This is a genomic window from Micromonospora sp. RV43 (assembly GCF_001029515.1).
In the GTDB taxonomy this organism is placed as follows: Bacteria; Actinomycetota; Actinomycetes; order Mycobacteriales; family Micromonosporaceae; genus Micromonospora; species Micromonospora aurantiaca.
This window is the reverse complement of the sequence record NZ_LEKG01000052.1, coordinates 1-40,537: the sequence shown is the minus strand read 5'-3', so window position 1 is coordinate 40,537 and position 40,537 is coordinate 1. Positions and strand designations below refer to the sequence as shown.

The 40,537-nt window shown below is 73.7% G+C and carries 33 protein-coding genes and 1 pseudogene; 14 read left to right on the top strand and 20 right to left on the bottom strand.

All coding sequences use genetic code 11. The features are described 5' to 3' along the window. Positions 1–65: 65 nt before the first annotated feature. Complete coding sequence (locus tag ABD52_RS15255) at positions 66–1,154, bottom strand: zinc-binding alcohol dehydrogenase (RefSeq protein WP_013286036.1); 1,089 nt, start codon at positions 1,152–1,154, stop codon at positions 66–68. Continuing rightward, the gene (locus tag ABD52_RS15250; protein ID WP_047892246.1) at positions 1,147–2,169 is read right to left on the bottom strand and encodes a Gfo/Idh/MocA family protein; all 1,023 of its coding nucleotides are present in this window, start codon (positions 2,167–2,169) and stop codon (positions 1,147–1,149) included. Before ABD52_RS15250 ends, ABD52_RS15255 begins: the two co-directional genes overlap by 8 nt. A gap of 248 nt (positions 2,170–2,417) precedes the next feature. Here ABD52_RS15250 and ABD52_RS15245 point away from each other — a divergent pair, with 248 nt between their 5' ends. From ABD52_RS15245 to ctaD, 5 genes are all read left to right on the top strand, one after another. After that, positions 2,418–3,401, top strand: a complete 984-nt coding sequence (locus tag ABD52_RS15245) for a glucosyl-3-phosphoglycerate synthase (protein ID WP_225319619.1) — start codon at positions 2,418–2,420, stop codon at positions 3,399–3,401. A 28-nt stretch (positions 3,402–3,429) separates the two neighbouring features. Next, the gene (locus ABD52_RS15240) at positions 3,430–4,584 is read left to right on the top strand and encodes a glycosyltransferase (protein ID WP_047892245.1); all 1,155 of its coding nucleotides are present in this window, start codon (positions 3,430–3,432) and stop codon (positions 4,582–4,584) included. Between the two features lie 107 nt (positions 4,585–4,691). Next, positions 4,692–5,144, top strand: a complete 453-nt coding sequence (locus tag ABD52_RS15235; RefSeq protein ID WP_047892248.1) for a DUF4383 domain-containing protein — start codon at positions 4,692–4,694, stop codon at positions 5,142–5,144. Positions 5,145–5,277: 133 nt separating this feature from the next. Then, positions 5,278–6,009, top strand: coding sequence for an ATP-binding protein (locus ABD52_RS15230; RefSeq protein WP_013286031.1), 732 nt, complete (start codon positions 5,278–5,280; stop codon positions 6,007–6,009). 87 nt (positions 6,010–6,096) lie between these two features. Then, positions 6,097–8,100 (top strand): cytochrome c oxidase subunit I, encoded by a 2,004-nt coding sequence (ctaD, locus tag ABD52_RS15225; RefSeq protein WP_047892244.1) that lies wholly within the window; start codon positions 6,097–6,099, stop codon positions 8,098–8,100. A 100-nt stretch (positions 8,101–8,200) separates the two neighbouring features. On the opposite strand, the gene ABD52_RS15220 is transcribed toward ctaD, so the two are convergent. Then, entirely contained in the window at positions 8,201–9,334 is a 1,134-nt protein-coding gene (locus ABD52_RS15220) for a SigB/SigF/SigG family RNA polymerase sigma factor (RefSeq protein WP_013286029.1), read from the bottom strand. Positions 9,335–9,578: 244 nt separating this feature from the next. Beyond that, complete coding sequence (locus ABD52_RS15215) at positions 9,579–10,994, bottom strand: hypothetical protein (RefSeq protein WP_047892243.1); 1,416 nt, start codon at positions 10,992–10,994, stop codon at positions 9,579–9,581. Between the two features lie 188 nt (positions 10,995–11,182). On the opposite strand from ABD52_RS15215, the gene ABD52_RS15210 reads away from it, so the two are divergent. Beyond that, positions 11,183–11,407 carry a CDGSH iron-sulfur domain-containing protein gene (locus ABD52_RS15210; RefSeq protein ID WP_030274287.1) on the top strand — a complete coding sequence of 75 codons (225 nt, stop codon included), beginning with the start codon at positions 11,183–11,185 and terminating at the stop codon, positions 11,405–11,407. Positions 11,408–11,504: 97 nt separating this feature from the next. Here ABD52_RS15210 and ABD52_RS15205 read toward each other — a convergent pair whose 3' ends face one another. Genes ABD52_RS15205 through ABD52_RS15195 form a run of 3 tightly spaced genes read right to left on the bottom strand, consistent with a single transcriptional unit; the run spans position 11,505 to position 15,468 of the window. Then, the gene (locus tag ABD52_RS15205) at positions 11,505–12,551 is read right to left on the bottom strand and encodes an iron-containing redox enzyme family protein (protein ID WP_047892242.1); all 1,047 of its coding nucleotides are present in this window, start codon (positions 12,549–12,551) and stop codon (positions 11,505–11,507) included. A 51-nt stretch (positions 12,552–12,602) separates the two neighbouring features. Beyond that, positions 12,603–14,351 (bottom strand): thiamine pyrophosphate-binding protein, encoded by a 1,749-nt coding sequence (locus ABD52_RS15200; RefSeq protein WP_047892241.1) that lies wholly within the window; start codon positions 14,349–14,351, stop codon positions 12,603–12,605. Then, positions 14,344–15,468, bottom strand: a complete 1,125-nt coding sequence (locus tag ABD52_RS15195; protein ID WP_013286024.1) for a Vms1/Ankzf1 family peptidyl-tRNA hydrolase — start codon at positions 15,466–15,468, stop codon at positions 14,344–14,346. Before ABD52_RS15195 ends, ABD52_RS15200 begins: the two co-directional genes overlap by 8 nt. 142 nt (positions 15,469–15,610) lie before the next feature. On the opposite strand from ABD52_RS15195, the gene ABD52_RS15190 reads away from it, so the two are divergent. Together ABD52_RS15190 and ABD52_RS15185 are read left to right on the top strand one after the other, a co-directional pair. Next, the gene (locus ABD52_RS15190; protein ID WP_030274294.1) at positions 15,611–16,159 is read left to right on the top strand and encodes a hypothetical protein; all 549 of its coding nucleotides are present in this window, start codon (positions 15,611–15,613) and stop codon (positions 16,157–16,159) included. Between the two features lie 36 nt (positions 16,160–16,195). Further along, positions 16,196–17,086, top strand: a complete 891-nt coding sequence (locus tag ABD52_RS15185; protein ID WP_013286022.1) for an alpha/beta fold hydrolase — start codon at positions 16,196–16,198, stop codon at positions 17,084–17,086. Here the strand turns inward: ABD52_RS15185 and ABD52_RS15180 are convergent. Continuing rightward, complete coding sequence (locus ABD52_RS15180; protein ID WP_013286021.1) at positions 17,067–17,408, bottom strand: DUF3817 domain-containing protein; 342 nt, start codon at positions 17,406–17,408, stop codon at positions 17,067–17,069. The two genes, ABD52_RS15185 and ABD52_RS15180, sit on opposite strands and share 20 nt — an antisense overlap. A gap of 187 nt (positions 17,409–17,595) precedes the next feature. Here ABD52_RS15180 and ABD52_RS15175 point away from each other — a divergent pair, with 187 nt between their 5' ends. Beyond that, positions 17,596–19,074, top strand: coding sequence for a glutamate--cysteine ligase (locus ABD52_RS15175; RefSeq protein WP_013477011.1), 1,479 nt, complete (start codon positions 17,596–17,598; stop codon positions 19,072–19,074). A gap of 24 nt (positions 19,075–19,098) precedes the next feature. Here the strand turns inward: ABD52_RS15175 and bla are convergent, their stop codons facing one another. The 3 genes from bla to ABD52_RS15160 all read right to left on the bottom strand — a co-directional run bounded on the left by bla (position 19,099) and on the right by ABD52_RS15160 (position 21,131). Further along, the gene (bla, locus tag ABD52_RS15170; protein WP_047892240.1) at positions 19,099–20,037 is read right to left on the bottom strand and encodes a class A beta-lactamase; all 939 of its coding nucleotides are present in this window, start codon (positions 20,035–20,037) and stop codon (positions 19,099–19,101) included. 152 nt (positions 20,038–20,189) lie between these two features. Next, complete coding sequence (locus ABD52_RS15165) at positions 20,190–20,795, bottom strand: DUF6518 family protein (RefSeq protein WP_232236776.1); 606 nt, start codon at positions 20,793–20,795, stop codon at positions 20,190–20,192. Between the two features lie 45 nt (positions 20,796–20,840). Continuing rightward, complete coding sequence (locus ABD52_RS15160; RefSeq protein ID WP_013286017.1) at positions 20,841–21,131, bottom strand: helix-turn-helix domain-containing protein; 291 nt, start codon at positions 21,129–21,131, stop codon at positions 20,841–20,843. Between the two features lie 66 nt (positions 21,132–21,197). Between ABD52_RS15160 and map the strand changes: the two genes are divergently transcribed. Continuing rightward, a complete protein-coding gene (gene map / locus ABD52_RS15155) occupies positions 21,198–21,971 on the top strand; it encodes a type I methionyl aminopeptidase (RefSeq protein WP_047892239.1) in 774 nt (257 codons plus the stop codon). A 53-nt stretch (positions 21,972–22,024) separates the two neighbouring features. Here map and ABD52_RS15150 read toward each other — a convergent pair whose 3' ends face one another. Beyond that, the gene (locus ABD52_RS15150) at positions 22,025–22,672 is read right to left on the bottom strand and encodes a maleylpyruvate isomerase family mycothiol-dependent enzyme (protein ID WP_047892238.1); all 648 of its coding nucleotides are present in this window, start codon (positions 22,670–22,672) and stop codon (positions 22,025–22,027) included. A gap of 235 nt (positions 22,673–22,907) precedes the next feature. Between ABD52_RS15150 and ABD52_RS15145 the strand changes: the two genes are divergently transcribed. Together ABD52_RS15145 and ABD52_RS15140 are read left to right on the top strand one after the other, a co-directional pair. Then, positions 22,908–23,522, top strand: coding sequence for a calcium-binding protein (locus ABD52_RS15145; RefSeq protein ID WP_047892237.1), 615 nt, complete (start codon positions 22,908–22,910; stop codon positions 23,520–23,522). Between the two features lie 121 nt (positions 23,523–23,643). Continuing rightward, the gene (locus ABD52_RS15140) at positions 23,644–26,460 is read left to right on the top strand and encodes a BTAD domain-containing putative transcriptional regulator (protein WP_047892236.1); all 2,817 of its coding nucleotides are present in this window, start codon (positions 23,644–23,646) and stop codon (positions 26,458–26,460) included. A 4-nt stretch (positions 26,461–26,464) separates the two neighbouring features. Here the strand turns inward: ABD52_RS15140 and treZ are convergent, their stop codons facing one another. From treZ to glgX, 3 genes are read right to left on the bottom strand one after another with little or no spacing between them, the layout of a single operon-like run. Then, positions 26,465–28,198 (bottom strand): malto-oligosyltrehalose trehalohydrolase, encoded by a 1,734-nt coding sequence (gene treZ, locus ABD52_RS15135; RefSeq protein ID WP_047892235.1) that lies wholly within the window; start codon positions 28,196–28,198, stop codon positions 26,465–26,467. After that, positions 28,195–30,495, bottom strand: a complete 2,301-nt coding sequence (treY, locus tag ABD52_RS15130) for a malto-oligosyltrehalose synthase (RefSeq protein ID WP_047892234.1) — start codon at positions 30,493–30,495, stop codon at positions 28,195–28,197. Before treY ends, treZ begins: the two co-directional genes overlap by 4 nt. A gap of 3 nt (positions 30,496–30,498) precedes the next feature. After that, positions 30,499–32,619, bottom strand: a complete 2,121-nt coding sequence (glgX, locus tag ABD52_RS15125) for a glycogen debranching protein GlgX (RefSeq protein WP_047892233.1) — start codon at positions 32,617–32,619, stop codon at positions 30,499–30,501. Between the two features lie 318 nt (positions 32,620–32,937). Here glgX and ABD52_RS15120 point away from each other — a divergent pair, with 318 nt between their 5' ends. Continuing rightward, the gene (locus tag ABD52_RS15120; protein WP_047892232.1) at positions 32,938–34,335 is read left to right on the top strand and encodes a glycosyltransferase family 4 protein; all 1,398 of its coding nucleotides are present in this window, start codon (positions 32,938–32,940) and stop codon (positions 34,333–34,335) included. Between the two features lie 179 nt (positions 34,336–34,514). Here ABD52_RS15120 and ABD52_RS15115 read toward each other — a convergent pair whose 3' ends face one another. The 4 genes from ABD52_RS15115 to ABD52_RS40205 all read right to left on the bottom strand — a co-directional run bounded on the left by ABD52_RS15115 (position 34,515) and on the right by ABD52_RS40205 (position 39,583). Then, complete coding sequence (locus tag ABD52_RS15115; protein ID WP_013286008.1) at positions 34,515–35,798, bottom strand: citrate synthase; 1,284 nt, start codon at positions 35,796–35,798, stop codon at positions 34,515–34,517. 176 nt (positions 35,799–35,974) lie between these two features. Continuing rightward, on the bottom strand, positions 35,975–38,020 hold the full coding sequence (locus ABD52_RS15110) for a sulfatase-like hydrolase/transferase (RefSeq protein WP_047892231.1): 2,046 nt from the start codon (positions 38,018–38,020) through the stop codon (positions 35,975–35,977). Next, on the bottom strand, positions 38,013–39,428 hold the full coding sequence (locus ABD52_RS15105; RefSeq protein ID WP_047892230.1) for a methyltransferase domain-containing protein: 1,416 nt from the start codon (positions 39,426–39,428) through the stop codon (positions 38,013–38,015). Before ABD52_RS15105 ends, ABD52_RS15110 begins: the two co-directional genes overlap by 8 nt. Next, the gene (locus tag ABD52_RS40205) at positions 39,425–39,583 is read right to left on the bottom strand and encodes a hypothetical protein (RefSeq protein WP_013286005.1); all 159 of its coding nucleotides are present in this window, start codon (positions 39,581–39,583) and stop codon (positions 39,425–39,427) included. The genes ABD52_RS15105 and ABD52_RS40205 overlap by 4 nt, the downstream gene beginning before the upstream one ends. 181 nt (positions 39,584–39,764) lie before the next feature. Between ABD52_RS40205 and ABD52_RS15100 the strand changes: the two genes are divergently transcribed. Beyond that, positions 39,765–40,166, top strand: a complete 402-nt coding sequence (locus tag ABD52_RS15100; protein WP_047892247.1) for a VOC family protein — start codon at positions 39,765–39,767, stop codon at positions 40,164–40,166. A gap of 34 nt (positions 40,167–40,200) precedes the next feature. On the opposite strand, the pseudogene ABD52_RS38275 reads toward ABD52_RS15100, so the two are convergent. After that, positions 40,201–40,440 (bottom strand): annotated as a pseudogene (locus ABD52_RS38275) (helix-turn-helix domain-containing protein); the annotation flags it as partial. Between the last annotated feature and the right edge of the window lie 97 nt (positions 40,441–40,537).

Genomic DNA, 40,537 nt, shown 5'->3' with positions numbered 1-40,537 from the left:
GAGTGCTCACTCGCCCGCGGCTACCGAACGTCGAGTCTGCCTCCCGGCCGACCCGACGCCTCCGGTCAGGGGGTGAGGACCACCTGGAGCTCGGTGCGGCGGCGGTCGGCCAGGTCGGTCAGCAGGGCGGGAGCCTCGTCCAGGGGGACCACTGCGGAGATCAGGTGCTTACGGATCACGTCCCCGTACTGGCGCAGCAGCTCCACCGTCTCCGCCGACAGCCGCTCCCGGTCCCAAGTGGGGGCCAGCCCGCGCGGCACCCGGCCGATCTGCGCGCAGCGCAGCGACAGCCCGTTGTGGTGGAACTCCTCACCGAGCCGGACCGCGTCCGCGCCGCCCTGGTAGAACGCCAGGTCGACCACGGTGCCCTGCGGGCGCAGCAGGCGCAGCGCGAGCTGCAACGCCCAGTCCTGACCTCGGCACTGGAAGACCACGTCGGCGCCCCGGTCCCCGGCGGCGTGGTTCCACCGCGTCTTGAGCACCACCGCCGGGTCGTCCGCGTCCGGGTCGAGCGTGTCCAGGCCGAGCGCCTCGGCGACCTGCCGCCGGGCCGGCGTCGGGTCGACCACGACCACCGAGGCGGCACCGTGCCTGCGGGCGAACAGGGCGGTCAGCAGCGCCACCACGCCGCCACCCACCACGGCCACCCGGCGGCCGCGTACGCCGTCGCCGAGCGTGCGCACGTCGGCGCCGCACAGGTCGGCCGCGGCGTGCAGCAGCCCGTTGGCGCAGATCGGGCCCATGTGCGCGACGTACACGCCGAGCAGCGGATCAAGGTCGTCGGGCAGCGGCACGAACCGCTCGGTGAGCGGGTCGGCGACCCAGCCGCTGCGGTGGCCGTACGTCATGGCGCCGACCTCGCCCACCGCGACGGCCGGGGTCCGGCTCTCCACCACGCGCCCGACCTGCATGTAGCCGAGCCGGGTCACCGGGTACGGCGTGCTCGCCCCGCCGGGCCGGAACAGCCCGAGCGCGGCGTCCCAGGTGACGTGCAGGTAGGGGTTGGTGCCCTTGACGAAGCTCAGCTCGGTGCCGGCCGAGACGCCGCTGTAGAGCGTCTCCACCCGGAACGTGCCCTCGCGCAGCTCCGGCGCGTCCAGTTCGGCCAGCTCGACCCGGCCGGGACCACCGACCACCACCACCCGGTCACGCATCGACGCTCACCCCCGCGTCCGCGACGGGCGCGGACAGTCGGGACGCCGGCCCGGTCGGCAACGCCACCGGCCGTCCGGTACGCGCCGACTCGGCCACCGCCAGCGCGAGCCGGTGGGTGCGCAGCGCTTCCGCGTACGGCACCCGGACGTCGTCGCCGAGGCCGCAGACGGCGTCGACGAAGGCCCGGTCGACTGCTACCCGCGCGCCGTCCGGGTCGGCGGGAACGTGCCGCTCGCCGTCGGCGTCACGCACGGTCAGGCCGTCCTCGGCCAGCCACAGCGCCAGCCCGTCGGCGAGGATCTCCACGCCGGCCCGGTGCTTCCAGCCGAGCACGCAGGACGCGGCGAGCGTGCCGACCGCGCCGGAGCCGAACCGCAGCGTGGCGGCGGTCACCGAATCGATGTCGGCGCCGTCGACCGGCGGCGGGGTGCCGTCGCCGTACGCGGTCACCTCGACCGCCTCACCGGCCAGCAGCCGGACCAGGTCCAGTACGTGCGCGGCCTGCTCCACCACCGGGCCGCCGGAGCGGTCCCGCCGGGCCCACCAGGCCACCGGCGGCACCTTGTCCAGCCAGGCACCGTTGACCATCCGCACCGGACGGCCGGCGAGCAGCCGCCGCGCCTCCTCCACGACGTGCAGGTAACGCCAGTGGTGCCCGACGCCGGTGAGCAGGCCGCGCTGCTGCACCAGCGCGGCGACCCGCTCGGCGGTCTCCAGGTCCAGCGCCACCGGCTTCTCCACGAACATCGGCACCCCGGCTGCGACCACCGCCTCCTCGACCGGGCCGTGCGCGAACGGCGGCACGCAGACGTACACCGCGTCCGGCCCGGCCGCGAGCAGCTCGTCCACGTCGCGGAACACCCGGCCGCCGTACGTGCCGGCGAGCGCCCCCGCCGCGTCCGGCGCGACGTCCGTCACACCGAGCAGCTCCACGTCCTCGAAGCCCGTGAGCACCCGGGCGTGGCGTTGCGCCACCCCACCGGCTCCGACTAGTCCCACCCGGCAGGTACGCATCCGACCAACCCTCTCGCCACGACTGGAAGACTGCGGTCACCACTCCCCCCGGCGGCCGCCCGCGAAACGCCGCCGGGGGGCGCAACGCAACGTTCATCCGCCCGGAACCGCCCGGTACGCACCTGGTGATCAGGTTGTTAGGCAAGATCCGGTTAGCGCGGATGCGGGATTGGGAAAACCATGATTCGCGATTCCACCACTAATGGGGGGTGCCCGTGCGGGAATCAGATTCGACCGTCTCACCTGTGGTGGAGGCGTGGGCCACGTACCGCACCAGCACCGCCGACGACTGGCCGGCGCGGCGACTGGTACGCGCCAAGGGCGCGAGCCGGGTCAGCGTGGTGCTGCCGGCCCGCAACGAGGAGGCGACGGTCGGCGCGATCGTGTCGACCGTCCGGGAACACCTGATGGACCGTGTGCCGCTCGTCGACGAGCTGATCGTGGTGGACTCCCGGTCCACCGACCGGACCGCGCAGGTGGCGCGCGCCGCCGGCGCCGAGGTGGTCAGCCAGGACGCGATGACGCGCGGGCTGCCCCGCCTGACCGGCAAGGGCGACGCGCTCTGGGCCGGGCTGGCCGCGGCCGAGGGGGACGTGGTCGCGTTCGTCGACGCCGACCTGCGCGAGTTCCGGCCGCACTTCGTGACCGGGCTGCTCGGGCCGCTGCTGACGGATCCGGGCGTGGAGTTCGTGAAGGGCTTCTACCACCGGCCGCTGGTCGGTGCGACGAGTGTGGAGCCCGACGGCGGCGGGCGGGTGACGGAGCTGATGGCCCGGCCGCTGCTGAACCTGTTCTGGCCGGAGCTGGCCGGTTTCGTGCAACCGCTCGCGGGCGAGTACGCCGGCCGCCGCGAGGTGCTGGAGCGGGTGCCGTTCGTCACCGGGTACGGCGTCGAGACGGCCATGCTGATCGACCTGCTGGAGATGGTCGGGCTGGACGCGCTGGCCCAGGTCGACCTGGGTGAGCGCAAGCACCGGCACCAGGACACCGCCGCGCTGGGCCGGATGTCCGCGCAGATCATGCTGACCGCCTGGTCGCGGCTGCAACGACGCGGGTGGGCGGCGCCGGGGGTGGCGCCGACCGCCCTGCTGACCCAGTTCCGCCGGGGCGGCTCGGAGACGCTGCCCAACCTGGACCGCGAGATCGTGGTCAACGACGTGTCGGTGCAGGAACGCCCGCCGCTGGCGCAGATGCGGCACCGCCTTCCCCGCCGCCGGGTGGCGGCCGCGTGAGTGGGGAAACCCTGAGAGAGGACAGCGCATGACGCTCACCGTGCTGATGAACGCCGGGCCGTGGCTGTCCGTGCCTCCGCCGGGCTACGGCGGCATCGAGAACGTGATCGCCACGCTGGTGCCGGAGCTGCGCCGCCTGGGCGTACGGGTGGTGCTCGCCTCGGTGGAGAGCAGCACGCTACCGGTCGACGAGCGGATCGCGGTCTTCCCGGACGGCCAGTTCCACGCGTTGCAGCGGCCGTACAACCAGGTCTGCGGCGTCTCCCAGGCGCACCTGTCCGAGGTGGTGCGGGCGCTGCACGCCCGCGACGACATCGACCTGGTGCACGACCACGTGGAGGCGGTCGGGCTGGCCACGCTCGCCGCGATGGGCCCGGACGCCCCGCCGGTGCTGCACACGCTGCACTGGGACCTGGCCAAGCACCCGGAGCTGTACGGCAACCTCGACGGCGGCGACCGGGTACGGGTCAACGGCGTATCCGCGTCGCAGCTGGCGCGCGCTCCGGAGGCGCTGCGCGCGCACTCGGTGGGGCACGTGCACCTCTCCACCCCGCTCGCGGTCGACGCGGACCGGCACGCGCCGGTGGCCAAGGGCGACCACGTGGTGATCCTCGGCCGGATCAACCCGGGCAAGGGGCAGGACCTGGGCGCCCGGCTGGCGCAGGAGACCGGCTTCCGGCTGGTTCTGGCCGGGCCGGTCGGCCCGTACCACCGGCCGGAGGATCTGGCCGCGGCCGGCGACGAGGCCCGGCAGAACCCGGACGTGCGTTTCTTCTACGACCAGGTGGCGCCGTACGTCGACGGCGACCGGGTGCGCTGGGTCGGCACTGTCGCCGGGCGGGAGCGCGACGACCTGGTCGCCTCGGCGCGGGCGTCGCTGTTCCCGCTGCGCTGGGAGGAGCCGGGCGGTACGGCTGTGGTCGAGTCGCTGTCGCTCGGCACGCCGGTGGTGGCCACCGCCCGGGGCTGCCTGCCGGAGCTGATCGAGCACGGCCGCACCGGCCTGCTCACCGACGACGAGCGTGAGCTGGGTGACCTGGTGCTCGCCGCCGCCGGGCTGGAGCCGGCCGAGTGCCGGCGGGAGGCGGCCCGGCGGTTCACCCCGGCCCGGATGGCACAGCAGTACGTCGAGCTGTACGACCGGGTCCGGGCGGGCGTGACGAAGCCGCTGCAGCCGGCCTGAGCCGCACCGGCCCGGCTGCCCCGCGCGGCCGGGCCGGCGTTTGCCCCCGCCGGGCGCGGGAAACCGGCGCTTCCCGCGGTTGCGAGGAGGCCGGCGTGACGAACTCGATGGCGCACTCCCGGGCACGGCGCAACCCGGCCGACGGGCGGGCGCCGGTACGCCGGATCGCCTCGGGGTTCGCCGTGCTCCTGCTGCTGCTCGGCGCGCTGGGCTTCGTGCCGGGCATCACCAGCGACTACGCGGATCTGCGCTTCGCCGGGCCGGGCTCCGGCGCCCGGCTGTTCGGTGTGTTCCAGGTCTCGGCGGTGCACAACCTGGTGCACCTGGTACTCGGCCTGGCCGGGCTGGCGCTGGCCCGTACCGTCGCCGGCGCCCGCACGTTCCTGGTCGGCGCCGGTGCGGTCTACCTGGCGCTGTGGCTCTTCGGTCTGGCGGTCGACAGACGCGACGCGGCGAACGCGCTCGCGGTCAACCGCGCCGACTCGTGGCTGCACCTGCTGCTGGGCGCCGCCATGCTGGCGCTGGGGCTGGTCGCGGCGCGGCGCGGGGACCGCCGCTGACCTGCGCCCCGGCGGCCCCGATGCCCGGTTTCACCGGTCCGGGGCCCGGGTACGTCCGTAGTCCTCCGGCTGCGGGAGGCGGCGATCGCCCCGGCCGGGCGGCCCTCCCCGACGAGAAGGAAACGAGGCGGCGATGGTGACCCGGATCAGGTGCGAGGTCCGCGACGAGTCGCCGGTCACTGTCGTACGGCTGGCCGGAGCGCTCGACCTGGGCACGATGCGCGCGGTGCACGAGGTGCTCGACAACTGCCTCGCCGCGCAGCCGGACGCCCTGGTGGTCGACCTGGAGGAGATCGAGGTCGGCGAGCCGCTGGCCCTGTCCGTCTTCGCCGCCGCCGCGCGGCGCGCCGCCGACTGGCCGGCGGTGCCGATGGTGCTCGCCGCTCCCTGCGCCGAGACGGCGGCCTGGCTGAACGAGACCACCGCCTGCCGGGTGGTGCCGGTGCGCCGGGACTGCGCCGAGGCGACGGCGCTGGCCGGCGCGGAGGCGGCGCCCCGGCTGCGGGCCCGGCTGGAGCCGGTCGCCGGCGCCTGCCGGCGGGCCCGGGAGCTGGTCACGGAGGCGTGCGGCAGGTGGAACGTGCCGGAGCTGGCCGGCCCGGCGTCGCTGGTGCTCACCGAGCTGGTCGGCAACGTGGTACGGCACGCCGGCACCCCGATGCACGTGACGCTGACGCTGCGCCGGCCGTACCTGCGGGTCGCGGTGATGGACGGCAGCCCGGCCGACGCCCGCGCCGCGAGCAGCCGCGATCCGCGTGCCGAGGGCGGCCGCGGGCTGATGCTGGTCCGCGAGCTGACCCAGCGCTGGGGCAGCACTCCGGTCGGCGCCGGCAAGGTCGTCTGGGCCATGCTCCCGGCTAATTGACCGAATTCTCCGCTCTCGCCTGGTTACATGGGCAGAGGGCCGGGTACGCCCGCCCGTCCTGTCTGTCGTCACACGGGGTGAGATGCCATGCCCAAGCGGGTAGTCACGGAACCGGCACGAGACCGAGGGCCCGCGATCCTCGCGCCGGCCCGGTTCGGGGGCTACCCCGGGCCCGTACGGGAGGCGGTGAAGGGCAACGCGCTGTGGCGGTTGCTGCGGACCACCGACGCCAAGCAGATCGGCCTGCTCTACCTGATCACGTCGTTCGGGTACTTCATCGTCGGCGGGATCCTGGCGTTGATCATCCGGGTGGAGCTGGCCCGGCCGGGGATGCAGGTCGTCTCCCCCGAGCAGTACAACCAGATGTTCACCATGCACGGCACGGTGATGCTGCTGCTGTTCGCCACCCCGCTGTTCTTCGGGTTCGCCAACTACCTGGTGCCGCTGCAGATCGGCGCCGCCGACGTGGCGTTCCCCCGGCTGAACGCGTTCGCGTACTGGCTCTACTTCCTGGGCGCGCTCATGGTCGTGGGCGGGTTCGCCACCCCGGCCGGCGCGGCGGACTTCGGCTGGACCGCGTACACACCGCTGAGCACCGCGCAGCACTCCCCCGGCGTCGGGGCGAACATGTGGGTGGTCGGCCTGGCCGTGTCCGGTCTGGGCACGATCCTCGGCGCGGTCAACCTGATCACCACGATCGTGACGCTGCGCGCGCCGGGCATGACCATGTTCCGGATGCCGATCTTCACCTGGAACGCGCTGCTCACCAGCGTCCTGGTGATCTTCGTGTTCCCGCTGCTGGCCGCCGCGCTGCTGGCGCTGGCCTCGGACCGGCTGCTGCACTCGCACGTGTACGACTCGACGACCGGCGGGCCGATGCTCTGGCAGCACCTGTTCTGGTTCTTCGGCCATCCCGAGGTCTACATCATCGCGCTGCCGTTCTTCGGCATCATCACCGAGATCATCCCGGTGTTCTCCCGCAAGCCGATCTTCGGCTACACCGGCCTGGTGCTGGCCACCATCGCCATCACGGTGCTGTCGATGACCGTCTGGGCGCACCACATGTTCGCCACCGGGCAGGTGCTGCTGCCGTTCTTCAGCATCCTGAGCTTCCTGATCGCGGTGCCGACCGGAGTGAAGTTCTTCAACTGGATCGGCACCATGTGGAAGGGACAGATCACGTTCGAGACGCCGATGCTGTTCGCCGTCGGCTTCCTGGTGACGTTCCTGCTGGGCGGCCTGACCGGGGTGCTGCTGGCCAGCCCGCCGGTGGACTGGCACGTCACCGACAGCTACTTCGTGGTGGCGCACTTCCACTACGTGATGTTCGGGACCATCGTGTTCGCCGCGTTCGGCGGGCTCTACTTCTGGTTCCCGAAGATGACCGGGCGGCTGCTCGACGAGCGGCTGGGCAAGATGCACTTCTGGACCATGTTCATCGGCTTCCACGCCACGTTCCTGGTGCAGCACTGGCTCGGCAACGAGGGCATGCCCCGCCGGTACGCCGACTACCTGCCCGGCGACGGCTTCACCACGCTGAACACGATCTCCAGCATCGGCTCCTTCATCCTCGGCGCGTCCACCCTGTTCGTGATCTGGAACATCTGGAAGTCGTGGCGGTACGGCGCGATGGTCACAGTGGACGACCCGTGGGGTTTCGGCAACTCGCTGGAGTGGGCCACGACCTGCCCGCCGCCGCTGCGCAACTTCGACCGGATGCCGCGCATCCGCTCCGAGCGGCCGGCGTTCGACCTCAAGTACGGCCCGCTCGTCTCCGACCTGGGCCGCGACCTGCCGCAGCGCACCACCAAGCCGCCGCAGTCGTTCCGCGAGGAGATGCACCACGAGCGGCGCGTGCCGGAGTCGCCGTCGGCCGGCGGCGCGTACGGCGCGCCCGAGGCGGTGGACTACCAGCCCGCTCCGCAGTCCGGGGCGCGCCCGGTGGAGGTGCCGGAGCCGGAGGAGGTGCGCCGGCCCAGCTTCGAGGAGACCGACGAGCCGGAGGGCAGCGCGCTCAACGCCGAGCGCGACGACCAGCGCAACGACAGGTGGCGGCACCCGCGCGGGCACGGGGACACCCCGGAGAACTGAGACACCGGACGAGGGCCGGCGCCGTCGGGCGCCGGCCCTCTCGTCGTACGCCTCGCGCCGGCTCCCGTGGTGGGAAGCCGGCGCGGCACGTGCTGGTCGGTCAGTCGGCGGCCGGCAGTCCGGCCGCGGTCAGCGAGCGGCGCACCGCCGGCTGCACCCGGGTCAGCCGCAGCGGCACCCCGGTACGCGCGGCGGCCTCCCGGCCGGCCATCAGCGCGGCGATCCCGCCGGCGTCGAAACCACCGGCGCCGACCAGGTCGACCACCACCTCGCGGGGCTGCCCGGTGACCGCCTGGAGCACCGCCCGGCGCAACTGGTCCGCGCCGGCCCGGTCCACCTCGCCGCCGACCTCGACGACGACCCGGTCGCCGTTCTGCCTCACCGAGATCCGCGCCTTCGCCGGTTCGGCCTCGGCCGCGCCGTTCTGCCAGGGCGGCGGGGCGTCGGCGAGCATCGCCTGACGCAGCCAGGTCAGCGCTCGCGACAGCAGCCGGGACACGTGCATCTGGGAGATGCCGAACCGGGCGGCGATCTCCGCCTGGGTCTGGTTGCCGTAGAAGCGCATCGCCAGGATGCGGCGCTCCCGCCAGGGCAGCCGGTGCAGCAGGCCGCTGACAGTGACCCGGTCGTCCACCGACTCCAGCGCGTGGTCGGACTCGCCGACGAGGTCGCCGAACTCGGCCGAGCTCTCGCCGCCCACCGGCGCGTTGAGCGAGGCCGGGCTGTAGCCGGCGGCCGACTCCAGCGCGGCGAGGATCTCCTCCTCCGGCGTCTCCAGCCGGGCGGACAACTCGGCCACTGTGGGCGCGCGGGACAGCTCGCTGGTCAGCGTCGCCGTCGCCTGTCCCACCTCGAGGATCAGGTCCCGCAGCCGGCGCGGCACGTGCACGCCCCAGGTGCGGTCGCGGAAGTGCCGTTTGATCTCGCCGACGATGGTGATCGCCGCGTACGCGGTGAACGAACCGCGTTCCGGGTCGTACCTGTCGACGGCGTTGACCAGGCCGAGACGGGCCACCTGCTCCAGGTCCTCCAGCGGCTCACCGCGCCCGCGGTAGCGGCGGGCGAGCCGGCCGGCGAACGGCAGCGCGAACCGGACCAGGTCGTCCCGCGCCTCCTGCCGCCGCTCCGGTGGCAGGCCCTCGATCCGGGCCGCGTACGCGAGCGCCGCCGCGTCCAGGTCCTCCAGACCCCGGTCGGTGGTCGGTGGTGTGGGTGTGGTGGTCTGTCCGAACATCCGCGCCCCCTCGCCGAAGAGCCCCCGCCCGGTCGGAACCGGTCGTGCGCGTGGTCGGACCACGCACCGGGTGAGGAAGTTGGGTTACGTGACGGATACGTCGAAAGCGGTGGCTGCCCGCCGCACGGCGTCGTGGGCCGTTTCGCGGCGAGCGGTCTTCCCGCTCCGTAGGTACTCAATCACGGACCGCAGGATCGCGAGGAAGTTTCGCCAGGTTGGCCGGCAGCCCGGTCCCGGCGGCGGTTCAGCGGACCAGCAGGCCCTGGTGTGCGCCTGCGTCACGCAGCACGGTGAGGGCCTCGGCCATCCACAGCGGCGGCGGCGCGGGCAGGTCGCAGGGCTGGTTGCGCAACACCTCCGTGGCACGTCGGGTGGGTACCGAGGCGACCGGGTAGCCGCGGGCGGCACCTCGGTCCAGGGCCCGCCGGCGGCGCCCGAAGCCGGCCACCGCCAGCCACTGGGGCAGTCCCGCGTACGCGGGCGAGCGCAGGCCGGGCGGCTCGGGCAGCACGTCCACCGAGCTGAACGGCTCGCTGCCGGCCAGCCACCACTCGACGCCCGCGACCCGGCGCGCGGCGGCGTTCTCGCACCAGTAGGGCACCAGGCCGGCTCGCAGCACCTGCGCCGGGTCGAGCAGCCGGCCGCACTCCACCACCAGCCGGTTGCCGGTCTTGCCGGCCCGCCGCAGCCAGCGCCGGTACAGGTCGGCGGTCACCGCGCTCAGCGCGTCCGGCTGCGGCACGATCACCAGGTGCAGCGGATGCCCGTGCCGGTCGCCGAAGGAGCGGGCGTCGTGCTCGAAACCGGACTCCACGCCGTGTTCGGCGAACGCGCCCGCCGCCGAGACCTCCGGCGCGGTCCAGCGCGTCTCGTCACCGCCGGCCGCGCGCAGCACCTGGCCCAGCGCCCGGGCGTCCGGGTGGAAGTCGACCGGGTCCAGGCCGCCGCCCGGGCAGCCGGCCTGGAAGCTGTGCCCGTCGCCGCAGTCGCGTACCGGCCACGTGCGGGCGTCGTGCAGCAGCAGCACCGGCGCGGCCGGTTCCAGCCGGTCGGCCAGGAAGCGCGCGTACGCCTTCGGCAGCGTGCGCCAGCGCACCGCGAACGTCACCGCCGCGCCGGCTGCCGCGCCCCGGCTGGCCGGGCAGTGCACCTGGCGTACGTGCACGCGCGGGTTGGCGTCGAGCAGCCGGGCGGCCAGCGTGGCTCCGTGCGCGTACGCGGCGTCCGGGCGGTCCACCGCCCCCCGGGTCCACTGCCCGGCCAGCTCGAACCCGGCAGGGAGCCAGGGCACACCCAGGGCCACCGCGAGGTGGGCGGCGGCGCCGTGCGGCGAGCCGAGCACCACGCCGGGCCAGCGCCGGTCCGGGTACTGCCCGGCGAACCACCCGGCCACCCGCTCGGCGTCCACCTCGGCGATCTGGCCGGCGGTGAGCGCCGCCCGCCCGGCGGCCCGGACGGCGGCGGCGCGGCGTACCGGCTCGGGCGCGCCGGTGAGGCGGGACAGCGCACCCGGGTGGCCGAGGTCGCCGCAGTCGTCGCCGCGCAGCGCCCGGGCGGTCACGGCGACCAGGACCCGGGCGGCGCTGCCGGCCGCCACCACCCGCTCCGCGGGCAGCCCTGCGCCGCTGACCGGCGTCCGTTCGACTCGTTCGCTCACCACGCGGCCCGGCTTCCCGTCCCTCTGGGGTCTAAACGGGGCATCTCCCCACGGGTGAGGACCAAGGCCCGCCCGGTAACCGCACCGCCCGCGACACCCAGGTACGCCGTCGCGCCGCGTGCCCGCCGTCGCGGGCGCAACAGCGCTCGGGTGCGGGTTTGGGCCGGACCGGGACGGGCACTGCACCGCGCATGCCCGACGACGAGAGCACCCCGGCGGCGACCATCACCCCGTACCGGGACGGACCACTGCTGGTACGCGGCGACTTCGCGCTGGTCACGCCCGAGGGCACGCCGATCGATACGCGCCGGGGCACCGTCGCGCTGTGCCGATGCGGAAAGAGCGCGATCAAGCCGTTCTGCGACGGCACGCACAAGGTCGCCGGTTTCCGGGCCGGCAGCGACCGCGAGTCCTGACCCCCACCTCGTCGATCTTGCACTTCGGTGCCCGGCAAACCTCCCGAACCGGGCACGCAGTGGGCCCGAACTACAAGATCGCGAGCGAATAGCGGGGTCAGGCTGCGGCGAGGGCGTGCTGGGGTGGGCGCAGGGACGACTCGCCCGTCGACCAGGCGGTGAGCAGGTGTGCGGCGAAGAGGGCGTCCAGTGCCAGCGCGGCGGCGGCCCCGAACAGCACGTCGGACGCGAGCGCCGGCTCGGCCCGGACCAGCCCGCCGCACATGTCGTACGCGGCGATCTGCTCGTGTACGGCGTCGGCCTCGACGTGCTCGTCGTAGAAGCGCGTGGCGACCTCGTCGAAGCCGAGCCGGCGCAGTCCGTTGCCGTAGCGGCGATTCGGCAGCGACGAGGTCATCTCGTACGCGGCCAGGTGCCCGAGCAGCGCCCCGCGCAGCCGCCGGTGCAGGCCGAACAGCGACATCAGGTTGTTCGTCGCCAGCGTCACCGCCGGCACCCGGTCCAGATGGGCGGCGTAGCCGGTGTCCAGGCCGAGCCGGTCCATCGTGGTGCGGAACAGCTCGGCGTGCATCAGGTGCAGCCGGCCGTTGCCGTACTCGTCGGTCTGGATCTCCACGAGCGCCGCCTTCGCCGGGCCGCCGAGCCGGGGCAGCGCCCAGCTGTGCGGGTCGGCCTCGCGCAGGTGGTAGATCGAGCGGTGCGTCACGAACTCGCGGAACTGGTTCAGGTCGGCCCGGCGTTGCAGCGTGGCTGCCAGCGGCGGTCCGTCGTCGGCGGCCACCAGGTCGGCCAGCGCACCCGGCACGCCGGCCGGCAGCACCGCCGGCTGCGGACCGGCCAGCTCGCGCAGCGCCGCCTCGAACGGCCGCTCGGCGTGGGCGCGCAGCGCCAGCAGCGACGGCTCCCACTCCCACGCCTCGTCGACGCCCGACCAGCCCCGGTAGTGCAGCTCATAGCAGAGGAACAGGGTGAGCTGGAGATCCTCGTCGGTCAGCGGCGCGGCGACCGCGTCCAGGTGCGTGCCCAGCCCGGCCGGCAGCTCGCCCGGCGCCGCGCGCAGCGCGGTCAGCAGCGCGGCGGAGACGGGCCCGCGCGCCGCGGGCAGCGGAGCGGGGCCGTAACGACTGTCGGCGGCGACGGACATGTGACCTCCCGGGACGGTTGCGCCCGGTCGCAGTGCCCCGCCCGGATGCCGCTAAACGACTTCGTCCGCCGCGATGGCCTCGGTCTGGATCACCCGCTCCCGCACCCGGCGGGCGGCGTCCCCGTCGGCCACCAGGCCGCGCAGGTCGGCCAGCGCCGGTTCGGGCGCGTCCAGCGGCACGGCCGGGTCCACCACCGCCTCCAGGACGGCGGGCCGGTCGGCCGCCAGCACCTCGTCCCATGCGGGTCCGACCAGGTCCGGCCGGTCCACCCGGACGCCGTGCAGCCCGAGCAGGCGGGCCCACCCGGCGTACGGCACCTCGGGCCCCCGCTCCCCGGGTGACCGGCCGCCGCCGACGCCGGACCGGTCCCTGTTGTTCAGCACCAGCACGATCAGCCGGGGATCGCGCCAGGCCGTCCAGTGGTGCGCCACAGTGATCAGCTCGGCCAGGCCGTTGAGCTGCATCGCGCCGTCGCCGAGCAGCGCGAACACCGGCTCGTCCGGGCGGGCCAGCTTGGCGGCGACCGCGTACGGCAGGGCGCAGCCCATCGAGCCGAGCGTGCCGCACAGCCGCGCCTGCACACCCGGCGGCAGCTCCAGGTGCCGGGCGTACCAGTAGACGACCGAGCCGACGTCGACGGCGACGCCGGCGTGCCGGGGCAGCCGGGTGGACAGCTCACGGAGCACGAGCCGCGGGTCGACCGGATCGGCGGGCGTGGCGGCGCGCTCGGCGGCGGCCACGCGCCACCGGTCCACCATCTTCTCCACCATGCCGCGCCACTCGCGGTGGGGATTCTCCGGCACCCGGGTCAGCAGCGCCCGCAGCGTCTCGGCGGCGTCGCCGACCAGTGGCACGTCCACCGGGTAGCGGGTGCCGATGCGCCGGCCGTCGATGTCGATCTGGATGGTGCGTACCTGGCCCGGCATCGGGAACCAGTCGGTCCACGGATCGTTGGTGCCGATCATCAACAGCGTGTCGCAGGAGCCCATGAGCTGCGCGGCGGCGGTGGTGCCGACCTCGCCGAGCACGCCGGTGTGGAACGGCAGCCGCTCGTCGAGCACCGGCTTGCCCAGCAGCGACGTGGCCACGCCCGCGCCGAGCCGGTCAGCGAGTGCGACGATCTCCTCGGCCGCGCCGTGCGCGCCCTGGCCGACGAGCACCGCCACCCGCCGCCCGTTGCCGAGCAGCGAGGCGGCGGCGTCCAGGTCGGCGTCGTGCGGCAGCACCCGGGCCAGCGGCTCGCCGGGCGTCGCGGTGACCACCCCGGCGGTCTGCGGCAGCAGGTCCGGTACGGCGGTGACCTGCAACGCGCGCGGCAGCACCACGCAGGTCGGGCTGCGGGTCGCCGCGGCGGTACGGAACGCCTGGTCCAGCAGTGCCGGCACCTGCTCGGGCCGGCGGCCGTAGCGGACGAACTGGTTGCACACGTCGCCGAACAGCCGGCTCAGCCCGATCTCCTCGTGCGCGCCACCGAGTGGGCCGGTGACGTCCTCGCCGATGATCGCGACCACCGGCTTGCTGTCGAGCTTGGCGTCGTAGAGCCCGTTGAGCAGGTGCACCGCGCTCGGGCCCTGGGTCGCCAGGCACACCCCGACGCCGCCGGTGAACTTCGCGTGCCCGGTGGCCATGTACGAGGCGGTCTCCTCGTGCCGGGCGGGGACGAACGCCGGGTCCCCGCCCGCGTCGTCGAGCGCGCCCACGAGCGGGGCGATCGCCGCGCCCGGACAGCCGAACACCCGCGGCACCCGCCAGGCCCGCAGGCGTTCGACCACCAGGTCGGCGACGATGCGCTCAGCCATTACCCCGCCCCGGCGTGCTCGCGTCGACGTAGCGCAGCACCGCGCCGACCCCGTCGGTCAGCTCCGGCGCCTCCTCGGGCGCGAGCACCGTCAGGTCCGCGTCGGTGCCGATCAGCGCGCGCAGCAGCGCCGCGTCGGCGCGTACCCGCTGGGGGTCGGCCACCGACATGCCGGCCAGCTGCCCCGGGTCGGTGGCGATCTCGGTCGGCTCGGGGCCCACCCACAACTCGCCGTCGGCCGACGGGTCGTCCACGATGAGCATCGTGTCGACCTGGTTGCGTTGCAGCGCGGAGACCACGGCGTCGAGTCCGGCGCCGACGTCCTCCTGGACGCCGAAGCGGTCCAGCGCGGCGGCGATCCGCCGGTCGGCGACCTCGGCGACGGTCTGCACCATGATGTCGTCCATCAGCGTGTCGTCGGCGCCCACGTCGCGGGCGCCCGCGTCGGTGCGGACCAGCACGTCCTGCCAGCGCTCGGGGAGCTGGGCGGCGATCATGCCGGTGGCCCGGACGTCCCCGGCCACCAGGACGACGTCCGCGCCGACGCGCTCGGCCAGGTCGGCGGTGGCCGCGGCGGCGTCACCGGCGTTCTGGTGCCACGCCTCCATGGCGGCGCGCTGGTAGCGGGACTGCGACCAGCCGCCCGGCTGCACCCGGCGCAGCTGGCGGCTCTGCCCGCCCTTCACCTGGGCGCGCCGGGGCACGCCACCGGCGCTGACCGCCATCGCGTCCGCGCCGGTACGGTCGGCCAGCACCCGTACCCAGGCCACCTGCTCGCCGCGCTGGGCGACCAGCGGCATGGTGTGCGGCAGCGCCGACCAGCTCGCCAGGTCACGCAGCGGCGGCGCGGACAGGTACTCGGTGAGCACCACGCGGCCCCGGGTGGCGAAGACGGCGATGCCGTAGTCGCCGGGCATCGGCTGGTGCCGGCGGACGACCTCCTCCACCGCCTCGACGGTGACCGGGTCGGCGCCCTGCCCCAGCAGGTCGCCCTTGAGGGCCCGCCAGCGCAGGTCGACCTGCGGTCGCGCGTCCTGGGTATCGCGGGAGGCGTCCATGTACACCGAGCACCAGGGCCCGGGACGGTTGTAGAGCGGGCGCAGGAAGGACAGCTGCATGCTCGACCCCTTTCCGGCTCGGCCGCACGCATACCCGCGCCCCGGCGGATGTCACCTGCCGGCGGCCGGGGCGTGACCACCGTTCATTCACGTCGTTCAACCCGAAGGGCCGATACCATCTGTGCACGGAACGGGACTCTCGGTGGTGAACATGGACACGGAGCTGTACAGCCGACGCGTCGTCCACCCGACGGAACGCGTCGTCACCGGGCGTCTCGTCCGGTTGATGGAGGGCTACGCCCGGGAGGTCCGGGTCGGGCAGCCCGCGCTTGTCGCGGTGCTGACCGCCGCGGGCGTGGTGGGGCTGCTGCTGAAGGTGGTGCGCGCGTTGCTCAGCAGCGGCGGCGGCGGGGCCCGGCGCAGCTTCAAGGAGCTGAAGAAGGGGCCGGAGTTCCTGGTCACCCCGGTCCGGGTACGCGACGCCGCCGGCCGGCTGGTGGAGGTCGAGCTGCACGGCCACCTGCCGCAGAGCGCGCTGCACCCCGGCGACCACGTCCAGCTCACGCTGCGGGCGCAACGTGACGAGGACCTGCCGCCGCGGATCGAGCGGATCGTCAACCTGACCACCGGGCAACTGTTGACCCCGCGTACCGCGACGCTCTGGTCCCACCTGGGTCCGGCGCTGCTGCTCCAGGCCATGCTGGGCGCCGTGCTGCTGTTCGGCGTGGCCGCCTGCTCGGCCCTGACCTAGGTTTCCCCGTCACCGGAGGCGGGCACCGCTGCGGCCATGTTCGCCGGATTCACGCTCACCGAGATCGACGTCGGCGAGGTCCGCCTGCGCGTACGCCACGGCGGCTCCGGGCCACCCGTGGTGCTGCTGCACGGGCACCCGCGTACCCATGCGACCTGGCACCGGGTGGCGCCGCGGCTGGCCGCGCGGCACACGGTGATCTGCCCGGACCTGCGCGGCTACGGCGGCTCGTCGAAGCCGCCGAGCGACCCGGAGCACACCGTCTACTCGAAGCGGGCGATGGCCGCCGACGTGGTCGGGCTGCTCGACGCGCTCGGCCACCGCCGGGCCGCAGTGATCGGTCACGACCGCGGCGCGTACGTGGCCATGCGGACCGCCCTGGACCATCCGGACCGGGTGAGCCGCCTCGGCGTGCTGGACGGGGTGCCGATCGGTGAGGCGCTGGCCCGCTGCGACGCCCGGTTCGCCGCCCGCTGGTGGCACTGGTTCTTCCTCGGTCAGCTCGCCAAGCCGGCCGAGCGGGTGATCAACGCCGATCCGGACGCCTGGTACGGCGGATCACCGGAGGAGATGGGCGAGCAGGCGTACGCCGACTACCGGCGCGCCATCCACGACCCGGCGACGGTGCACGCCATGTGCGAGGACTACCGGGCCGGGCTCGGGCCGGACCGGGCGGCGGACGACGCCGACCGGGCCGCCGGGCGGCGGATCGGCTGCCCGGTGCTGTTCGCCTGGTCCGAGCGCGACGACATGGTCGACCTCTACGGCGACCCGGCCGCGATCTGGCGGGACTGGGCCGACGACGTGCGGACCGCGTCGATCCCGTCCGGGCACCACATGGCCGAGGAGGCCCCGCGGGAGCTGACCGACGTGCTGGCCGGATTCCTCGCCGAGGACGTCGCCGCGGTCAGCGACCCGCGGGGGTGAGCGGCCGCTGCGCCACAGCCGGCGCGTCGAGCAGGCCCCGGCGGCTCGCCCAGCGCTCGAACAGCACGGTGGCGAACGGGGGCACCGCGCTGGCCAGGGCCAGCCCGGTCTGCACGAGCGTCCAGCGCCGCCGCCGGGCCACCACGAGCGCCAGCAGGCCGTAGACCACGAACAGCGCGCCGTGGATCGGGCCGAAGATCTTCACGCCGATCTCGTCGCCGGGCGGGCCGTACTTGACCGCCATGCCGGCCAGCAGCGCCGCCCACGAGCAGGCCTCGGCGAACGCCGCCACCACGAACGCCCGGATCCACCCGTCGCGCATTCCGCCACTCCCCTTCGCCGTCGGCGGCCATGCTAGCCGCCCGGGCCGGGCCGCCCGGACGGAACCCGCTGCCCCGCGACGGGGATCACCGGAGCCGCCACGGGGTACAGAAAAGGGCCTCCGGGCCTTTCCTGACCCGCCACTCCGTGCGAGGTTGGGGAGAACCAACGGTGACAGGGTGGTGACCATGGGCGAGGACGTCGGCGTGCGTACCTTCAGCCGGGAGGACCGGGCCCGCTATCGCGAGAAGGTCCGGCGGTGCCTGGACGTGTTCGCCGAGATGCTGCGCGAGTCCCGGTTCGACGTGGAGCGGCCGATGACCGGCCTGGAGATCGAGCTGAACCTGGTCGACGACGGCTTCGACCCGGCCATGCGCAACGCCGACGTGCTGGAGGCGATCGCCGACCCGGCGTTCCAGACCGAACTGGGCCAGTTCAACGTGGAGATCAACGTCGAACCGCGGCGGCTCGCCGGCACCGGCACCGCGGCGTTCGAGGAGCACGTCCGCGCCAGCCTGAACGCCGCCGAGTCCAAGGCCCGCACGGTCGGCGCGCACATGGTGATGATCGGGATCCTGCCGACGCTGCGCCCGGAGCACCTGACCGCCGAGACGCTGTCGGCCAATCCCCGGTACGCGCTGCTCAACGAGCAGATCTTCGCCGCCCGGGGCGAGGACCTGCCGATCGCGATCAGCGGGGTGGAGCGGCTGGCCACCACCGCCGACACCATCACGCCGGAGGCGGCGTGCACCAGCACCCAGTTCCACCTCCAGGTCAGCCCGGCGCAGTTCGCCGACTACTGGAACGCGGCACAGGCGGTCGCCGGCATCCAGGTGGCGCTGGGCGCGAACTCCCCGCTGTTCTTCGGCCGGGAGCTGTGGCGCGAGACCCGGGTGCCGCTGTTCCAGCAGGCCACCGACACCCGGGCGGAGGAGATCAAGGCCCAGGGCGTACGCCCGCGGGTGTGGTTCGGCGAACGCTGGATCACGTCGGTGTTCGACCTGTTCGAGGAGAACGTCCGCTACTTCCCGGCGCTGCTGCCGGTCTGCGACCCGGAGGACCCGGCGGCCACGCTGCACAGCGGCGGCGTGCCGAAGCTGGCCGAGCTGCGGTTGCACAACGGCACCATCTACCGGTGGAACCGGCCGGTCTACGACGTGCTCAAGGGCCGGCCGCACCTGCGGGTGGAGAACCGGGTGCTACCGGCCGGGCCGACGGTGGTGGACACCGTCGCCAACGGCGCGTTCTACTTCGGCCTGGTACGGGCGCTCGCCGAGTCCGACCGCCCGTTGTGGTCGCAGATGTCGTTCAGCGCGGCCGAGGAGAACTTCAACGCCTGCGCCCGGCACGGCATCGACGCCCAGGTGTACTGGCCTGGGCTGGGCTACCTGCCGGTGACCGAGCTGGTGCTGCGCCGGTTGCTGCCGATGGCCCACCACGGGCTGGACCGGTGGGGCCTGGACCCGGCGGAGCGGGACCGGCTGCTCGGCATCGTCGAGCAGCGCTGCCTGACCGGCCGCAACGGCGCGACGTGGCAGGTGGAGACGCTGCACCGGCTGGAGTCGGCCGACCACATGGACCGGCCGGCGGCGCTGCGCGAGGTGGTCCGCCACTACGTCGACCTGATGCACAGCAACCGGCCCGTGCACGAGTGGCCGATCCCCTGAGCCGGGCCGGCGCGGTGCCCCGCGTCAGCGCAGCGCCGTCACGGCCGCCCGCGCGGCCTGGGCCACCAGCGCGTCGTCGGGCTCCGCGTCGCGGCTGTCCCGGCTGGACATGACTGCGAGCACGATCGGCGCCCGGTCCGGCGGCCACACCACGGCGATGTCGTTGCGGGTGCCGTACCCGCCGGTGCCGGACTTGTCCGCCACCTGCCAGCCGGCCGGAACGCCGGCCCGGACCAGTCCGCTCCCGGTGGTGCTGGCCCGCATCCAGCCCAGCAGCAGGTCGCGGTCCGCGGGCGGCAGGGTCTCACCCAGCGTGTACGCCCGCAGCGAGCCGGCCAGCGCGCGGGGCGTGCTGGTGTCGCGCTCGTCGCCGGGCGTGGCCGCGTTGAGTTCCGGCTCGGTACGAGCGGGCCGGGTCACCTGGTCGCCGACGTCCCGCAGCGCCCGCGCGAAACCGGCCGGGCCGCCGAGCGCGTCGAACAGCAGGTTGCCGGCGGTGTTGTCGCTGTACCGCACCGCCGCCTCGGCGGCGTCCCGCAGCGTCATCCCGGTCTCCACGTGCCGCTCGGTCACCGGGGAGTGCGCCACCAGGTCCGCGCGCCGGTAGCGGACCACCCGGTCCCGGTCGGCGTCCGACGTGGCGGCCAGCATCGCGCCCGCCGCGAGCGCCTTGCACGTGGAGGCGTACGCGAACCGCTCGTCGGCCCGGTGCGCGAGGGTGCGGCCGGTGCCGGTGTCGAGGGCGTAGACGCCGATCCGGGCGCCGGAGCGCCGCTCCAGGGCCGCCAGTTCCGGCGGCGCGGGCACCGGCGAGGCGTTCGTTGTGGCGCTCGGCGTGGCCGGGGCGGTGGATGCGGCCGGGGCGCTGGTCGCCGGTGCGGCTTCGGGCCGGTCCGTGGTGCAGCCGGCCACCAGAGCCGTCGCCGTGAGCATCGTCGCCGCGAGCACCTGCCGTCGGATCATCCGTTTCCTCCCCCTTCGTCCGGACCACGCCGTTCCCGGGCCATTGTCGCCGATCCCGGTCGCCGGTGGTCCGCAGCCTCTCGGCCGGCGCGGTGGCCCTGCCGCCCGCCCGCGCCGGCCAGGACCGGTGGTTCGCCGGCCGACGCGGCGGGTCAGCCCGCGACGGCGGCGAACGTGACAGCGCCGAGCGCGGCCACCGGCAACGCCACCGCGGCGGCCAGCAGCCGCACCCGGGCGGACCGGCCGATCAGCACCACGAGCAGCGCGGCGAGCGCGAGGTCGATCGCGACGTTCCACCACGCTCCGGGGTACGACCCGGACTTCAGCGCGAACCGCAGCGCCTCCTCGACGAACACGGCCACCGGCAGGGCGGTCCCCACGATTCGCCGCCATCCGTCGGTCCGCGCCCAGATGCCGCCGACGCCGAACACCACGCCAGCCACCACGCCGAACGCCATCCAGACGATCGAGGTGGGCGACCAGATCACGGCGAGGTCGTCGCCCTGGAGCAGCGTCGCCGCCAGGTAGTAGCTGGGCACCGCGACGATCAGCAGGACGCTGGCCGCCACGGCGGCGCGCACCGCGCCCGACCGGATCCACCAGCCCAGCGCGAACGCGGCGACCGCCCAGGTGGCTGTGGAGTTGCCGAGTTCGGCGAACGGGAACGGCACCCACTTGATCCAGACGAAGTCCAGGAAGCCGAGCAGGAAACCGGCGACGGGGACGACAAGCGCGACGGCGCGACGCGAGGGTGGCATGCGGGGGAGCATACTCAGTATGCTCACCGGGTCGGCAGGGTGGCCCTACGAAGCCAGGCGCCGCTCGGACGGCGCGAGACGCACCGCGGCGTCGGAGCGGCTGATCTCGGCCCACACCTCGTCGAGGGAGAGGCCGAGGACGTCGGCGATGGCGGCGATGGTGGGGAACGCCGGCGTGGCGACCCGGCCGGACTCGATCTTCCGGAGCGTCTCCGGGGAGACACCGGCGTCGAGCGCGGTGAGCAGCATCGAACGCTCGCCCCGGGCGCGGCGCAGAAGCGCACCGAGGCGCTGCCCGCGCTCGACCTCGGCGGGGGTGAGGGGCAACCTGACCATGCCAGGATTCTAATACCGGGATAACATGACCGGGATACTTATTGGTCGCGTGAGGAAGGCGCCTGCATGATCGAGATCCTGAGCCCCACCGACGTACGGCGGGCGCGGGACACCGGCGCCCTGGTCGCCCACATCCTGCGGACGCTGCGCAGCCGCACCACCGTGGGCACGAACCTGCTCGACATCGACAGGCAGGCGCAGCGCATGATCACCGAGGCCGGGGCGCAGTCCTGCTACGTCGACTACGAGCCGTCGTTCGGGCGCGGGCCGTTCGGCCACTACATCTGCACCTCGGTCAACGACGCGGTGCTGCACGGGCTGCCGCACGACTACACGCTGGCCGACGGCGACCTGCTGAGCCTCGACCTGGCCGTCTCGCTGGGCGGGGTGGTGGCCGACTCCGCGATCAGCTTCGTCGTCGGTGACTCCCGGCCCGCGGAGAGCGTCGCGCTCATCGACGCCACCGAACGGGCGTTGCAGGCCGGGATCGCCGCGGCCCGCCCCGGCGCCCGCGTCGGCGACCTCTCGTACGCCATCGGCTCGGTCCTCACCGAAGCCGGATACACGGTCAACACCGAGTTCGGCGGCCACGGCGTCGGGTCGACGATGCACCAGGACCCGCACGTGTCGAACACCGGGCGCCCCGGGCGCGGCTACACGCTGCGTCCCGGACTGCTCCTGGCGCTGGAGCCGTGGGTGATGGCGGACACCGCCACGCTGGTCACCGACGCCGACGGGTGGACGCTGCGCAGCGCGACCGGCTGCCGCACCGCGCACAGCGAGCACACCATCGCCATCACCGACGACGGCGCGGAGATCCTGACGCTGCCGAAGCAGTGACCTTCGCTGCGGCAGGCGTCGCCGTTCTCCCGCGTTCCCGCCGCCGGGCGTCGTCAGGCGGGCGCGCAGCGCTCCCGCAGCGCCGGCACGCCGGGGCCGGTGAGGTCGTCGCAGTAGGCGGCCCGCCCGGCCATCGCCATCATCAGCGCGAGCGTGGTGCCGCTGACCACCGGGCCGGAGCCGGCGGTGAACGGTCCGTCGGTCGCCTCCACCCGCAGGCCGTCGATCGCGCTGCGCCCGGCCACCGTGAAGTCCCGCCCGGCGTAGAACCGGGCGACCGGCGTGACGGCCTCGACCGACGGCGTACGTGTCAGGCCTAGCGGACGCCGGATGTCCTGGGCGTGCACGACCACCTCACCGAGCCACGCCTCGGTCGGCCCGAACGTCGAGGTGGTGCTGCGGATGATCCGGCGGAACCGGTCCAGCGTCTCCCCCGGGTCGGTGCCCCGGTGCTCGGCCAGCCGGCGGTCGTTGTGCAGATCGAAGTCGAACCGGGCGCCGAGCACGCTCGCGAGCCAGCGGACGCGGCCGATGCTCGCCGCCGCGGTCATGTGCGCCAGCGTCTCCTCCACCGTCCACCGGCTGCACAGCGAGGGCCGCGCCCACTGCGCCGCGTCGAGCCCGGCGAGATCGTCCGCCAGGGCGGCGCGCTCGGCATGCGCGAGCGCCCACAGCTCGCTGCGGGTCAGCGTGTCGGACATGGAACCTCCAGAGTCGGGCCGTCGGAGGTTGGACCGCGCCGCCGCGGCGAACTCACCGCTCCCCTCTTCGCCGATCTTGGAGTTGTGGTGGTTCACCAACCCGACATCGGCGACATTCGAGGCGCCACAACTCCGAGATCGACGGGGGCGAGTCGGGTTCAACGTTTGCTGCACGTCCGCTGAACGCTCGCCGGTGACGCTTTTCGCATCCATCAAACCGCAAGGGAGAAGCGTCATGTCACACCATTTCCTCTCCACCTCGCGTGCCGCCGCCTCGGTGGTCGGTGCGCTCGTCCTGGCCGCCGCGGGCCTTGCCGGTGGCGCCGCCCCGGCGTCCGCGGCCTACATCGTCCCCGCCGACTGCGGCCCCTACTCCGGGGCGCCGGTGCCGGCCGGATACACCCTGAGATTCGCCGGCGCGCTCTACGTCAGCAACAACGCCAACGGCCCGGAGTTCATCATCGGCACGACAACTCGCAACGTCATCGTCGGAAGCGTCTACGACGACATCATCTGCGGGCTCGACGGCAACGACGACATCCAGGCCAACAGCGGCGACGACATCGTCTACGGCGGGCTGACCGGCGACGACATCTGGGGCGACCTGGGCAACGACAACCTCCACGGCGACGGCGGCGCCGACACCATCCACGGTGACCGCTTCATCGGGCCCAGCGCCCTGGACGGCAACGACCGCGTGGACGGCGGCAGCAACGACGACCACCTCTACGGCGACCAAGGCGTGGACACCCTGGTCGGCGGCCCCGGCTGGGACGACGGTGACTGCGGACCGGACGCGGTGATCGACGATCCCCGGCCCACCCTGGATCTCCCGATCAACTGCCCGTGATCCCGCCGGCACGGCGGTCCGCGCACCGGGAGACCGGGAACGCGGACCGTCGCGCTGCCGCCTGTCGGATCGTCGTCAGGCCCGGTCCGACCATCGCCGTCCGCGGCTACCGTGACAGTCCGTGGCGGTGGAGTTCCGGGTACTCGGCGACCTGGACGTCCGGGTCGACGGCCGGACGGTCCGGATCGGTCACGCCCGTCAACAGTGCGTCCTCGCCGCCCTGCTGGTCGAGCCCAACCGTGTCGTCGCGACCGAACAGCTCATCAGCCGGGTCTGGGGCGACGAGGTGCCGGACGGGGCCACCGCCACCCTGCGTGGCTACCTGTCCCGGCTCCGCCGGGCCCTGGCCGGCACGGACGAGGTCCGCATCGTCCGGCGCCATCCCGGCTACCTGCTCGCCGTCGACCCGGACCGCGTCGACCTGCACCGCTTCCGCGAGCTGACCGAGCAGGCTCGGCGCGCCGGGGACGACGCGACAGCGATCAGCTGCCTGGAACGGGCGCTGGGTCTCTGGCGCGGCGAGGCGTTCGACGGGCTGACCACACAGTGGCTGGTGGCCTACCGGCAGACCCTCGACCGGCAGCGGCTCGCCGCCGCGCTGGACCGCAACGACATCGCCCTACGTCAGTGCCGGCACGTCCGCCTTCTCCCCGACGTTCTGGCGTTGAGCGGCCGGTACCCGTGGGACGAGCGCCTGGCGGCGCAGGCGATGCTCGCGTTGTACCGGTGCGGGCGGCAGGCCGACGCCCTCGAGCACTTCCACCGGATGCGCCGCCGGCTGGCCGCCGAGGTCGGTACGGACCCCAGCCCGCCGCTGGCACAGCTCTACCAGCAGATCCTCACCGCCGACGCGGCGATCGCGCCGCCGGACCTGCCGGGCGGCGGCGGATCAAGCGCGACGGCCACCGGCACGGCACGGGATGCGGGTGCCGTGCCCCGGCAGCTACCAGCGTCGCCAGGGGTCTTCGCCGGCCGGACCGCCCAGCTCGCGCGCCTCGACGAACAACTCGGCGACGCGGGACGCCCGGACGGCGGCGGGTCGCCGGTGGTGATCTCGTCCATCGGTGGTGGCGGTGGCGTCGGAAAGACCTGGCTGGCCCTGCGCTGGGCGCACGCCAACGCCGGCCGCTTCCCCGACGGGCAGCTCTACGTCAACCTGCGCGGCTTCGATCCGACCGCGGACCCGGTGGCGTGGCCCGCGGCGGTGCGCGGATTCCTCGAAGCGCTCGGCGTCGAACCGGCACGCGTCCCGGCCGACCCGGACGCCCGGGCGTCGCTGTACCGCACGCTCGTCGCCGGCCGCCGGCTGCTGGTGGTTCTCGACGACGCCCGCGACACCGCCACGGTGATCCCGCTGCTGCCCGGCACGCCCACGAGTGCGGTCCTGGTGACCAGCCGCCGGCAGCTGGCCGGCCTCGTCACCACCCACGGCGCGCGTCCGCTGCCGCTGGACGTGCTGCCCGACGACGAGGCCCACGAGCTGATCGTCCGACAGGTGGGTGCCGCACGGGTGGCGGGACACCCGGACGCCGTCGCGGACATCCTGCGCTTCTGCGGAGGTCTGCCGCTGGCGCTCGGGATCGTGGCGGCCCGTGCCGCGCTTCACCCCGAACTCCCCCTGTCGTCGGTCGCGGCGGAGCTGACCACGGCTGTCCACCCGCTGGACGCGCTGGCCGGCGACGAGGCGACGACGAACCTGCGCGTGGTGCTGTCCCGCTCGCTCGCGGCGCTCACACCGGCCGCGGCGGAGGTGTTCACGCTGCTCGGACTCGCCCCGGGCCCGGACATCAGCCGGGCCGCGGCGGCCGGCCTGACCGCCCGTACGCCGGACGAGCTGCGCCCGCTGCTGCGCGAGCTGGTCGACGCGCATCTCGTGCAGGAGCACGTCGCGGGCCGGTACCGCATGCACGATCTGGTCCGTAGTTTCGCGGTCGAGCGGGCGACCGGCGACCCGGCCGGTACCCGGCCCGCGCTGTGCCGGCTGGTCGACCACCACCTGCACACGGCGCACGCGGCCGCACTGCTGCTGTCCCCGCAGCGCGACCCGCTGACCCTGGCCCCCGCCGCGCCGGGGGTGACCGCCGAACGGCTCGACGACCTGGCGGCCGCGCTGGCCTGGTTCACCAGCGAACACCAGGTGCTCCTCGCGATCATCGACTACGCCGCCGGCAACGGCCTCGACACCGCTGCCGGGCAGCTGTCGTGGACCCTGGCCACCTACTTCGACAGGCAGGGCCACTGGCACGACTGGGCCACAGTGGCCCGCCGGGCGGTCGAGGCGACCCGGCGGTCGGGTGACCGTCCCGCGCAGGCCCAGGCGCACCGGCTCCTGGCCGGGGCCTGCTCCAACCTCGGCCGGTACGACGAGGCGCAGCGCAACCTGCTCGCCGCGCTCGACCTGTTCGCCGCCCTGGGCGACGACGAGGGGCGGGCGCACACCCACTTCGACCTCAGCATGCTGCACGACCGGCAGCGGCAGCCCCGGGAGGCCCTGCCGCACGCGCGGCGGAGCCTCGCCCTCTACGAACGGGTCGGCGGCCCGCTCAAGCAGGCGGTCGCGCTCAACGCGATCGGCTGGTACCACTCGCAGCTCGGCGAGCACCACGACGCGATCACCTTCTGCCGCCGGGCGCTCGCCCTGTCCGAGGAGGCCGGGAGCGCGTACGGGCAGGCGAACACGTGGGACAGCATCGGCTTCGCCCACCACCACCTCGGCGAGTACGAGCACGCAGTCGACTGCTTCCGGCAGGCCCTCGCCCTGTTCACCGACATCGGTGACCGCCATGCCGAGGGCATCGTGCTGGACCACCTCGGCGACACGTGGGCCGCGGCCGGGCGAGCGGACGCGGCCCGGGACGCCTGGCAACGGTCACTCGCGCTGCTCGACGAACTCGGTCACGCCGACGCCGAGGCGGTACGGCGGAAACTTCACCAGTGAGCGCTCAGAGCGCCACGATCGCCGCGCTCTCCGGCGGCAACTCGATCCCGTCGCGCATCACGGTGACGCCCTCGGACGTGGCGAGCAGCACGCGGCGTACCACGCCGGGCAGGTTGATCCGCTGTGCCCGGCCCGCCAGGTTCGCCACCACGAGCGTCTCGCCGCGCCGCATCACCAGGAACCGGTCGCCGTGGCGTACGCCGACCCGGTCGAGCCGGGGGTCGGACAGGTCGGCCCGGGATCGGCGCAGCGCGATCAGCCGCCGGTAGAGGTCGTACGTCTCGCGGTGCTCCGGCTTGTCCAGCTCGGCCCAGTCCAGCCGGGACCGCAGGAACGTCTGCGGGTCCTGCGGGTCGGGTACGTCGTCGGTGGCCCAGCCGTGGTCGGCGAACTCGCGTCGGCGGCCGGTCGCGACCGCCGCCGCGAGTTCCGGCTCGGGGTGGCTGGTGAAGAACTGCCACGGCGTGGAGGCCGCCCACTCCTCCCCCATGAACAGCATCGGCGTGAACGGCGCGGTCATCAGCAGCGTCGCGCCGACGCGCAGCAGGCCGGGCGACAGCGTGGCGGAGATCCGGTCGCCGGTGGCCCGGTTGCCGATCTGGTCGTGGTTCTGCAGGTACGCCACGAAGCGGTGGCCGGGCGTGCGCTGCCTGTCGACCGGGCGGCCGTGGCTGCGGCCGCGGAAGCTGGACCAGGTGCCGGCGTGGAAGAAGCCGCCGGTCAGCACGTCGGTGAGGCACTCCAGGGAGCCGAAGTCGCCGTAGTAGCCCTGCCGCTCGCCGGTGAGCAGCGTGTGCAGCGCGTGGTGGGCGTCGTCGTTCCACTGGGCGTGCAGGCCGTACCCGCCCGCCTCGCGGGGCGTGATCAGGCGCGGGTCGTTGAGGTCGCTCTCGGCGATCAGCGACAGCGGCCGTCCGAGGTGCGTCGACAGCGCCTCGACCTCGGCGGCGACCTCCTCCAGCCAGTGCACGGCCCGGCCGTCCGGCATGGCGTGCACGGCGTCCAGCCGCAGCCCGTCGACGTGGTAGTCGCGCAGCCAGGTCAGCACGCTGTCGGCGATGTAGCGGCGCACCCCGTCGGAGTGCGGGCCGTCCAGGTTGACGGTGCGGCCCCAGGTGTTGCTCTGCTCGGTGAGGTACGGCGCGAACCGCGGCGCGTAGGCCCCGGAGGGCCCGAAATGGTTGTAGACGACGTCGAGGATCACCCCCAGGCCCTTGGCGTGGGCGGCGTCGACGAACCGTTTCAGGCCGTCCGGGCCGCCGTACGGCTCGTGCGGGGCATACCAGCACACGCCGTCGTAGCCCCAGTTGTACTCGCCGTTGAACGCGTTGACGGGCAGCAGTTCGACCATGTCGACGCCGAGGTCGACCAGGTGGTCGAGCTTCGCGATCGCAGCGTCGAACGTGCCCTCCGGGGTGAACGTGCCGATGTGCAGCTCGTACAGCACGCTGCCGGGTAGTTGCCGGCCGGTCCAGGCGGCGTCGGTCCAGCCGAACGCGGCGTGGTCGTAGAGCCGGCTGGGCCCGTGCACCCCGGCCGGCTGCCAGGCCGAGCGCGGGTCCGGCAGGGCCTGCTCGTCGTCGTCGAGCAGGAACGCGTAGTCGGTGCCCGGCCCGGCGTCGGGCACCTCGACCCGCCACCAGCCGTCCGGCCCCTGACGCATCGCGTGGTCGGCGGCGCCGGGCAGGCGCAGCCGCACCCGGGCGGCCTCGGGCGCCCACACCGTGAACTCGGTCATGCGGCGGCCTCCACAGAGTCGGTGGGTGCGAGGAGGGCGACGGGATAGGTGCTCAGCAGATCATCCAGGAGCAGCTCAGAACCACTGTAGACCCGCCCGGTGAACAAGTCGGTGCACTGATGAACGGGAAGTGACACTGTCGTGTCCCGCCAGCCGCCGGAGCGGGCCAGCCGCAGCGGCAGCCGGGTCGCCACCGCCACCGCGCCGCCCCTGTCGAAGGCCACCGCGTGCGCGGCGGCCGGGCCGCGCGCCGGCACCGGCCGGTAGCCGCCGAACAGGTCCGGGCGGTCGCGGCGCAACCGCAGCGTCCGGGACACCACGAGCAGCTTGGCCGCGCCGTCGTCGGCCACCGCGGGCCGCCATCCGGCGTCGAGCCGGGCCAGCATGTCCCGGCGTACGGCGAAGTCGACAGGCCGCCTGTTGTCCGGGTCGACGAGCGAGTTCTCCCACAGCTCGGTGCCCTGGTAGACGTCGGGCACACCGGGCATGGCGAGCTGCACCAGCTTCTGCCCGAGCGCGTTGGACCAGCCGGGCGGGGTGATCTCGGCGGCGAACGCGGTGATCTGGGCGTGCAGTTCCGGGTCGTCGTACATCCGGTCGACAAGGGCGTGCATCTCGTGCTCGAAGGACGGGTCCGGGTCGGCCCAGCTGGTGGTGACCGACGCCTCCCGGGCGGCCTTCTCGGCGTACCCGTGCAGTCGCTCCCGCTCGATCGGCCACGCCCCGACGGCGGTCTGCCAGAGCAGGTGGGCCAGCGCGGGGTCGGCCAGCGGCGCGCGGGACATCCAGTCGGCGACCCGCTCGGCCCAGCGGCCGGGCATCTCGGACAGCACCGCGAGCCGGGCGCGGACGTCCTCGCCGCGCTTGGTGTCGTGGGTGGAGAGCGCGGTCATGCTCGCCGGCCAGCGGACCTGCCGGGTGGCGGCGAACCGGTGCAGCTCGGCCGCTGGTACGCCGAAGTGGGCCGGGCTGCCGCCGACCTCGTTGAGGGCGACGAACCGGCTCCACCTGTAGTACGCGGTGTCCTCCACGCCCTTGGCCATGACCGCGCCGGTGAACTGCGGGAACCGGGCGGCCAGCTCGTGGCCGGGGTCGCGCAGCCGGGCGGTGACCGCGTCCAGCACGCCGGTCAGGTCGGGACGGCGGCGGCCTGCTTCGCTGCGGGCGGCGGCCAGGTGCCGGGCGCCCTCGGGCGGGTAGCCGCGGTAGACCGGGAAGCAGGCGGCCAGCTCGGCCAGGGCGGCGCGGACCTGCTCGCCGGGCAGCTCCGGCACGAGCGCGGCCAGCCGGGTCAGCTCGGCGGCGAGCAGCCGGGTGGCGGCCTCCAGCTTGGTGGCGTGCGTCAGGTCGGCCCAGGACGTGTGCCGTCCGGTCAGCCGGCCGTCCAGAGTGGTGAACTCCGGTTCGGCGTCCGGGTCGACGAACAGCCCGGACACGGCGGCCAACGCGTCGTAGCCGGTGGTGCCGTCGACCGGCCAGTCCGGCAGGTCCTCGCCGTACTCCAGGATCTTCTCCACCACGAGCCAGCTCTCCGGTGCGGCGGCGCGCAACCGGGCCAGGTAGCCGGCCGGGTCGCGCAGCCCGTCCGGGTGGTCGACCCGGATGCCGTCGACGTCCCCGGCGGCGACCCAGCGCAGGATCTCCGCGTGGGTGGCGTCGAAGACCTCCGGGTCCTCCACCCGCAGGCCGGCCAGGTCGGACACGGCGAAGAACCGGCGGTACGTCAGCTCGGCGTCGCCGCGCCGCCAGTTCACCAGCTCGTAGTGCTGCCGGTCGTGCACCTGCCGGGGCGTGCCGTCGCCCGTGCCGTCGGCGACCGGGAAGCGGTGCTCGTGGTAGCGCAGCTCTCCGTCGACGAGCTTCAGGTCGTCGAGCGCGTCGGCGGTGTCGGCGAGCACCGGCAGCAACAGCCGTCCGCGGTCCCAGTCGATGTCGAACCAGCGCGCGTACGCCGATTCGCGTCCCCGCCGCAGCACGTCCCACCAGGCCGGGTTGGCCTCGGGCCGGGCCACCCCGGCGTGGTTGGGCACGATGTCCACGACCAGGCCCAGCCCGGCCGCGCGCAGCGCCCGGACCAGCCGCGCCCGGGCGGCCTCGCCGCCGAGCTGCGGGTTGACCGCGCGGTGGTCCACCACGTCGTAGCCGTGCGTGGAGCCGGGGGTGGCGGTGAGCAGGGGCGCGGTGTAGAGGTGGGTGACGCCGAGCGCGGCGAGGTAGCCCGCCAGCTCGGCCGTGGCGTCCAGGTCGAAGCCGGGACGCACCTGGACCCGGTACGTCGAGCGGGGGGTGTCGGGCATCGGTCAGGCCGTCCTCTCCAGGACCAGCAGCGAACGGTCCGGCACGCAGACCGTGCCGCCCGCCTCGACGAGCGTCGTCTTCTCCGGATCGGGTTCCGCGGTGCTGATCACCAGCTCCCACCGGGTGCCGAACTCCTCGCCGGGCAGCGTGAAGTCCAGCGGCGCGTCGTGCGCGTTGAACAGCAGCAGGAACGAGTCGTCCCGGTGGCGCTGGCCGTACTGGCCGCGCTCGCCGATGCCGTCGCCGTTGACGAACAGGGCCACCGAGCGGCCGAAGTCGTTGCCCCAGTCCTCGCCGGTCATCTCCCGGCCGTCCGGGGTGTACCAGGCCAGGTCCGGCAGTCCGGACCCGGCGGCCCGGCCGCCCACCGGCAGGCCGGTGAAGAACCGGCGGCGGCGGAACACCTGGTGCCGGTTGCGGAACTCGGTGAGCCGGCGGACGAAGTCCAGCAGCTCGTCGTCGGCCCGGTCCCAGTCGACCCAGGCGATTTCGCTGTCCTGGCAGTAGGCGTTGTTGTTGCCGCGCTGGGTGCGGCCCAGCTCGTCGCCGTGGCCGAGCATCGGCACGCCCTGGGACAGGATCAGCGTGGCCAGGAAGTTGCGCCGCTGCCGGGCGCGCAGCGCGCGTACGCCCGGGTCGTCGGTCTCGCCCTCGACGCCGCAGTTCCAGGACCGGTTGTGGCTCTCCCCGTCCCGGTTGTCCTCGCCGTTCGCCTCGTTGTGCTTGTCGTTGTAGGAGACCAGGTCGGTGAGCGTGAACCCGTCGTGGCAGGTGACGAAGTTGATGCTGTGGAACGGGCGGCGGCCGTCGTCCTGGTAGAGGTCGGCCGAGCCGGAGATGCGGGAGGCGAACTCGGCGAGCGTAGCCGGCTCGCCGCGCCAGAAGTCGCGGACGGTGTCGCGGTACTTGCCGTTCCACTCGGTCCACTGCGGCGGGAAGTTGCCGACCTGGTAGCCGCCGGGGCCCACGTCCCACGGCTCGGCGATGAGCTTGACCCGGCCGACCACCGGGTCCTGCTGCACCACCTCGAAGAACGTGGACAGTCGGTCCACCTCGTAGAACTCGCGGGCGAGCGTGGCCGCCAGGTCGAACCGGAAGCCGTCGACGTGCATCTCGGTGACCCAGTAGCGCAGCGAATCCATGATCAGTTGCAGCGAGTGCGGGCTGCGGACGTTGAGGCTGTTGCCGGTGCCGGTGTAGTCGACGAAGTACCGCCGGTCGTCCTCGGAGAGCCGGTAGTAGCTGGGGGTGTCGATGCCCTTGAAGCTCAGCGACGGCCCGAGGTGGTTGCCCTCGGCGGTGTGGTTGTAGACCACGTCGAGGATGACCTCGATGCCGGCGGCGTGCAGCGCCTTGACCATGCCCCGGAACTCCTGCACCTGCTGGCCGAGGCGGCCCAGCGCGGAGTAGCCGTGGTGCGGGGCGAAGAAGCCGATGGTGTTGTAGCCCCAGTAGTTGCGCAGCCCCAGGTCGGCCAGGCGGTGGTCGTGCACGAACTCGTGCACCGGCATCAGCTCCACCGCCGTCACGCCGAGCCGCTTGAAGTGCTCGATCATCACCGGTGAGGCGATCGCCGCGTACGTGCCGCGCAGCTCCTCCGGGATGCCCGGGTGGCGCATGGTCAGGCCGCGCACGTGCGCCTCGTAGATCACCGAGTGGTGGTACGGGGTGCGCGGCGGCCGGTCGTTGCCCCAGTCGAAGTACGGGTTCACCACCACCGACTTCGGCATGTACGGCGCCGAGTCGGCGGTGTTCATCAGGTCCGGGTCGCCGCCGACCTCGTAGTCGTAGACCGACGGATCCCAGGTGATCTCCCCGTCGACCGCCTTCGCGTACGGGTCGAGCAGCAGCTTGTGCGGATTGCATCGCAGCCCCTCGGCCGGGTTCCACGGCCCGTGCACCCGGTAGCCGTAGCGCTGGCCGGGCTCGACACCGGGGATGTAGGCGTGCCAGACGTACGCGTCGACCTCGCGCAGCTCCACCCGCCGCTCGGTGCCGATGTCCCACTCGTCGAACAGGCACAGCTCGATCTTCTCCGCCACCTCGGAGAAGATCGCGAAGTTGGTGCCCATCCCGTCGTACGTGGCGCCGAGGGGGTAGCTCTCGCCCGGCCAGACCTGCATGTCGCTCCTTCGGCCCATGATCGTGAGCGCACCGGACAGGGGGAACCGCCGATGCGCACGCCGGTGATGCCCAGTCGTACCCGCCGTCAATCCACCCGTTCGGACCGTAACCGAATCCGCCCTCGTGCGAACGGATAGACGTTCGGGTGTCATCCGTCACGATCGCCCTTTTCGAGATGCGGACCGGCGGCGGATGGACTTTCCTGGATCCGGGCCCCACGCGCGCGCGGGCCCGCCCGGCCGTTCGGCCACACCTCACCACCGCTCGACGCCGCCACCGAAGCCGGCGTGCCTCACCATGCATGGACGGAGATCCACGTGACCACTCTGCGGGTCGGCGCTCAGCCCGCCACCGCGACGGACCGGCTCCACCGGCCCACCCTCACCTCCCGCCCGGCGCCCCCGTCGCCAGGCGGGTCCGCGCCCCGGACCCGGCGCATCCTGATGCTGTCGTGGGAGTACCCGCCGGTGCTCGTCGGCGGGCTCGGCCGCCACGTCCACGCGCTGTCAGTCGCCCTGGCCGCCGCCGGGCACGAGGTCACAGTCGTCACCCGCCACGCCGAGGGCGCTCCCCTGGAGGAGTACGCCGACGGCGTCCGCATCGTCCGCGCCGCCGAGGACCCGGTCACCTTCCCCCTCGCCACCGGCTCGCTGCTCGCCTGGACGATGGCGTTCAACCACACCCTCACCCGGGCCGCGCTGCGCGCCGCCTCCTCCGGCACCTACGACGTCATCCACGCCCACGACTGGCTCGTCGCGCACACCGCGATGACGCTGCGCGAGCACCTGGACGTGCCGCTGGTCAGCACCATCCACGCCACCGAGGCGGGCCGGCACCAGGGCTGGCTGCCCGAGGAGATGAACCGCACCATCCACGGCGTCGAGCACTGGCTCGCCGGCGAGTCCGGGCGCGTGATCGTCTGCTCCGGTTACATGCGCGACGAGGTGGGCGCGCTGTTCGGCGTGGACGCCACCCGCGTCGACGTGGTCCCCAACGGCGTCGAGCCGCACCGCTGGCGGGTGCCCGCGTCGGCGGTCGCCGCCGCCCGCGCCCGGTTCGCCGCCGACGGCCCGCTGGTCACGTTCGCCGGGCGCCTGGTGTACGAGAAGGGTGTGCAGCACCTGCTGGCCGGGCTGCCCCGGCTGCGCGACCGGCACCCGGGCCTGCGCGCGGTGATCGTCGGCGACGGGCCGTACAAGGCGGAACTGGAGGCCGAGGTGCACCGCCTCGGGCTGGGCGCCACCGTGAGCATGCCCGGGTTCCTCGGCGGCACCGACCTGCCCGCCGTCATGGCCGCCTCGGACTGCTTCGCGGTGCCGAGCATCTACGAGCCGTTCGGCATGGTGGCGCTGGAGGGGGCCGCCGCGGGCGCGCCGCTGGCAGTCGCCCGTACCGGTGGGCTGGCCGAGATCGTGGAGCCGGGCGTCACCGGAATGACGTTCGCCCCGCACGACCCGGACGGCCTCGCCGAGGCGGTGCACACGCTGCTGTCCGACCGGGACCGGGCGCGTGCGCTCGCCCGGCGGGCCCGCACGATGGTGCACGAGCAGTACGGCTGGGCGGCCATCGCGTCCCGCACGGCTGCCGCGTACGCCGCCGCCATCGCCGGCGACCCGGCGTTCACCGCGGCCCGCGCCCAGCACCGCATGGCACACGGCCACACGAGCCCGCGAGTCCCCGAGGGCAACCTCCTCACCGCCGCCGGCTTGAGGTAAGGAAGGGCCCCCTATTAACGCCTCAGGTAGAGGAAGGGCCCCTTATTAACGCCCCCGCACCCCGGTGCGCACGACGAAGGCCGCCGACCCGAGCAGGGTCGGCGGCCTTCGTCGTCCGCGTGTTAAAAGGGGGCCCCTCCTCTACCTGAGGCGTTAAGAAGGGGCCCTTCCTTGCACGGTCAGCGCTGGGCGGCGGGGACGTAGTCCCGCTCGGTGGCGCCGGTGTAGATCTGCCGCGGGCGACCGATCTTGGTCTCCGGGTCGTTGATCATCTCGCGCCACTGCGCGATCCAGCCGGGCAGCCGGCCGAGCGCGAACAGCACCGTGAACATCTTCGTCGGGAAGCCCATGGCCTTGTAGATCAGGCCGGTGTAGAAGTCCACGTTCGGGTAGAGCCGCCGGGACACGAAGAAGTCGTCGGCGAGCGCGATCTCCTCGAGCTGCACCGCGAGGTCCAGCAGCGGGTCCGGCTTGGCCATCCGGCCGAGCACGTCCTGGGCGGCCTTCTTGACGATGGCGGCGCGCGGGTCGTAGTTCTTGTAGACCCGGTGCCCGAAGCCCATCAGCTTCACGCCGTCCTGCTTGTCCTTCACCTTCTGCACGAAGGAGCGGACGTCGCCGCCGTCGGCCTGGATCTTCTGGAGCATCTCCAGCACGGCCTGGTTGGCGCCGCCGTGCAGCGGGCCGAACAGCGCGTTCACGCCGGCCGAGACCGAGGCGAACAGGTTGGCGTTGCTGGAGCCGACCAGCCGCACGGTCGAGGTGGAGCAGTTCTGCTCGTGGTCGGCGTGCAGGATGAACAGCATGTCCAGCACCCGGGCGACGACCGGGTCGACCTCGTACGGCTCGGCCGGTACGCCGAACGTCATCCGCAGGAAGTTCTCGACGTAGCCCAGCGAGTTGTCCGGGTACAGCAGCGGCTGCCCGATCGACTTCTTGTACGCGTACGAGGCGATGGTGGGGACCTTCGCCATCAGCCGCACCGTGGACATCTCCACGTGCTCGGAGTCGAACGGGTCCAGGCTGTCCTGGTAGAAGGTCGAGATGGCGCTGACGGCCGAGGAGAGCACGGCCATCGGGTGCGCGTCGCGGGGGAAGCCGTCGAAGAAGCGACGCATCTCCTCGTGCAGCAGCGAGTGCCGCCGGATCCGCTCGCTGAACTCCGTGAGCTGCGTCTGGGACGGCAGCTCGCCGTAGATCAGCAGGTAGGAGACCTCCAGGAAAGAGGACTTCTCGGCCAGCTGGTCGATCGGGTAACCCCGGTACCGCAGGATGCCGGCATCACCGTCGATGTAGGTGATGGCGGACGAGCAGGACGCGGTGTTCACGAAACCGGGGTCGTACGTGGTCATCCCGGTTTCCTTGAGCAGCTTGCTCACCCCGATCCCGGCGGGGCCCTCAACCGCGGACTGCACCGGCATCGACAGCTGCCCACCGGGGTGGTCGAGCTTGACTTCCGTCATCTGTTCCTCGCTTCGCCGGCAAGATCTTCGTTGAATTGCCTTCGCTTCTACCGTAATCACGGCGCGGAGAACACCGCTCGTCATGGTTTGAGGGTGAGGTGTGCGTCACCTGTTTCCCGGCCAGCCGGTCCGGAAACCGGATGGGAGCGCGGCCATGGGCACGCTCGGGAGGTCCGTCACGACAGCGTGAGCCGCCGCAGCGTCCCGTCGTCGCCGACCCGGTAGAGGTCGAGCCGGTTGGCTCCGGCGGCGAACAGACGGTCGTCGGCGAGCAGCGCGGCGAACCGCCGCCCGGCGGCGTCCGGGGGCACCACGGGCACCACCGCGCCGACGGTGCCGTTGACCGCCACGGCGAGCCGGGTGCCGTCGGGTACGCCGTCCGGCACGGTGCCCCAGACCATCGCGGGCAGCCCGCCGCCGGCCGGGTCGACCGCGTCGAACGCGTCCCGGTTCGCCACCGTGGCGGTCCCGGCGACCGGCACGTCACCGACCCGGGTGCCGACGAGCGGGTCGACGGGAGGCGGCGGGAGCGGCGCGGGCACACCGCCGTTGATGGTGACCGGCTGGCCGGGGCGGTCGTAGAAGCGTTTGTCGGCCCGTTCGCGCGGGGCCGCCTTCGCCGACCGGCCGTCCATCCGCCAGGGCACCCGCATGTGCGTCTCGTCGGCGATCGTGGGCAGCAGGTCGACGTGTTCCCAGTTGCGGTCGTCCACCCGTCCGGCGCGCTGGCCGGGTTCCTTGACGAACATCGGCACCCAGGCCACCTCGTTCGCGGCGTGGTCGATGGCGTCCATCCCCCGGCCCTGCCAGTCCCGGCGGAAGCTGACGCCGTGGTCGGCGGTGACCACGACCAGCGCCTTGTCGTAGAGGCCGGTGGCGCGCAGCGTCCGCAGCGTCTCGCCGATCAGCCGGTCGGTGTAGCCGAGCTGGGCCAGGTGCCGGGCGCGGGCCAGGTCGACCCAGCCGGCGCCGTCGTTGGGCAGGTCGTCCGGCGCCGCGTAGTGCGCCCCGGACGGCAGGTACGCCCACGGCGAGTGCGGCATCAGCAGGTGCAGGAAGTGCAGCGTGGGCCGGGTGTCGGGGCGCAGCCCGGCCAGGAACGAGGTGAACCGGGCCGGCTGGTTGTCGTCGAGGGTGTCCCAGCGGAACTTCGGGTCGTCAGGCACCGGCTCGGCGGCGTCCAGCCCGGCCTCGGCGGCGGTCCGCTCGCGGTAGGAGTCCTCCGGGTCGATCCGGCTGTCCACCGGCGCGGCGATCCGTCCGAGCAGCCGGCCGCTCTCCCGGACCAGCACGCCGAGCCCTTGTTCCGGCGTGGTGGCCTGCTCGCAGCGGCTCGGCGGGCAGAGCCGGGTGATGCTCTCCTCGGCCTTGATCCGGTAGAGGCCGCCGAGCGCGGTGAACAGGTTGTCCGGGTACTGCGAGTAGTGCGGCGCCGATCCTCTCTCCGGGTAGCGCCCGGTGAGCATCGCGGGCAGCGCGTAGGGCGTCCAGCCGCTGACGCCGGTGGCGTTGCGGTACCAAGTCGACCCGCCGGCCAGTGCCGCGAAGTTCGGGTAGCGCTCGGCGTCGATCCGGCCGTCCGGGCCGAGCAGGGAGACGAGCGGCAACTCGTCCAGCACGATCATGACCACCGGCGGGTGCGCACCCGCGCCGGCCACACCGGCCGCGCCGCCCTCGCCGCGCGGCAGCACCACCGCCGAGGCGGGCGAGGCGAACAGGAACAGCCCGACGAACACCAGCGGCCCGGCGGCGGCGACCCGCAGCACCCGCCGGGGCGCCCGCCACCGCCGGTGTGCGGCCGCGCCGGCGGCTCCGGCCACACCGGCGACAACGAGCAGGGGTACGCCCCGAAGCGGCGTGACGTGCCGGCCGACCTGGACCGCCAGCGCGGCGAGCAGCAGGCCCACGAACACGGTGTGCACGGCGGCCCGGGTGAGGCGTCCGGCGGGCAGCGCAAACGCGCCCAGCAGCGCGAACAGCGCTGTCGGCGCGAGCGCGATCAGGGCGACCAGCAGCAGCACGTCGGCCCGGGAGGCGCGGTGGAACAGGAAGAAGTCGGGGCTGCGGCCGAGCACGTCGAGCAAGGGCTGGGTGACCACCAGCCCGACCAGCGCCACCACCTCGGCCAGCCGGGCCGCCTCGGCCCGCCACCACTGCCGGCGTTCCCGCCGGACCGGGACGGCCGTGTGGTCGCGGGGTGGCGCGAGGGTGTCCTCAGCCACCCACCACCACCTGGTAGAGCGTGCGGGTGCCGGACGGCAGCTCGGTCCGGGCGACCACCCGGCCCCGGCGCGCGAGCAGCGCCTCGAAGACGTCGCGCCGGTAGTCCGGGAACAGGCCGTCGGGCTTGTTCGCCAGCAGGCGGCGGGCCATCGGGTCGTCCGGGTGGACGAACTCCACCACCAGGCTGCCGCCGGTGACGGTGAGCGCGGTGAGCTGGTCGAGCACCTCGGGCAGTGGCACGTTGCGCCCGATCGCGAGGTGGTGCACCACGGCCAGGGCCAGGACGGTGTCCGCGCGGGCCCGGTCGGCGAACGCGGCCCGCTCGACGCCGCGCCAGCCGCCGCCCGGGGACGGGTCGGCCAGGTCCATCACCAGCGGCAGGATCCGTGTCTCGCCCTCCTCGCGCAGCGCGCGGTAGAGCGTGTCGACCACCGCCGGGTCCTGCTCGACGGCGACGACGTGCGCGGCGTGCCGGGCGGCGATGCGGGCGTACCGGCCGTCGTTGGCGCCCAGGTCCAGCGCCGAGCCGCCACCGACGGCGGCCACCGCCCGGTCGACGAACTCCTCCTTGGCCTGCCGGTCCGGCACCGAGTACGCGCAGGTGCGCTGGTAGTCCGACCAGTGGCTGTCGCCGGGCCGGTGGTCGAGGCGGCGGACCAGCTTCGTCAGCCCGAGTACCGTTGCCAGGGCCAGCTCGCGGGAGAACCCGGCGGCGCGCAACTGGGCGCGGACGTCTGTGGTGCTCGCGGCGGAGTTGCGGGCCTGCATGGCGCCGTGCAGGTGCACGTGGGTGGGCACGCCAGCCCGCCAGCGCCGGGTGCCGCCGAACAGCCGGCGCATCTGGTCCGGTTCGACGCCGTCGACGCGGGCGCGCAGGAACGGCTGGAAGTCCAGCCCGAGGTGGGCCTGGATGAGCAGCGGGTAGAGCAGCGTCTGGCAGAACTGCCGGTAGCCGGCCCAGGGTTCGCCGTCGCGCAGTGCCTCGAACGAGCCGACGTCGATGAAGACCGGCCGGGCGCCGCGCCACTGCACGTTGTACGCCGAGCCGTCCTTCGTGGTGAAGCCTGCTTCCAGGGCGGCGCGCAGCACGTCCAGGTGCAGCAGCGCCGCGTCGCGCAGCATCGCGGACGACCACTCGTAGGGGTGCGAGACGAACGGGATCCGCTCGTGCCGCAGCACCGTGGTCCAGGGCGCGTCGACAGGGGTCGGGGTCAGTTCCTCGGTGCCGACGATCTGCCCGGTGCTGGTGGCCTGCCGGAAGAAGTCGGTGACGGACAGCGCCCGCCAGTCCCGGGCGGAGCGCTCGTCGAGCCCGCGCAGCACCTCCTCGCCCCGGTGGAACACCCGGTTGCCGGGGTCGCGGAAGGAGCCGGGCTCGACGCGGACGCCGGTGTCGGGGATCGTCACGCCGCCGGGCCCTGGTCGGAGGGCTGACGCCGGAACCGGGACACCAGGCGGCGCCAGTAGAGCTTGGCGGCCACCGCCACCCCGGCCACCCCGCCGACCACCGCCTGCACGATGAGACTGCCGGATCCCGCGTCCAGGTAGGCCAGATGCGTCACGGCTGCTTTCCTTCCCTCGCCGGTCATCGGAGCACGCCCGGAATGCGAGCTTTGTTGCTCGGAGCCGGACTTGTCCCTCACCGTAACGTCTCGGCGTCCGGGTGCGCGGCCACACCGGCCACTCGTCCCCCGTCCGATCCGTTCAAGACGGGCCGGGCCGGTCGCGCCTACCGTGGCCGGCATGACACCGCAGTTCGATCTGGTCGGGACCGTGGTCACCGACATGGCCCGCACGCTCGACTTCTACCGGCGGCTGGGGCTGCCGATCCCGGCCGGCGCCGAGGCGGAAGGGCACGTCGAGGTCACCCTGCCGAACGGCGTACGGCTGGCCTGGGACACGGTCGAGGTGATCCGCAGCTTCCACCCCGACTTCGACCCGTCCGGCGGCAACAACCGGATGAGCCTGGCCTTCCGGTGCGCCGACCCGTCGGAGGTGGACCGCTGGTACGCCGAGCTGACCGGTGCCGGGCACCACGGCGAGATGCCGCCGTGGGACGCGTTCTGGGGCCAGCGGTACGCGGTCCTGCACGACCCGGACGGCAACGGCGTGGACCTGTTCGCCCCGCTGCCTGCGGCCGAGTAGACGGGAGCCGGCTCGCGGGCCGCTTCCGGGCCGGTCAGGTCGCCTGCGGGCGGCTCCGGGCCGGGGCGAGCAGCCGGGTCGGCGGCACCCCGGCCAGTTCCCGCACCTCGCGGGTCAGGTGGGCCTGGTCGGCGTACCCGCTGCGCACCGCCACCTCGGCGAGCGGCGCACCGGCGCGGGCCAGGTCCAGCGCGCGGCGCATCCGCAGGATGCGGGCCAGCGTCTTCGGTCCGTACCCGAAGAGGGCCGAAACCGTCTCCGTCGGTCGCCGAATCGAAGCTGTCGTCGTCCCGGCCGGTGTCAGCCTGCCGGAGGTCGGGTCCCGGTTTGATCGCCGGACGCCGGTCCATCGGTGCCACTCCCCTCGACCC

Excerpts from the sequence above, each read along its gene's own strand:
- ABD52_RS15185 (WP_013286022.1), top strand. The coding sequence starts at position 16,196 with ATGTTCGCCGGATTCACGCTCACCGAGATCGACGTCGGCGAGGTCCGC.
- ABD52_RS15255 (WP_013286036.1), bottom strand. The coding sequence starts at position 1,154 with ATGCGTGACCGGGTGGTGGTGGTCGGTGGTCCCGGCCGGGTCGAGCTG.
- ABD52_RS15160 (WP_013286017.1), bottom strand. The coding sequence starts at position 21,131 with ATGGTCAGGTTGCCCCTCACCCCCGCCGAGGTCGAGCGCGGGCAGCGC.
- ABD52_RS15180 (WP_013286021.1), bottom strand. The coding sequence starts at position 17,408 with ATGCGCGACGGGTGGATCCGGGCGTTCGTGGTGGCGGCGTTCGCCGAG.
- ABD52_RS15240 (WP_047892245.1), top strand. The coding sequence starts at position 3,430 with ATGACGCTCACCGTGCTGATGAACGCCGGGCCGTGGCTGTCCGTGCCT.
- treZ (WP_047892235.1), bottom strand. The coding sequence starts at position 28,198 with ATGACCGAGTTCACGGTGTGGGCGCCCGAGGCCGCCCGGGTGCGGCTG.
- treY (WP_047892234.1), bottom strand. The coding sequence starts at position 30,495 with ATGCCCGACACCCCCCGCTCGACGTACCGGGTCCAGGTGCGTCCCGGC.
- ABD52_RS15100 (WP_047892247.1), top strand. The coding sequence starts at position 39,765 with ATGACACCGCAGTTCGATCTGGTCGGGACCGTGGTCACCGACATGGCC.
- ABD52_RS15200 (WP_047892241.1), bottom strand. The coding sequence starts at position 14,351 with ATGGCTGAGCGCATCGTCGCCGACCTGGTGGTCGAACGCCTGCGGGCC.
- ABD52_RS15210 (WP_030274287.1), top strand. The coding sequence starts at position 11,183 with ATGCCCGACGACGAGAGCACCCCGGCGGCGACCATCACCCCGTACCGG.
- ABD52_RS15195 (WP_013286024.1), bottom strand. The coding sequence starts at position 15,468 with ATGCAGCTGTCCTTCCTGCGCCCGCTCTACAACCGTCCCGGGCCCTGG.
- ABD52_RS15165 (WP_232236776.1), bottom strand. The coding sequence starts at position 20,795 with ATGCCACCCTCGCGTCGCGCCGTCGCGCTTGTCGTCCCCGTCGCCGGT.
- ctaD (WP_047892244.1), top strand. The coding sequence starts at position 6,097 with ATGCCCAAGCGGGTAGTCACGGAACCGGCACGAGACCGAGGGCCCGCG.
- ABD52_RS15145 (WP_047892237.1), top strand. The coding sequence starts at position 22,908 with ATGTCACACCATTTCCTCTCCACCTCGCGTGCCGCCGCCTCGGTGGTC.
- ABD52_RS15230 (WP_013286031.1), top strand. The coding sequence starts at position 5,278 with ATGGTGACCCGGATCAGGTGCGAGGTCCGCGACGAGTCGCCGGTCACT.
- map (WP_047892239.1), top strand. The coding sequence starts at position 21,198 with ATGATCGAGATCCTGAGCCCCACCGACGTACGGCGGGCGCGGGACACC.
- ABD52_RS15150 (WP_047892238.1), bottom strand. The coding sequence starts at position 22,672 with ATGTCCGACACGCTGACCCGCAGCGAGCTGTGGGCGCTCGCGCATGCC.
- glgX (WP_047892233.1), bottom strand. The coding sequence starts at position 32,619 with ATGCAGGTCTGGCCGGGCGAGAGCTACCCCCTCGGCGCCACGTACGAC.
- ABD52_RS15235 (WP_047892248.1), top strand. The coding sequence starts at position 4,692 with ATGGCGCACTCCCGGGCACGGCGCAACCCGGCCGACGGGCGGGCGCCG.
- ABD52_RS15205 (WP_047892242.1), bottom strand. The coding sequence starts at position 12,551 with ATGTCCGTCGCCGCCGACAGTCGTTACGGCCCCGCTCCGCTGCCCGCG.
- ABD52_RS15175 (WP_013477011.1), top strand. The coding sequence starts at position 17,596 with ATGGGCGAGGACGTCGGCGTGCGTACCTTCAGCCGGGAGGACCGGGCC.
- ABD52_RS15250 (WP_047892246.1), bottom strand. The coding sequence starts at position 2,169 with ATGCGTACCTGCCGGGTGGGACTAGTCGGAGCCGGTGGGGTGGCGCAA.
- ABD52_RS15115 (WP_013286008.1), bottom strand. The coding sequence starts at position 35,798 with ATGACGGAAGTCAAGCTCGACCACCCCGGTGGGCAGCTGTCGATGCCG.
- bla (WP_047892240.1), bottom strand. The coding sequence starts at position 20,037 with ATGATCCGACGGCAGGTGCTCGCGGCGACGATGCTCACGGCGACGGCT.
- ABD52_RS15220 (WP_013286029.1), bottom strand. The coding sequence starts at position 9,334 with ATGTTCGGACAGACCACCACACCCACACCACCGACCACCGACCGGGGT.